The organism is Streptococcus urinalis 2285-97 (genome assembly GCF_000188055.2).
Lineage (GTDB): Bacteria > Bacillota > Bacilli > Lactobacillales > Streptococcaceae > Streptococcus > Streptococcus urinalis.
The window spans coordinates 1,548,087-1,605,757 of record NZ_AEUZ02000001.1; the positions used below are offsets into that span (position 1 = coordinate 1,548,087).

General features: G+C 33.2%; 65 protein-coding genes, 1 tRNA gene and 2 pseudogenes (2 of these 68 cut by a window edge). 13 read left to right on the forward strand and 55 right to left on the reverse strand.

The window, feature by feature from the left end:
* Both STRUR_RS07865 and STRUR_RS07870 read left to right on the forward strand, forming a co-directional pair.
* A protein-coding gene (locus STRUR_RS07865; protein ID WP_006738609.1) for a GntR family transcriptional regulator crosses the window boundary here: on the forward strand, positions 1 to 714 show its 3' portion. 45 nt of this gene lie to the left of the window's left edge; the window shows 714 of its 759 coding nt (coding positions 46–759); its start codon lies off the left edge, out of view; it ends in the stop codon at positions 712 to 714.
* 209 nt (positions 715 to 923) lie between these two features.
* Entirely contained in the window at positions 924 to 2,009 is a 1,086-nt protein-coding gene (locus STRUR_RS07870) for a M24 family metallopeptidase (RefSeq protein ID WP_006739303.1), read from the forward strand.
* Positions 2,010 to 2,042: 33 nt separating this feature from the next.
* Here the strand turns inward: STRUR_RS07870 and celB are convergent, their stop codons facing one another.
* From celB to STRUR_RS07910, 8 genes and pseudogenes are all read right to left on the reverse strand, one after another.
* A complete protein-coding gene (celB, locus tag STRUR_RS07875; RefSeq protein WP_006739593.1) occupies positions 2,043 to 3,404 on the reverse strand; it encodes a PTS cellobiose transporter subunit IIC in 1,362 nt (453 codons plus the stop codon).
* Positions 3,405 to 3,424: 20 nt separating this feature from the next.
* The gene (locus tag STRUR_RS07880; protein WP_006740006.1) at positions 3,425 to 3,958 is read right to left on the reverse strand and encodes a hypothetical protein; all 534 of its coding nucleotides are present in this window, start codon (positions 3,956 to 3,958) and stop codon (positions 3,425 to 3,427) included.
* Positions 3,959 to 3,973: 15 nt separating this feature from the next.
* Positions 3,974 to 4,288, reverse strand: a complete 315-nt coding sequence (locus STRUR_RS07885) for a PTS cellobiose transporter subunit IIA (protein WP_006738832.1) — start codon at positions 4,286 to 4,288, stop codon at positions 3,974 to 3,976.
* A 9-nt stretch (positions 4,289 to 4,297) separates the two neighbouring features.
* Positions 4,298 to 6,268 (reverse strand): BglG family transcription antiterminator, encoded by a 1,971-nt coding sequence (locus STRUR_RS07890; protein WP_006739598.1) that lies wholly within the window; start codon positions 6,266 to 6,268, stop codon positions 4,298 to 4,300.
* Positions 6,269 to 6,335: 67 nt separating this feature from the next.
* Positions 6,336 to 6,653 carry a PTS cellobiose transporter subunit IIB gene (locus STRUR_RS07895; RefSeq protein WP_006739796.1) on the reverse strand — a complete coding sequence of 106 codons (318 nt, stop codon included), beginning with the start codon at positions 6,651 to 6,653 and terminating at the stop codon, positions 6,336 to 6,338.
* Positions 6,654 to 6,857: 204 nt separating this feature from the next.
* On the reverse strand, positions 6,858 to 7,193 hold the full coding sequence (locus tag STRUR_RS07900) for a hypothetical protein (protein ID WP_040832793.1): 336 nt from the start codon (positions 7,191 to 7,193) through the stop codon (positions 6,858 to 6,860).
* A 101-nt stretch (positions 7,194 to 7,294) separates the two neighbouring features.
* A pseudogene (locus STRUR_RS07905) lies at positions 7,295 to 7,535 on the reverse strand (SemiSWEET transporter).
* 54 nt (positions 7,536 to 7,589) lie between these two features.
* Positions 7,590 to 9,000, reverse strand: a pseudogene (locus STRUR_RS07910) (6-phospho-beta-glucosidase).
* Positions 9,001 to 9,168: 168 nt separating this feature from the next.
* Here STRUR_RS07910 and STRUR_RS07915 point away from each other — a divergent pair.
* The 3 genes from STRUR_RS07915 to STRUR_RS07925 all read left to right on the forward strand — a co-directional run bounded on the left by STRUR_RS07915 (position 9,169) and on the right by STRUR_RS07925 (position 11,269).
* Positions 9,169 to 9,840, forward strand: coding sequence for an NAD(P)H-dependent oxidoreductase (locus STRUR_RS07915; protein WP_006740455.1), 672 nt, complete (start codon positions 9,169 to 9,171; stop codon positions 9,838 to 9,840).
* Between the two features lie 11 nt (positions 9,841 to 9,851).
* Positions 9,852 to 10,241, forward strand: a complete 390-nt coding sequence (gene gloA / locus STRUR_RS07920) for a lactoylglutathione lyase (RefSeq protein WP_006738406.1) — start codon at positions 9,852 to 9,854, stop codon at positions 10,239 to 10,241.
* Between the two features lie 101 nt (positions 10,242 to 10,342).
* Positions 10,343 to 11,269, forward strand: a complete 927-nt coding sequence (locus tag STRUR_RS07925) for a glycosyltransferase family 2 protein (RefSeq protein WP_006739119.1) — start codon at positions 10,343 to 10,345, stop codon at positions 11,267 to 11,269.
* A 28-nt stretch (positions 11,270 to 11,297) separates the two neighbouring features.
* Here STRUR_RS07925 and STRUR_RS07930 read toward each other — a convergent pair whose 3' ends face one another.
* The 28 genes from STRUR_RS07930 to rplK all read right to left on the reverse strand — a co-directional run bounded on the left by STRUR_RS07930 (position 11,298) and on the right by rplK (position 34,618).
* Entirely contained in the window at positions 11,298 to 12,125 is an 828-nt protein-coding gene (locus STRUR_RS07930; RefSeq protein WP_006738749.1) for a hypothetical protein, read from the reverse strand.
* A 30-nt stretch (positions 12,126 to 12,155) separates the two neighbouring features.
* Positions 12,156 to 12,278 carry a hypothetical protein gene (locus STRUR_RS12025; protein ID WP_006739241.1) on the reverse strand — a complete coding sequence of 41 codons (123 nt, stop codon included), beginning with the start codon at positions 12,276 to 12,278 and terminating at the stop codon, positions 12,156 to 12,158.
* A gap of 320 nt (positions 12,279 to 12,598) precedes the next feature.
* Positions 12,599 to 13,066: an SsrA-binding protein SmpB gene (gene smpB / locus STRUR_RS07935; protein WP_006739994.1), complete on the reverse strand. Its 468-nt coding sequence runs from the start codon at positions 13,064 to 13,066 to the stop codon at positions 12,599 to 12,601.
* Between the two features lie 9 nt (positions 13,067 to 13,075).
* The gene (gene rnr / locus STRUR_RS07940; RefSeq protein WP_006739896.1) at positions 13,076 to 15,448 is read right to left on the reverse strand and encodes a ribonuclease R; all 2,373 of its coding nucleotides are present in this window, start codon (positions 15,446 to 15,448) and stop codon (positions 13,076 to 13,078) included.
* 72 nt (positions 15,449 to 15,520) lie between these two features.
* Positions 15,521 to 15,757, reverse strand: a complete 237-nt coding sequence (gene secG, locus STRUR_RS07945; RefSeq protein ID WP_006739287.1) for a preprotein translocase subunit SecG — start codon at positions 15,755 to 15,757, stop codon at positions 15,521 to 15,523.
* A gap of 45 nt (positions 15,758 to 15,802) precedes the next feature.
* Complete coding sequence (gene rpmG / locus STRUR_RS11340) at positions 15,803 to 15,949, reverse strand: 50S ribosomal protein L33 (RefSeq protein ID WP_081479446.1); 147 nt, start codon at positions 15,947 to 15,949, stop codon at positions 15,803 to 15,805.
* A complete protein-coding gene (locus STRUR_RS07950; RefSeq protein WP_502620580.1) occupies positions 15,949 to 17,163 on the reverse strand; it encodes a multidrug efflux MFS transporter in 1,215 nt (404 codons plus the stop codon). Before STRUR_RS07950 ends, rpmG begins: the two co-directional genes overlap by 1 nt.
* A 90-nt stretch (positions 17,164 to 17,253) precedes the next feature.
* Complete coding sequence (locus tag STRUR_RS07955) at positions 17,254 to 18,735, reverse strand: helicase HerA-like domain-containing protein (protein WP_006739751.1); 1,482 nt, start codon at positions 18,733 to 18,735, stop codon at positions 17,254 to 17,256.
* 106 nt (positions 18,736 to 18,841) lie between these two features.
* Positions 18,842 to 19,489: a membrane protein YczE gene (gene yczE / locus STRUR_RS07960; RefSeq protein ID WP_006739182.1), complete on the reverse strand. Its 648-nt coding sequence runs from the start codon at positions 19,487 to 19,489 to the stop codon at positions 18,842 to 18,844.
* On the reverse strand, positions 19,486 to 20,085 hold the full coding sequence (gene coaE, locus STRUR_RS07965) for a dephospho-CoA kinase (protein WP_196792590.1): 600 nt from the start codon (positions 20,083 to 20,085) through the stop codon (positions 19,486 to 19,488). The genes yczE and coaE overlap by 4 nt, the downstream gene beginning before the upstream one ends.
* Positions 20,082 to 20,903, reverse strand: a complete 822-nt coding sequence (gene mutM, locus STRUR_RS07970) for a DNA-formamidopyrimidine glycosylase (protein WP_006740109.1) — start codon at positions 20,901 to 20,903, stop codon at positions 20,082 to 20,084. Before mutM ends, coaE begins: the two co-directional genes overlap by 4 nt.
* A gap of 543 nt (positions 20,904 to 21,446) precedes the next feature.
* A complete protein-coding gene (locus STRUR_RS11905; protein WP_006740764.1) occupies positions 21,447 to 21,857 on the reverse strand; it encodes a hypothetical protein in 411 nt (136 codons plus the stop codon).
* Between the two features lie 10 nt (positions 21,858 to 21,867).
* Positions 21,868 to 22,185: a hypothetical protein gene (locus STRUR_RS07980; protein ID WP_006740763.1), complete on the reverse strand. Its 318-nt coding sequence runs from the start codon at positions 22,183 to 22,185 to the stop codon at positions 21,868 to 21,870.
* 66 nt (positions 22,186 to 22,251) lie between these two features.
* A complete protein-coding gene (locus STRUR_RS11760; RefSeq protein WP_006738462.1) occupies positions 22,252 to 22,410 on the reverse strand; it encodes a hypothetical protein in 159 nt (52 codons plus the stop codon).
* Positions 22,411 to 23,991: 1,581 nt separating this feature from the next.
* A complete protein-coding gene (era, locus tag STRUR_RS07995) occupies positions 23,992 to 24,891 on the reverse strand; it encodes a GTPase Era (protein WP_006739608.1) in 900 nt (299 codons plus the stop codon).
* A 40-nt stretch (positions 24,892 to 24,931) separates the two neighbouring features.
* Positions 24,932 to 25,333, reverse strand: a complete 402-nt coding sequence (locus tag STRUR_RS08000) for a diacylglycerol kinase family protein (RefSeq protein WP_006739285.1) — start codon at positions 25,331 to 25,333, stop codon at positions 24,932 to 24,934.
* Positions 25,314 to 25,811 (reverse strand): rRNA maturation RNase YbeY, encoded by a 498-nt coding sequence (gene ybeY, locus STRUR_RS08005; RefSeq protein ID WP_006740036.1) that lies wholly within the window; start codon positions 25,809 to 25,811, stop codon positions 25,314 to 25,316. Before ybeY ends, STRUR_RS08000 begins: the two co-directional genes overlap by 20 nt.
* A 63-nt stretch (positions 25,812 to 25,874) precedes the next feature.
* Positions 25,875 to 26,474: a GNAT family N-acetyltransferase gene (locus STRUR_RS08010; protein WP_006739625.1), complete on the reverse strand. Its 600-nt coding sequence runs from the start codon at positions 26,472 to 26,474 to the stop codon at positions 25,875 to 25,877.
* The gene (locus STRUR_RS08015) at positions 26,461 to 27,051 is read right to left on the reverse strand and encodes a uracil-DNA glycosylase family protein (RefSeq protein WP_006739894.1); all 591 of its coding nucleotides are present in this window, start codon (positions 27,049 to 27,051) and stop codon (positions 26,461 to 26,463) included. The genes STRUR_RS08010 and STRUR_RS08015 overlap by 14 nt, the downstream gene beginning before the upstream one ends.
* Positions 27,052 to 27,104: 53 nt before the next feature.
* Positions 27,105 to 28,139, reverse strand: coding sequence for a PhoH family protein (locus STRUR_RS08020; protein WP_006740761.1), 1,035 nt, complete (start codon positions 28,137 to 28,139; stop codon positions 27,105 to 27,107).
* Between the two features lie 108 nt (positions 28,140 to 28,247).
* On the reverse strand, positions 28,248 to 30,017 hold the full coding sequence (locus tag STRUR_RS08025; RefSeq protein WP_006740493.1) for an oleate hydratase: 1,770 nt from the start codon (positions 30,015 to 30,017) through the stop codon (positions 28,248 to 28,250).
* A 172-nt stretch (positions 30,018 to 30,189) separates the two neighbouring features.
* Positions 30,190 to 30,405 carry a YozE family protein gene (locus STRUR_RS08030; protein WP_006739912.1) on the reverse strand — a complete coding sequence of 72 codons (216 nt, stop codon included), beginning with the start codon at positions 30,403 to 30,405 and terminating at the stop codon, positions 30,190 to 30,192.
* Positions 30,402 to 30,911, reverse strand: coding sequence for a peptide-methionine (S)-S-oxide reductase MsrA (gene msrA / locus STRUR_RS08035; protein WP_006739328.1), 510 nt, complete (start codon positions 30,909 to 30,911; stop codon positions 30,402 to 30,404). The genes STRUR_RS08030 and msrA overlap by 4 nt, the downstream gene beginning before the upstream one ends.
* A 105-nt stretch (positions 30,912 to 31,016) precedes the next feature.
* Positions 31,017 to 31,871 carry an RNA-binding virulence regulatory protein CvfB gene (gene cvfB / locus STRUR_RS08040; protein WP_006740760.1) on the reverse strand — a complete coding sequence of 285 codons (855 nt, stop codon included), beginning with the start codon at positions 31,869 to 31,871 and terminating at the stop codon, positions 31,017 to 31,019.
* 76 nt (positions 31,872 to 31,947) lie between these two features.
* Entirely contained in the window at positions 31,948 to 32,505 is a 558-nt protein-coding gene (gene frr / locus STRUR_RS08045; protein WP_006739705.1) for a ribosome recycling factor, read from the reverse strand.
* Positions 32,506 to 32,529: 24 nt separating this feature from the next.
* Entirely contained in the window at positions 32,530 to 33,258 is a 729-nt protein-coding gene (gene pyrH, locus STRUR_RS08050) for a UMP kinase (protein WP_006738686.1), read from the reverse strand.
* A 138-nt stretch (positions 33,259 to 33,396) separates the two neighbouring features.
* Positions 33,397 to 34,086 carry a 50S ribosomal protein L1 gene (gene rplA / locus STRUR_RS08055; RefSeq protein WP_006738495.1) on the reverse strand — a complete coding sequence of 230 codons (690 nt, stop codon included), beginning with the start codon at positions 34,084 to 34,086 and terminating at the stop codon, positions 33,397 to 33,399.
* A gap of 106 nt (positions 34,087 to 34,192) precedes the next feature.
* Positions 34,193 to 34,618: a 50S ribosomal protein L11 gene (rplK, locus tag STRUR_RS08060; RefSeq protein ID WP_006740162.1), complete on the reverse strand. Its 426-nt coding sequence runs from the start codon at positions 34,616 to 34,618 to the stop codon at positions 34,193 to 34,195.
* Between the two features lie 191 nt (positions 34,619 to 34,809).
* Here rplK and STRUR_RS08065 point away from each other — a divergent pair, with 191 nt between their 5' ends.
* Positions 34,810 to 35,160, forward strand: a complete 351-nt coding sequence (locus STRUR_RS08065; protein ID WP_006740759.1) for a DUF3397 domain-containing protein — start codon at positions 34,810 to 34,812, stop codon at positions 35,158 to 35,160.
* A gap of 25 nt (positions 35,161 to 35,185) precedes the next feature.
* Here the strand turns inward: STRUR_RS08065 and STRUR_RS08070 are convergent, their stop codons facing one another.
* Positions 35,186 to 37,576 (reverse strand): FtsK/SpoIIIE family DNA translocase, encoded by a 2,391-nt coding sequence (locus STRUR_RS08070; protein ID WP_006740758.1) that lies wholly within the window; start codon positions 37,574 to 37,576, stop codon positions 35,186 to 35,188.
* A gap of 93 nt (positions 37,577 to 37,669) precedes the next feature.
* Here STRUR_RS08070 and STRUR_RS08075 point away from each other — a divergent pair, with 93 nt between their 5' ends.
* Positions 37,670 to 38,488, forward strand: coding sequence for a peptidylprolyl isomerase (locus STRUR_RS08075; protein ID WP_006738672.1), 819 nt, complete (start codon positions 37,670 to 37,672; stop codon positions 38,486 to 38,488).
* Positions 38,489 to 38,497: 9 nt separating this feature from the next.
* Here the strand turns inward: STRUR_RS08075 and STRUR_RS08080 are convergent, their stop codons facing one another.
* Genes STRUR_RS08080 through STRUR_RS08090 form a run of 3 tightly spaced genes read right to left on the reverse strand, consistent with a single transcriptional unit; the run spans position 38,498 to position 41,053 of the window.
* Positions 38,498 to 39,343 carry a metal ABC transporter permease gene (locus tag STRUR_RS08080; protein WP_006740376.1) on the reverse strand — a complete coding sequence of 282 codons (846 nt, stop codon included), beginning with the start codon at positions 39,341 to 39,343 and terminating at the stop codon, positions 38,498 to 38,500.
* A 4-nt stretch (positions 39,344 to 39,347) separates the two neighbouring features.
* Complete coding sequence (locus STRUR_RS08085; RefSeq protein ID WP_006739768.1) at positions 39,348 to 40,064, reverse strand: metal ABC transporter ATP-binding protein; 717 nt, start codon at positions 40,062 to 40,064, stop codon at positions 39,348 to 39,350.
* 56 nt (positions 40,065 to 40,120) lie between these two features.
* Positions 40,121 to 41,053: a metal ABC transporter substrate-binding protein gene (locus STRUR_RS08090; protein ID WP_006740164.1), complete on the reverse strand. Its 933-nt coding sequence runs from the start codon at positions 41,051 to 41,053 to the stop codon at positions 40,121 to 40,123.
* Between the two features lie 147 nt (positions 41,054 to 41,200).
* On the opposite strand from STRUR_RS08090, the gene STRUR_RS08095 reads away from it, so the two are divergent.
* Positions 41,201 to 41,851, forward strand: coding sequence for a metal-dependent transcriptional regulator (locus STRUR_RS08095; RefSeq protein ID WP_006738766.1), 651 nt, complete (start codon positions 41,201 to 41,203; stop codon positions 41,849 to 41,851).
* 17 nt (positions 41,852 to 41,868) lie between these two features.
* On the opposite strand, the gene STRUR_RS08100 is transcribed toward STRUR_RS08095, so the two are convergent.
* The 7 genes from STRUR_RS08100 to STRUR_RS08130 form a co-directional block, all read right to left on the reverse strand.
* A complete protein-coding gene (locus STRUR_RS08100; protein WP_006739426.1) occupies positions 41,869 to 42,555 on the reverse strand; it encodes a 5'-methylthioadenosine/adenosylhomocysteine nucleosidase in 687 nt (228 codons plus the stop codon).
* Between the two features lie 9 nt (positions 42,556 to 42,564).
* On the reverse strand, positions 42,565 to 42,840 hold the full coding sequence (gene macP / locus STRUR_RS08105; RefSeq protein ID WP_006739925.1) for a cell wall synthase accessory phosphoprotein MacP: 276 nt from the start codon (positions 42,838 to 42,840) through the stop codon (positions 42,565 to 42,567).
* 2 nt (positions 42,841 to 42,842) lie between these two features.
* Complete coding sequence (locus STRUR_RS08110; RefSeq protein ID WP_006739596.1) at positions 42,843 to 43,394, reverse strand: NUDIX hydrolase; 552 nt, start codon at positions 43,392 to 43,394, stop codon at positions 42,843 to 42,845.
* A 17-nt stretch (positions 43,395 to 43,411) separates the two neighbouring features.
* The gene (gene glmU / locus STRUR_RS08115) at positions 43,412 to 44,791 is read right to left on the reverse strand and encodes a bifunctional UDP-N-acetylglucosamine diphosphorylase/glucosamine-1-phosphate N-acetyltransferase GlmU (RefSeq protein WP_006740057.1); all 1,380 of its coding nucleotides are present in this window, start codon (positions 44,789 to 44,791) and stop codon (positions 43,412 to 43,414) included.
* A gap of 171 nt (positions 44,792 to 44,962) precedes the next feature.
* Positions 44,963 to 45,937 carry a Gfo/Idh/MocA family protein gene (locus tag STRUR_RS08120; RefSeq protein ID WP_006738631.1) on the reverse strand — a complete coding sequence of 325 codons (975 nt, stop codon included), beginning with the start codon at positions 45,935 to 45,937 and terminating at the stop codon, positions 44,963 to 44,965.
* A 25-nt stretch (positions 45,938 to 45,962) separates the two neighbouring features.
* Positions 45,963 to 46,664 carry a 3-oxoacyl-ACP reductase gene (locus STRUR_RS08125; protein WP_006739310.1) on the reverse strand — a complete coding sequence of 234 codons (702 nt, stop codon included), beginning with the start codon at positions 46,662 to 46,664 and terminating at the stop codon, positions 45,963 to 45,965.
* Entirely contained in the window at positions 46,661 to 46,894 is a 234-nt protein-coding gene (locus STRUR_RS08130) for a DUF2829 domain-containing protein (RefSeq protein WP_006739140.1), read from the reverse strand. Before STRUR_RS08130 ends, STRUR_RS08125 begins: the two co-directional genes overlap by 4 nt.
* Before the next feature lie 294 nt (positions 46,895 to 47,188).
* Between STRUR_RS08130 and STRUR_RS11910 the strand changes: the two genes are divergently transcribed.
* Positions 47,189 to 47,413 carry a DNA/RNA non-specific endonuclease gene (locus STRUR_RS11910; protein ID WP_006739460.1) on the forward strand — a complete coding sequence of 75 codons (225 nt, stop codon included), beginning with the start codon at positions 47,189 to 47,191 and terminating at the stop codon, positions 47,411 to 47,413.
* A 56-nt stretch (positions 47,414 to 47,469) separates the two neighbouring features.
* The gene (locus STRUR_RS11915) at positions 47,470 to 47,868 is read left to right on the forward strand and encodes a DNA/RNA non-specific endonuclease (RefSeq protein ID WP_231288906.1); all 399 of its coding nucleotides are present in this window, start codon (positions 47,470 to 47,472) and stop codon (positions 47,866 to 47,868) included.
* A gap of 241 nt (positions 47,869 to 48,109) precedes the next feature.
* Here the strand turns inward: STRUR_RS11915 and STRUR_RS08145 are convergent, their stop codons facing one another.
* The 4 genes from STRUR_RS08145 to STRUR_RS08160 all read right to left on the reverse strand — a co-directional run bounded on the left by STRUR_RS08145 (position 48,110) and on the right by STRUR_RS08160 (position 52,721).
* The gene (locus STRUR_RS08145; RefSeq protein WP_006739643.1) at positions 48,110 to 49,024 is read right to left on the reverse strand and encodes a magnesium transporter CorA family protein; all 915 of its coding nucleotides are present in this window, start codon (positions 49,022 to 49,024) and stop codon (positions 48,110 to 48,112) included.
* Between the two features lie 67 nt (positions 49,025 to 49,091).
* Complete coding sequence (locus STRUR_RS08150; RefSeq protein ID WP_006740213.1) at positions 49,092 to 50,327, reverse strand: aminoacyltransferase; 1,236 nt, start codon at positions 50,325 to 50,327, stop codon at positions 49,092 to 49,094.
* A gap of 96 nt (positions 50,328 to 50,423) precedes the next feature.
* Positions 50,424 to 52,436: a methionine--tRNA ligase gene (gene metG / locus STRUR_RS08155; RefSeq protein WP_006738460.1), complete on the reverse strand. Its 2,013-nt coding sequence runs from the start codon at positions 52,434 to 52,436 to the stop codon at positions 50,424 to 50,426.
* Positions 52,437 to 52,631: 195 nt separating this feature from the next.
* Positions 52,632 to 52,721, reverse strand: a tRNA-Ser gene (locus STRUR_RS08160).
* 155 nt (positions 52,722 to 52,876) lie between these two features.
* Between STRUR_RS08160 and tehB the strand changes: the two genes are divergently transcribed.
* The 3 genes from tehB to STRUR_RS08175 all read left to right on the forward strand — a co-directional run bounded on the left by tehB (position 52,877) and on the right by STRUR_RS08175 (position 55,364).
* Entirely contained in the window at positions 52,877 to 53,746 is an 870-nt protein-coding gene (tehB, locus tag STRUR_RS08165; protein WP_196792589.1) for an SAM-dependent methyltransferase TehB, read from the forward strand.
* 103 nt (positions 53,747 to 53,849) lie between these two features.
* On the forward strand, positions 53,850 to 54,683 hold the full coding sequence (locus STRUR_RS08170; protein WP_006739890.1) for an exodeoxyribonuclease III: 834 nt from the start codon (positions 53,850 to 53,852) through the stop codon (positions 54,681 to 54,683).
* An 18-nt stretch (positions 54,684 to 54,701) separates the two neighbouring features.
* Positions 54,702 to 55,364 (forward strand): DNA alkylation repair protein, encoded by a 663-nt coding sequence (locus tag STRUR_RS08175; protein WP_006740278.1) that lies wholly within the window; start codon positions 54,702 to 54,704, stop codon positions 55,362 to 55,364.
* Positions 55,365 to 55,390: 26 nt separating this feature from the next.
* Here the strand turns inward: STRUR_RS08175 and STRUR_RS08180 are convergent, their stop codons facing one another.
* The 4 genes in view from STRUR_RS08180 to STRUR_RS08195 are tightly spaced (at most 51 nt apart) and all read right to left on the reverse strand, a layout consistent with a single transcriptional unit that may run on beyond the window.
* Complete coding sequence (locus STRUR_RS08180; RefSeq protein WP_006738874.1) at positions 55,391 to 55,747, reverse strand: arsenate reductase family protein; 357 nt, start codon at positions 55,745 to 55,747, stop codon at positions 55,391 to 55,393.
* The gene (locus STRUR_RS08185; protein WP_006739614.1) at positions 55,731 to 56,234 is read right to left on the reverse strand and encodes a methylated-DNA--[protein]-cysteine S-methyltransferase; all 504 of its coding nucleotides are present in this window, start codon (positions 56,232 to 56,234) and stop codon (positions 55,731 to 55,733) included. Before STRUR_RS08185 ends, STRUR_RS08180 begins: the two co-directional genes overlap by 17 nt.
* Positions 56,235 to 56,285: 51 nt before the next feature.
* The gene (locus STRUR_RS08190; protein ID WP_006739801.1) at positions 56,286 to 57,461 is read right to left on the reverse strand and encodes a 3-phosphoglycerate dehydrogenase family protein; all 1,176 of its coding nucleotides are present in this window, start codon (positions 57,459 to 57,461) and stop codon (positions 56,286 to 56,288) included.
* A 46-nt stretch (positions 57,462 to 57,507) separates the two neighbouring features.
* Positions 57,508 to 57,671: the 3' portion of a GNAT family N-acetyltransferase gene (locus tag STRUR_RS08195; protein ID WP_006739342.1), read on the reverse strand. The gene runs 376 nt beyond the window's last position; 164 of the gene's 540 nt are visible here — the last part of the coding sequence; its start codon lies off the right edge, out of view — the gene reads right to left on this strand; it ends in the stop codon at positions 57,508 to 57,510.

Below are 57,671 nucleotides of genomic sequence, written 5' to 3' on the forward strand. Positions count from 1 at the left end.
GTACAAGTCTATAACCAGATTTTTCATCTCATTCAAGATGGCACTTTTCCTCCTGGTATGCAGTTACCTTCTGAGCCAGAACTAGCAGAGCAATTAAATGTTAGTCGTATGACGCTTCGAAAATCCCTAGCACTGCTTCAAGAAGACCATCTTGTCAAAAATATCAGAGGAAAAGGAAATTTTGTTAGAGAACTTAATAATTACGCCAACCATGCTGGAATGGAAACCTTACAACATCCCATAAAAGCGTGTTGTAATGTTGACATCGAAAAAGTTGAAATTGAATTTCGGATTGAAGTTCCAAGTGAAGCTATTAGTGCCGCTATCCAACAAGAAACACCTGTCGTGATTATTGCAGATAGATGGTATCACTTAAGTGACAATACTAAAGCTTATACCTTATCATTTATTCCTGTCGATGTTATCTCTCAATTTAATATTAATCTCAATCACTTAGATGAGTTAAATAGCTTCTTAGAAGAAAAACTATATCAACCTGGGAATGCAAGTCATTCACAAACAGAATTTTGCTTTACAAAAGCGGGAAATTTCACCGCAACAAAGTATATATTATCTGAACATGGTGATTTTATGTTGATTCAAGAAAGTATTTTTAAAGGTGAAAAAATGTTGGTGCAAAATAAGCATTATATTCCTATTGAATGTTTTGAAATGCATTTAAACTCACAATATTTTGATACTAAAACATACTGATTAAGAGATTCATTAATCTTTTCTAAAAAACATACTGTATGATAGATTACAAGAATTAGCTTTAGATTGCAAGCTTATTTTCAATTATAAATAAAAAACATCTCTTTTTTGGAAATTTTTTTATTTATAATTGAATTTTCTTTTTTTATTAATACTTGATTTTTCAGTTAATTTTTGAAAGAATAACATATAGAAAAGAGGTTATTCCTATGACAAAATTAGATCACATTAGACACTATTTAAAAGAAGAAAATGCAGATTTAGCGGTTTTTTCAGATCCAGTTACCATTAACTACTTGACAGGATTTTATTGTGATCCTCACGAAAGACAACTCTTTTTATTTGTTTTTCAAGAATCAGATCCTTATTTATTTGTACCTGCCTTAGAAGTGACACGTGCTGGCCAAGCTGTTCCTTTTAATGTCTTTGGTTATATGGATTCTGAAAACCCATGGGAAAAAATAAAAACAGGTTTACCACAAATTAAAACTTCGAAAATTTTTGCAGAATTTGATCACCTTAATGTTACTAAATTCAATGGTTTAAAATCCATTTTTGGTGACAACTTCGATAATTTGACGCCTTACATTCAGAGAATGCGTTTAATCAAATCTGCTGATGAAATTGAGAAAATGAAAATTGCTGGTGATTATGCAGATAAAGCTGTTCAAATTGGCTTTGAAAATATTTCATCACAAAATACTGAAACAGATATCATCGCACAAATTGAATTTGGAATGAAAAAAATTGGCATCAATCAAATGTCATTTGACACCATGGTTTTAACAGGTGATAATGCTGCTAACCCACATGGTATTCCTGGAACCAATAAAATTGAGGATAATGCTTTGCTCTTATTTGATTTAGGTGTTGTTTCAAATGGCTATACAAGTGATATGACACGGACAGTTGCTATTGGAAAACCTGATCAATTTAAGATTGATATTTATAATCTTTGTTTAAAAGCTCATCAATCGGCTATCGATTTTATTAAACCAGGAGTGACGGCTTCTCAAATAGATGCTGCTGCACGAAGTGTTATTGAGGAGGCTGGTTATGGAGAGTACTTCAATCATCGCCTAGGACATGGACTTGGTATGGATGTTCATGAATTTCCATCTATTATGGAAGGAAATGATATGATTATTGAAGAAGGTATGTGCTTCTCAGTTGAACCAGGAATATACATTCCTGGAAAAGTTGGTGTTCGTATAGAAGATTGTGGTTACGTCACTAAAGATGGATTTGAAGTGTTTACACATACTCCAAAAGAATTACTTTATTTTGAAGCATAAAAAAATCACTTTTTAAAAGTGATTTTTCTTTTTTTATTCAGCTGCTGCTAAGTTAGCTGCTTCTTCAGCTACCAATTTTTTATCGTAAACACGAATGAATGGATAGTATACTAAGAAGGCTACTAGGGCACATAAGAGTGCAACTACAATTGCTTTAACATCAGCGGTACCGAGGAATGCACCGATACCAACTGGTGTTGGCCATGGAACTTGCGCTACAACTGGTTTTATCAATGATAATTTCATTGAGAAGTAATAAACAGACATTGAAGCAATTGGAGCTAGCATAAATGGAACAGCAAGTGCTGGATTATAAATAATAGGAAGACCAAAGATTAGTGGTTCGTTAATATTGAAGAAGCCTGGAACTACTGAAGCTTTACCGATAGCACTCAATTGTTCAGAACGAGCACGAGTAGCTAACCAGATACACATACCAAGTGTGGCACCAGAACCACCAGCGATAACAAACATATTTGAAAATTCACCAGCAACGATTAAATGTCCACCGTTAGCATTTGTAGCCATATTTGCAAGAGCGATTGGGTTTACGAATGCAAAGATAATATTGGCACCATGGATACCGACAATCCACAAAGCTTGAGTTAAGAGATAAATAACAACAAGACCAAGCCATGTATCTGTTAAATGCGCAACGAAACCAAATGGAATAGCAATAACTTCAAAAATATCAGTTCCTAATGCAACAAGAATACCATTTAAAATAATAACAAAGAAGGCGATAACAAAACTTGGAATGAGGGCTGTAAATCCACGTGATACACCTTCTGGTACAGATTCAGGCATGCTAATAACCCAGTGACGTTTAACACACATACGATATAAAAGAACTGAAACAATACCCATGATGATCGCTGTAAAGATACCAGTTGTACCAAAACGTGTAACACCATTTGCCATTGCCCAACCATCAGCAACAACTGCACCTTTTTTAAGAGCTACTACTGCTGACATGGCACCATTTTTAAAGACAATTTGTGGAACTGTCATGATAAAAGCAAATAATCCAAGAAGTGCACCATTAATTGGTGTTAAATCAAGATCTTCTTCTTCAGCATAGATTTTTGTTAATTCATAAGAAATAGCAAGAACGAAGTAAAGTGATAAAGAACCCATTGTTGCGTAGTTTGCAACCATGTAAAGTGGGGTAAATTTATCAAATGATGCTGCGAAGACTTTGGCTACGATTGGCCAAAATGAGAATGCTTGTGGTAGGATACTAAAAACCAAAAACATTGAACCGACGATGGTAAATGGAACTGCTGCCATACCAGCGGCTGTGATTGCACGAACCACTTTATATGATGCAATTTTTCCCATTGGACCCATTAGATACTTATCTAATAAGCCAAAGAAACCTTTTTGTTCTTCCATGAGAACTCCTCCTAAAAAATTTAAATATATTTTTCAATATTTTGAAAACGTTTGTAATAATTATCCTTATTCAATTCAATCAATCTAATACGATTGAGACTAAACCATGCAACAACCATTCCCAAGACTTGTAGCAGTATGAGAAATATCAGAGCTGTCCTATGATTTGAAAAGGTTGGTAAAATCGTATTTGCTGACTGTGTTACCAATGAAATCAGGATAACAAATGCATTCACAAGCAGTTGTGCTTTAAAAGCCAAATCTGTCATTTTTAGATTGATCACTTTAGCACCATATAGTCTAAATTGCTCTATTGTTGCAATCACTAATAAAATGAGCATCAGAGCTGGAATAATAAGGTAGAGACTAGCTTGGAATAATTGTGTGATTAACCAATAAGTATTGGCAAAAAAGAATAAGGTTAACGAGTATCTTAGCAACATGAATCGATTAAAGCGATTGTTTTTCAGTTTAACTTCAGTTCTAATTTGATCTGGTGTTTTTTTTGATTTTTGCTTTTCACTCATAACCTTTTGAAGTTGCTTTTGACTCATTTTATTTACCCACCTCTAATTAACTTTCTTATATAAAGCCAACATTTCTAGAGCTACTTCACGAAGTGTCATGGTAGTCATTAAGTGATCTTGTGCATGGACCATAATGATTTCAATCTTAATTTCAGTCCCACTAGCATATTCTTGCAATAATTTTGTTTGTGCATTATGAGCTAGAAGTAATTCTTCGTTAGCATCGTCTAGTAATTTCTCAGCAGCTTCATAATCGCCTTCTCTCATTTTATCGAAAGCTTCATGAACTGTTGTTCTAGAATTTCCACTATTTAAAATAATTTCAAAGGCTGCCATTTGCAACTCATCACTTGTCATAATTATCTCCTATATCTCTTGTAAAAAGATTGATTTAAAATCATCAAAATCTTTACAAGCTATTAATTTTTCTTTTTGTTCTTTTTGTTCTGTTAATGCCACAATCACTCTTGTAATATCAGATAAGCCTTCATTGCTAAATTGTGATGGCGAGACTAGAAATACTAATCTTATACTTTCAAAATCTTCTTCCCAATAGATGCCATCTCTGATAATCGCAACGGCAATTTTAGCTTTTGTATCAATAGCTTTTAAGGGATGAGGCACTGCTATATCTTGGTCAAAAACAACTGAACTAAATGATTCTCTAAGAGAAATTAGCTCTTTCATAGATTCACTGTAATCTGTGTCATTTTTGTCGTCATCCATCATTTGAATGAGATGATCCAGCACATCTTCTTTTGTTGATTGATTTAATATAAGAAAACGTTTTTGATCAAAATAATGTTCAAATGTTGATAGCAATGAAAGTGTATTACTAGACTGTTTTGGACGGTGTTGCTTAAACTCTATTTGATTTAATTTTTGTTTGATTGTTTGAACTTCTTTGTCATTTAGGAAAACACTTACTGTAAATACAGGGATAGTGAAGACCAAATTAGATAAATCAATGGTTGAAATAATTAAGTCTACATTTTCTAACTTATCTGCAGTGATGTCATAATAACCCACTAAATCAACAACATTAATTTGACGGCCAAGTTCATTTTCAATTCTCATCCTAAGCATCTGGGCACTGCCATAACCAGTGGCACAGATAACCAAGGCATTTAATTTATGATTTTGATGAAAACGTTCTATAGCTGCTAATAAGTGAAGTGATACATAAGCAATTTCATCTTCTGATAAATGATAATCTTGAAACGTTATCATATGACTCATTAATCCATGAGCGATAAGATAAGCTTCTTTATATTGTGTTTGAATATCCTGTAAGAGTGGATTATCTAATCTAACATCATTTTTAAGCCGTTCTAATAGAACTTCTAAATGTGTTAATAAGCCTTCTAAAAAAGTAAAATCTTGACTAAATTGATAACCATAAAGTTGATCAATTTCTAAACAAGCTTTAACCAGGTCTTGTAGTAACGACAATCTATTCTGACTATCTTGTTTAGATTTTTGAGCACTTTCGGAAATGAGATGAACCGCAATATAATTAATTTCTTCATTCGGAAAATCAGTTTTTGTGATTCCTTTTGTGCGAGTTAGAATCTGTCTAGCAATACTAATCTCTTTTTGAAATCGTGATTGATCAATTTTTAGTTCAGAAATTCTAAAACCCTTATTAACCCTTGAAATTGCTAATGCGATATGCACAATCAAATTTTGAATGACAAAGTCAGATAATTTCAAAGATTGATTACGGCACTCATCCAATACGATGATGGTGATTTCTTCAAAGCTAATCGGTAATTTAAAGAAATCATCACCAACATATTGATGGATATTCTTTAGAAAGTGTCCACTAAAGTAATAATCCATGATGAAGTGCCGTTTATCATGTTCTGCACCTTTGACGTAAACGCCTTTGTTAGCCCTACTCTCAATACTGAGATTATATTTGACAAAATCCTGACGGATTTTTTTAAAATCTGCTGATAAAGTCGAACGACTAACATATAAAGTATCAACCAAATCTTCAAAGAAAATATCATCTTGCTCAAAAATGAGTTTATTGATGATGTAATTCCTTCGATCATTAATATCAATATTTTCAGTCCCAAAATGGTCAGAGTCAGCCTTTATTAAACTTAAATAATCATTTTGATCATTAACAGTTAATTGATAACCATGACCCTGTTTTGATAAGATACTAATGCCACTACTTCCTTCAATACTTGACAATAATGATTTGATGTAAGTTCGGACAGTTCTATCAGAACAAGCCAGATGTTTTGCCAACTCTTTACTCGTTACAAAATCTCCTTTATGTTGGTAAAGATATTGTAAGATGAGTATTTCTTTTTGACCTAACATGACGTCTCCTTTGAAAATGATTCTAATATTCTATTTATTTAATATTATAACTCATTCTCAAATCTAATTAAATGGAATCTTTAACGAGTTTAGCCATTTTTTCAATACCCATTGGAATTGGAATATAAGCTTGTGGTGGAATTTGAACTACAGGTCGATCAACTTTTTTTGCTGCTTCTTCAAATTGTTTAAAATGCATCTTAGTTTGAGGGCTGATGAGATACAAATCATATTCAGCTGAAGCAATGCGCTTGCCACCTTCAGGGACGCCAACAGCATTCATTTCAATATCTTCACCTTGTTCTTTTAACAATGTTTCTGTTTTTTTAGCAATTAGTGAAGAAGACATACCACCTGCACAAATAATTAAAGCTTTTTTAGCCATTTCCTTTTTCCTCCTTGGGATTTAATATTTTGTTTTTGTAATTTTATTATATATGAATACGCTTACAATGACCATGGTTACTTTTTCCGTAACGATACGGAAATTCCTTTTTTAAACTGAAATCTTTTTCTGTAATGAAGCATTTTGGAATATTATCTCAATAAAAAAAGATAATGGAAAATCCACTATCTTTTTTTAATGTCATTATGCAATAACTTGTCCATGTGAAACAGCCACATTTGATTGTTTCAAGTCATATTCTGATATAATCAAATCTTGTAATTTATGATCACTTAGACGTGATGACACCATAAAACCATTTTCAGTTGGGTATTTAAGTTTGATAACTTTCATGACATTTTGATTTTCTTTAATGTCTGGCACCTCAGTATCTGAAAACTGAATCAAATAATTATTATAGTCTTGATTTTCGATATTATAAGAAGGTGTTACTCTTTTTTTAGTAAAATACATAAACACTTTCCAAAAAATAACCATAATAGCAACAATAAGCAAAAAGCCTAAAACATAATCCATCATCTAATCCCCCTTGGTTTGATTACTTTCATAGTTTATTGATAACGCTTACAGTATTTTCCTATTAAGGTTAGGTGTCAATAGTTAAATGACACTTTTTCTTATTATTTGTAAATTAATTTATAAACCAAAATAATGCCTGCAAGTGTAGCTGATATGGCATTTGCTCCTACTAAAGCAACGTCTTTGATCATTACACCATGTGCTAACCACAATAACATACCAAGTCACTGACATTACATACATTCCTAAAGAGATCGTTTCAGTATCTTTTGTTTTGATCACTTTTATCGCTTGAGGTATAAAACCAAAAGTTGTTAAACATGCTGCAACAATTCCAATCATTCTTATTTCCCTAAAAAACCTTTATTGCCTTTTAGCAATAAAGGTCATTTCTTTCTATTGTAAATTTTCGCCATTTGATGCAATCACTTCTTTATACCAGTTGAAAGATTCTTTTGGTGACCGTTCATAGCTGCCATTTCCTTCATCATCCTTATCAACATAGATAAAGCCATAACGTTTTCGCATTTCACCAGTACCAGCCGATACAAGGTCAATACAACCCCAAGGCGTATAACCCATAAGTTCTACACCATCTTCATCAACTGCTTTGATAAATTCTTTGATATGAGCACCAAGGTATTCAATACGATAATCATCATGTACCATACCATCATCTTCTACTTGATCAATGGCACCAAATCCATTTTCAACAATAAACAATGGTAAATGATACATATCTGTAAACCAGTTTAATGAATAACGGAGTCCTTCTGGATCAATTTGCCAATCCCATTCTGAAGCTTTAACATAATTATTTTTAACCAGATCTTCTGTTTCTAGATAATCATAATGAGGGTTGTTTTCACGATGAGAATCAATTGCAAAGGACATATAATATGAGAAACCGATATAATCAACAGTGCCTTCTAAGAGGTCTTTTTTATCTTCTTCTGTAAAATCGATTAAAATGTTTTTACGTTTCCAATAATTCAATATATGGTTTGGATAATAACCATGAACATCAGTGAAATAATAACGTTTTTGCATTGCTTTTTGAGCCATTAAGATATCAGCAGGTTTACAAGTAGCTGGGTAAATTGGACACATTGCAATCATACAACCAATTTGGAAGTCTGGATTAATTTCATGGCCGATTTTGACAGCACGAGCACTAGCAACTAATTCATAATGAGCTGCTTGATACATGATGGCTTCACGATCATCACCTTTTTTGTAAACAATACCTGAGTTTGTAAAAGGTGCAAAATCTTCTTGATAGTTTGCTTGATTATTGATTTCATTGAAAGTCATCCAATATGTTACTTTGTCTTTATAACGTTTAAAAACAGTTTCTGCGAAACGAACAAAGAAATCAATAACTTTACGATTTTTAAAACCATCATATTCTGTTACCAAATGATAAGGTAACCACTGGTTCAATACCATATTTTAAACATTCATCAAATAAATCATCATAAAATTGTAGTCCTTCTTCATTTGGTTCAGCATCGTCTCCATTTGGAAAAATACGTGTCCAAGCAATTGAAGTTCTAAAACATTTGAATCCCATATCAGCAAATAACTTGATATCTTCTTTGTAATGATGATAAAAGTCAATAGCCTCATGATTTGGATAATATTTTCCTTCAATAACGCCATCGGTGATTTCTCTTGCAACACCATGACGTCCTGCTGTCATAACGTCTGCTACACTAACTCCTTTTCCGCCTTCTTGCCAAGCACCTTCTAATTGGTGAGCTGCAACCGCACCACCCCACAAAAAATGATCTGGTAATTTTGACATGATTGTTACTCCTCTTTATTCATTATATTTATAATAGCGAGCGTTTCCAAAAAAGAAAATGTGATTTTTTTCCTTTAACATTTAGGAAAAGACTTGTTTCATATTGCAAAATTGTTTGTGTTATTAGTTTATGATATGATGGAAGTGTCAGTAAAAAGGAGGGATAAGATGACAGACCCTACACTTAAAAAACAAGTTAAAGATGCAATAAACTTTCGAACGGCTGTTCGTGTTTATAATGACGATAAAATTCCTCAAGATTTATTAGATATTATTTTAGATTCAGCATGGCAAAGTCCATCATCCATTGGACTTGAGGGTTGGCGTTTTCTCGTCTTAGAAAATGAAAATCTCAAAAAACAACTAAAAGAGGTCGCTTGGGGAGCTCAATATCAATTAGAAACTGCAAGCCACTTCATCCTATTGCTTGCTGAAAAAAACGCTTGGTATGATAGTCAGTCTGTAAAAGACAGTCTAATCAGAAGAGGAATAACTGATGACAATGGTTTTGAACAACGTCTTAAAACCTATAAATCATTTCAGTTAAGTGATCTAGCTATCCATGAAGGAGATGACAGAGCTCTTTTTGATTGGACTGCAAAACAGACCTACATTGCATTGGGAGATATGATGATAACTGCTGCTTTTTTAGGCATTGATTCCTGTCCAATTGAGGGCTTTGATTATCATGCTGTTAATACTATACTAGCTGAGAATAACATCATTGATCCTAAAAAAGAAGGTGTAGCTAGTATGCTATCACTGGGCTATCGTCTCAGAGACCCTAAACATCCAAAATCACGCAAACCGCGTGAATCCGTGATTACTTACATCAAATAAGGAGATATCAAATGAAATCATTACATACTTGTATCCGTGTCAAAGACTTAGAAGAATCAATTGCATTTTACACAAAAGCTTTTCCCTTCAAAATCAGTCGTAAACGTGATTTTCCAGAATCAAAATTTACACTTGTTTATCTCGCATTAGAAGGTGAAGATTATGAGTTAGAATTAACGTATAACTATGATCATGAAGCTTATGATTTAGGTGACGGTTATGGCCACATTGCAATTGGTACTGAAGACTTAGAAGCAACACATGAAGCTCACAAAAAAGCTGGTTACACAGTAACTGATATTAAAGGCTTAACTGATAAATCTGCACGATTCTATTTTGTACAAGATCCAGATGGTTATAAAATTGAAGTGATTGATTTGAAATCTTTCATGCAAAATTAGATAAAAAAGAGGGTGACCTCTTTTTTTCATTAGAGCTAGTTTTTGCTAAAGCATAGAAACTATGATACAATTTGTGAAAATACACGCAGAAAGAGACTTGTATGACTTTACTTTCAATTATCATACCTTGTTACAATGAAGAAGAATCGATCGAACCCTATTTAAAAGAGATGAAGATGGTTGAAAGTGCCATGTCTTCTCAACTCGAATTTAATTACTTATTTATTAATGACGGTTCAAAAGATAATACACTATCACAGCTCAGATTATTTTCACAACTCTACCCTAATGTCCATTACATTTCTTTTTCCCGAAATTTTGGTAAAGAAGCAGCTCTTTTAGCTGGCTTGGAAAATGCAACTGGTGATTTTGTCGTCGTTATGGATGTTGATTTACAAGATCCCCCAGAACTGCTACCAATGCTTTATCAAGAAATACAAGATGGTCACGATGTTGTGGCTACTAGACGTAGCAATCGTAAAGGTGAACCACCCATTAGAAGTTTTTTTTCAACTCTATTTTATAAAGTTATCAATCTTATCTCAGAGACTGAAATTGTTAATGGTGCAAGAGATTATCGTATGATGACCAGACAAGTTGTCGATAGTATTTTAGAATTAGGTGAGGTCAATCGTTTTTCAAAAGGGATTTTTTCATGGGTTGGCTTTGATGTTGTCTATGTGAGCTTTGATAATAAAGAACGAGTCGCTGGAAAGACGTCCTGGAATTTTTGGGGATTATTAAACTATTCCATTGATGGTTTTATTAACTTTTCTGAAATCCCCTTATCAATAGCAACTTGGATAGGCACCTTTAGTTTTGTTATTTCTTTATTTGCTATACTTTTTATAGTGATACGTAAACTATTATTTGGTGATCCCGTATCGGGTTGGGCAAGTACCGTTTCTATCATTCTCTTTATGGGAGGTATTCAGCTTTTTTGTATGGGAATTATTGGAAAGTACATGTCCAAAATTTTCTTGGAGACAAAAAAAAGACCTGTATATATTGTTAAAGAAAGACAATAAAAAAAAAGACAACTTAAAGTTGTCTTTTTTACATTCCTCCTGAGAAGGCTTCTAATAAGTCATCATATGAATAATTTGAACTTGACTCAGTTGTGTCCACTTTCCATTTACCAGAATCACTATCACGTTGTAATTTCAAAGTGTAACCATCAGTTGGCATATATTTTGGCGTATTGACTTGTGCATCATCATAATGGGAATGCATGTTGTCAAACACATACTTTTCAGCTTCTTTATAGTAAGTTTGGTAATCTGAATTAGAATCATTTTTGTGTTGATTAATATAATCTTTTTCCAAAGATGTCAAATCCATGTCTTTTAAGTCAATAACAGATGGTTTGACTTGGACAACTGCAGAATCTGGGAAATAACTCTTGATGGTAACATCCATTTTTGCTCTTTTAGCATTAACTTCAACATATTGATCAATAAATGTTGTTGTTTCAGCATCACTAGGTTTAAAATATTGGAATGAATTTTTTAATGCTTGTGAAAAGACATCATAATAAGCTTTCTTATCAGAATCGGCATCATTTGATAATTTTTTCGATGATTTTGATTTTGTTGCTAACAATTCAACGGTTGCTTTTTTTCCTTCAAAACTTGCTGCTGAAGTGTATGTTCTAGATAAGGAACCTGAGCCGTTTAAGAAAGTTTGATTAATAAATTGGTTGGTTAACGATTTGATTTCTTCGGTATTATCCTTGTATTTTGAAATTTTTACTGGGATAGTAATCTCATCTTTTGTCTTTTTGCCATCTGAAATATACAGTTGCCCAACAGACAGATCATATTTTTTCTCACTTTTATCAACCTGATAGACTAAATAGCCTGTTTTTGATTTTCCTTTTGACAATTTTCCGTAATTTAATGTCTTAAATTGGTTCTAAGAGTCATAAACACTTTCTGAATCAATACTATTATCATCACTATCACTTAGTGTAAAATCATCACGACCGATAGACAAGCTACCATCTGTTTTATTTGTGATTTTAACTTTTAAAGCCAAATAGCCATTATCATCACTTTCAAGTTTTGAGTCTGAAGGGACAATGTATTGACCATCAACGATAGAAACAGCTAAGTCCTTTGATTTTCCTGATTCCTAGCTCGACTTGTTTCCGCAAGCAGCCAAAAGCATGACTGATGACAGTGACACTAGTCCTACTAAAACTTTCTTATTTCTCATATTTTTCCCCCTAAAACTGAATACACTTAGCTTCTTGCTAATTGAATACACTTACATTATAGCAGATTTTAGATTAAATTTCAGTTCAATTTAATTGAAAAGTTAGTGTCAAAAAAAAAGAGTATCTTAGATACTCTTTTTTAGCGTTGATTAATGCTTTTCATAACCCGTTTAATATCACGATCTTGTTCACGACGTTTGATGCTTTCGCGTTTGTCAAAATCATGTTTTCCTTTTGCAAGTCCAACTAAGACTTTAGCAAAGCCGTTTTTCAAATAAACTTTTAAAGGAATCAGAGTCATACCTGTCCCTTTAAGATCATTTGTTATTTTAGTAATTTCACGTTTCTTTAGTAGTAACTTCCTGGTGCGTGTAGGATCTTGATTCCAAATATTTCCTTGTTCAAATGGGGAAATATGGACATTGATAAGCCACGCTTCACCGTTTTTAATTTGTGCATAGCCATCTTTTAATTGAATTCTTGCAGCTCTAACACTTTTAATCTCGGTTCCTGTCAAGACAATACCAGCCTCGAAGGTATCTACTATACTATAATCATGCCTAGATTTTTTATTTTGTGCTAAAACATTTCCTTCTTCTTTGGCCATGTCAACTCCTTATTTTGTTTTCTTTTTCTTATTCCTTGATATCCCTTTATAAAATGGTTTTTTTGCTTTCTTTCTGACTTTAAATTCAGATTTTGAGATTTTATCATTTGAGTGTCGCTCAGAAGATCTAGGACGTTTTTTTCGTTCAGATGATCGATCTGTTTTACTAGAACGATTACGGTTATCTTTTTGTGAAGACCTTTTACGTGATGACTTCTTAGATTTGTTTGGTTTTTTCTCAACAATGTCATATTCACTTGGAAGATACTCAAAGTCAATATCACCCGTTTCTTTATCAGCTTTGACCAATTTTACCTTAATCGGTTGACCAACTCTAAAGACTTTACCAGTTTTTTCACCCTGTAATGTTAGAGTTCTTTCGTTAAAAAGAAGGTATTCTGGTAAAGTTGTTACATGAATAAGTCCTTCAATGGTATTTGGGAGTTCAACAAACATGCCAAATTTTACCACACTAGAAATCATAGCATCAAATTCTTGACCAACATATTCTTGCATGTATTCAGCTTTTTTCATTACTTCCACTACACGTTCAGCATCTATAGCACGTCTTTCAAGACTTGATGAAGATTGGGCTAATTCTGGAATAACCGCTGAAAAATGAGCTATTTTGTCGTCATTAACTTGAGAATAATCACGTATCATTCTGTGAACTAATAAATCAGGATAACGTCTAATTGGGCTGGTAAAATGTGTATAATATTCTGCGGCTAAACCATAGTGTCCATGATTATGCTCTGAATACCTTGCTTGTTGCATTGATCTTAAGAGCATCATGTTAAGAACTTCTGCACCTGGTTTCCCTTCAACTTTTGCCATGAACTCTTGCAATGCTTCTTGAGAAATTTTTGATGCAGTACCATGAATTTGAATTCCAAAGATACTAGCATAGTCCATAAATTTTTGTAGTTTTTCAGCTTTTGGTTCTTCATGGATACGATAGATAAATGGTAACTTAGCCTTGGCAAAATGTTCTGCCACACACTCATTTGCAGCTAACATGAATGATTCAATCATCCGCTCAGCTGTTCCACGTTGACGTAAAACAATATCAACTGGCATTCCTTTATCATTGACAATTATCCTTGCCTCAGAAGTATCAAAGTTTAAAGCACAACGTCTGACACGCATTTTTTCTAAAATATGATGGAGTTCAGTCATATCTTTGACTGACTCAGAAATTTTACTGTATTGATTGATGACTTCTTCATTACCAGCAATCATCTCATTAACATCATTATAGGTCATCCGATAAGTCGTCTTGATAACTGATTGCGCAATTTGATGATGAAGAACCTTACCATCCTTATTAATTTCCATAATAGCTGACTGAGTCAATCTATCAACATTCGGATTTAAAGAACAGATACCATTTGATAGACGTTCAGGTAACATTGGAACTACTCTATCAGTTACATACACAGAAGTTCCTCGTTTAACGGCTTCTTTGTCAAGTGCAGACCCCTCTTTAACATAATAGGAAACATCTGCGATATGAACACCAAGCTCAAAATTGCCATTAGGAAGTCTTTTTATGTGGACAGCATCATCAAGATCTTTTGCGTCAGCACCATCAATGGTAAAAGTAATTTCTTGTCTTAAGTCAATTCGACCTTGAAAATCTCTAGAACTTGGTGCATCTGGAATAGCATTAGCTTCTTTAAGTACATCATCTGGAAATGTCGAAACAATATCCATTGACTCTAGAACTTCTAAGACATCGATACCCACATCTCCTTGATGACCTACGATGTCTCTCACTTGACCAACAAAATAGTCATGCCCACGACTAGGATAATGTGTAATAGTTACTTTTATAATTTCACTACCATCTAAAACAATGGGTTCTTTCTTCAAATAAATGGGTTGCTGAACCTTTTGATTTTTTGATTTGATATAACCAATATAATTTGGTTTTTCATCATCTAAAATAACCTTACCAACAACGGTTTTTAATGCTCTTTCAATGATATTAACCACTTTTGCTTCTGCAGCATTACCTGTTAATCTATTTGAAGGTTTCTTAATAATGGCTTCAACGATATCACCGTCTATTGCATAACCGACATCATTTCGACCTATAAATAAATCATCCTCAGTATCGTTAATATGTAAAAACCCAAAACCAGCTTTATTGGCGCGAAATGTTCCTCTTACAGTAACGACTTCTTTTTTAGGATTTTCTTTTCTCAAAGAAAGACTACCATCTTGTTCAAAACGTAATAGTCCTTGACTTTCCATTTTTGAAATTTCTTTAATCAGATTTGTGAAATGCTTAGCGCCAGACATTTCAAGTGCTTCTGCTAAATCATTGATATCTGATTTGCCTTTTTCTTTTAAATAGGCGATAATTTTTTTCTTCATATTTACCTTTTTTCTATAATAGTTTACTACTAAAGAAAAAGTGAGCTAGACTAACACTGTCAAGCTCACTCTTTATTTACTTGATAAGATGGCAAGCACTAAGGCAATCGCTAGCCAAAAAAAGACTAAAATTGCAGTAAAACGTTGCATAAAAGCTTCAAAACCTCGAGCCTTTGTGCGTTCGAAGAGCGCTTCTGAGCCACTGCTATCAAAAACATTGCTACTTGGATTTTTTTGTGGTTGCATAAAGATAGCAATCACTAATATAACAGATAATATAAGCAATGCTGTTAGTAGTAAGTTGTACATGTTATTTCCTCCAGTATGGTCTTGTACATTCTAACATAAATCATATTACGATTCAATATGTAAGGTAACTTTTCTTTCTTTAGGACAGTACTTTAAAACCTCTATTTTTTCTGGATGATTGGTTTTATTCTTACTGGTTAAATAGTTTTTACTACCACATTCACTGCATTTCAAATTGATTTTAACTCTCACTAAATTTCCTTGACCTTAAGGTACTTTCTAAAATTAATAAAACTCCATAAGAAGTTACTTAAAACGATGAGACTCGTTATATAGAAGACATAACGATAACCCATCTGTACAGCAATCGTAGAGCCAACAAAGGGACCAATCACTTGTCCAAAATTGGTGAACATTTGATTATATGAAAAAATTCGTGAAATCCCTTCCCTTGGAGTAATCTTAGTCAATAGTGAATTGATACTTGGCATCAAAGCTCCTGTACCAAAACCATATAAGAATCGTAGGATACCTAATTGTATAGTTGTTTTGGCTAATGCACATAAGAAATACATGGAAAAACTATAAAATAAGGCAATTAATAATAGCCTGTGATTTCCGATTCTATCCCCAATTTTACCAAGAGTTGGACTGCTCAAAATACTTGAAAAACCCATTGCGGATACTATTAAACCTGACACAAATAATAAATTTTCTTTTTGACCCAAATGTCTAATATACAAGCTTAGAATTGGAGCAATAGACTGTGCAGAAATTTGAATAATCATACTAGTTACAAAGAGTCCAATTAAGATTTGAATACTTTTGACATTTCTAAAAACAGCTTCAGTTGACATAGCTTGCTTTTTAGAAATAGGTTGGAAGTCTTCTTTCACAAAGAAAATGGTTAATAAACTACAAAATAATAAAATACAGCCAACCATCAAGAAAACTTCACGTATTCCAAACACTTCAGCTAATACGCCACCAATTAGTGGACCAATTAAGGTTCCAGCTGTCATACCTGTTGCCAAAGTTCCTAGTGCGTAACCTGAATGCTTTTGTGGTGCTTGACTGGCTATCAAAGCTGTCGAATTTGGAATATAACCAGCAAACATACCGTTAACAACTCTTAAAATTAAAAGCCAAAAAACATTTGGAACAAAAGCTAAACCGCCCATTGTAAAAGTCATCACTAGACTTGCTCTAACCATCATTGGTTTACGTCCATAACGGTCGGCTAATTTTCCCCAAATTGGAGCTACTAAGGCTGAAGCTAAAGCTGATAACGCAACCGCCATTCCAGCATAGAACTCGACTTTATCTTTTGGAGCACCCAGATCTTCAACATATAATGCCATAAAAGGCATAACAAGTGAAAAGCTTGCCCCAGTAAAAAAGTTCCCGAGCCAAGCTATCTTTAAATTTTTTTTCCAGTCAACTACATTGACAGCTTTATCACTGATAACAATTCATCTTCTTTCCAGTACAGTATATTTCATGCTATTATAGCACATTTTTACAGAAATATAAAGTTAGTCTTATGATGAAAGCAACTAACGTTTTTTGAGACTACCTAATAAGCCTCTGACTAATTCTCGGCCAAGTGTTCTAACTGTTGTACTGATAAAAGCATCCGTTGCTTTCTCAACTTGAGTCTTTCTTGGACGAGTATGACTCGTTTTCTTACTTGATTTGCTAGAATTGCTCACTTTTTTTGCAGCAGCTTTATCAGCTTCTTCTTTTTGCTTTGCTTTATCATCTGCAACCACTTTTTGAGCTAATAGTTCATAAGCGGATTCACGATCAACAGTTGTGTCATACTTACCTGCAAAAGGTGACGATTTGATAAGGTCACTCAATTCCTGATCATTCATGACATTAAAACTACTTTTTGGAGGCATGATATAAGCTCTTTCAACCATATTAGGTTGACCTTCAGTACTAAGTGTCGAAATCAAGGCCTCTCCAACACCCAATTCAGTAATCGTTGTCGCTACATCAATTTCAGGATTTTGTCTAAATGTTTCTGCAGCTACTTTAACAGCTTTTAACTCTTTTGGAGTATAAGCTCGTAGTGCATGCTGAATACGATTACCTAGTTGTGCTAAAACTGTTTCAGGTAAATCCAATGGATTCTGAGTGATAAAGAAGACACCTACCCCTTTTGAACGTATCAACCTCACAATTTGTTCAACTTTATCAAGGAAAACTTTTGGTGCATCTTTAAACAAAAGATGCGCTTCATCAAAGAAAAAGACCATTTTAGGTTTTTCTAAATCTCCAACTTCTGGTAGTGTTTCATAAATTTCTGAAAGCATCCAAAGTAAAAAGGTTGTATAAAGTGTTGGTGATTGAAAGAGTTTTGTAGCAGATAAAATATTAACAGCACCTTGACCCTTCTCATCAATTTGCATAAAATCCATGATATTAAGAGCAGGCTCACCAAAAAATTGATTCCCACCTTCTTGTTCCAGTGTGAGGAGACCACGTTGGATTGCACCAACAGATTGTTTTGCAATATTTCCATAAATACCAGAGTAATCTTGAGCATGATCTGATACTTCTTTAAGCAGTGCTTGTAAATCCTTTAAATCAATTAATAACCAACCTTTATCATCTGCAATTTTAAAGACAATAGTTAAAACACCTGTTTGTGTATCATTTAAATCTAACAACCTTGCTAACATCAAAGGTCCCATTTCAGAAATGGTCGTTCTTACAGGATGACCAGTTTCCCCAAAAACATCCCATAATCTTACAGGAAAAGCTTGAGGTTGGTAATCCGTAATGCCTAATTTTGAGAGCCTTTCAGATAATTTTGGCGTAACTTCACCATCTTTTGCTAAATTAACTAAATCTCCTTTAATATCAGCAAGAAAAATAGGAACACCTGATAAGCTTAATTGTTCAGCTAATACTTTTAGAGTAACTGTCTTGCCTGTTCCAGTAGCACCAGCAATCAAGCCATGACGATTCAACATATTTAGCTGTATATCAATTGGTTGTTTACCTTTTGCAATTGTAACTGTTGCCATGATGACCTCATTTCTATTCCTCATTATTATCATTATGAGAATTGTCTTTACTTATCATCCCAATTATAACACAAAAAGAGGAAAATCTTTGATTAACCTCTTTTAATTATTTGTCATTTAAAGACCTAAATAAACTTGATAAACAACCTAAACTAAATTGCATTACCCATCCAACACCAAAGGCAAAACACAAAGTCCCTATTCCTAATGGGCCACCAAGTAACCAACCTAATAAAGAGACGCTACCTTCAAGTAAGGTTCTAACAATTGCCACGCGCCAGCCCAGTAATTGGCAAAGTCCAACTAATAGGCCATCTCTAGGCCCTGCACCTTTGTGTGATGTTAAATAAATAGCTGAAGCTATACCTATAATCACAACACCTACTATCAAAAGAAGCACTCTCATCAAGAATGATGTTGGCTTTGCAATATGGTCTGTAAGTTGACCAATGACAAAAGCGATGATGATAATATTTAATATTGTTCCTAATCCAGGTTTGATTTTAAGAGGAATCCACAAAAGCATTACCAAAGAGCTAATGATAAAAGTCATCCAACCTAATTCAATTCCTGTAGATTCTGAAATTCCTTGAGAAAGGATAGTCCAAGAAGCTGATCCTAAATTCGCTAAGACTAAACAAGATTCACCGACACCAAAAAGGACCAATCCAACAACCAACATGAAAAGGGATAGAGGTTCTAATGACCACAGTCCTTTACCAGTCCATGGTGTTTGAGGAATTAACTTTTTCATGCATGACCCCTAATTTTCTTTAAAGCACTAGATAACTGATTTTTTAAGTCTTTTTGACTGCCATTATTATCAATTATCAGGTCAGCATAGGCTTTTTTTTCTTCCATTGCTAACTGACTATTAATCCGAGCTTCTGCCTCTTCTTTTGTGTAATGGTTTCTGTCTATTAATCGCTTCAACTGTGTACCACTGTTAACATAGACTAGCCAAACTTGATCAAACCAATCTAAGTAATTTAGCTCAATTAAAAGTGGGATATCCATAAAGACAATAGCATTTGTTTTAGCTAACTGATCTTTTTGAACTTTCAAACTTTGTCGAATGATCTGATTTTGAATGAGAGCTGATCGTTCTTTCTTTTTAGGATCTGAAAAAATAAGTTTAGAAAGTTTTGGTCTATCCAGTTCACCATTTTCTTGCAATATGGTTTGTCCAAATTCTGTGACTAAAGCCTTATACAATCGTCCACCTTTAGCTTGTAACTCATGAACAACTTGATCAGCATCAATGACTTGATAGCCTTCTTGTCTTAAATAATGAACAACAGTTGATTTACCTGATGCTATTCCACCAGTTATTCCAATTATCATACTCATCGTTTTTGACATTGAGGACAAAAATGTGTTCCTCTTCCTTTCAATTGAATTTTGACAATAGCTTCTTGACATCTTGGACAAGGTTGTCCTTGTTTACCATATACCTTTAAGTATGATTGCATCGTACCATCCTCACCAAGTGCATTCCGATAAGTTCTAATGGTTGAGCCACCCTTTTCAATCCCTAATGACAAAATTCTTATCGTCTCATCATGAATTCTTTTAATCTCTGATTTCTTTAATTCTTGACAAGGCTTAGCAGGGTGTACTTTTGCCGCCCATAGCACTTCATCAACGTAGATATTTCCTAGTCCCGCAACCAACTGCTGATCTAATAGGCGAGGCTTTATTTCTTTTTTGGATAAAGGTATTTTGGCCTCAAACTGCCTTAATGTAAATGTTTCAGGTCTAGGCTCAGGTCCTAGTTTCTTTTTCTCAAAATAAGTGGATTCTTGGTCCTTTGCAATAATCTCCATTGTCCCAAATTTTCGAACATCTTGATAAACGAGAGTAGCTCCATTTTCTAAATAAAAATAGACATGGAAATGTTTATTTTCAGGAACTTCTTCAGGGAAATACAAATATTTCCCTTCCATCCTAAGATGTGAAATCAAAAGACAATCCTCTAGAACAATGATCAGATACTTGCCTCTTCTTCTGATTTCTTTAAAGTGTTGGCCCTCAACAAGAATCTTAAAGAGTTCTTTTTCTGGTTTGACCATTTTAGGTACTTTAATACTGATTGCTTTAATTTGCCTTCCGATAACTAAGGCTTCTAAACCACGACGCACAATTTCAACTTCTGGTAATTCTGGCATACTTTACTTCCTATTACATCTCTTAAATAATGACTATTTTAATAGGAATTGTAAGTTTTTGCAAATATAACTATAAAAAAAGAACTGCAGACAGTTCCTTTTTCATTTTTCTAATGAGAGCTTTAATTAGCTAGTCTAATCCGAAAAAGCTAAGATCAGTATACATGATTATTTTGAAAGCTTCAAATCACTTTTATTATTATTCTTTCTTAGTAATAAATACATTTTTAGTGGTCAAAATTTATTACTACAAATCACTTAAAAATTTACTAAATTAATAGGTATCTCTTTTTAAGTTATCACCACCAGCTTTGGTCTATTTAACAATGCTATTCAATTTTACAAATATCTGTTTATTCTTATATTCATAAGATATACAAGTAGATACTTTAATATAGTTCAATTTATCTGTTAACCCTCATTTATCAATAATTTAATTTATTAAATCCAGAATCAGCAATTATAATTTAATATAGCAAATTAACATAACTCCCAAGGTTAAATTCTATGCTTTTATATCATATCTGTAGTCCATCTGGAATATTACTTACTTTCTTTTTTAAATTTATTGAATATAGAATGTTTGGGAGAAATACTACAACTTAGTGATGTAATCATTCCTACAGTATAGCAGACAACTATGATATGTAGATAAAAATATATCAATAATTCTGATATCCTTGTTAAATGTCCAATAATAAGAAGAATAGTAACTAGGATAGGAATAAGGACAGTATTCTTAATAAATAGCCAAAATTGTTTAATAATCTGATGTAATGAAAGTATTTCTTTAGATGTTCTACTCACAAAAATAAAAACTAGTAACTCAAGCATCAAACTCCAACAAATAAGTAGTATATTTTTATTAAAGGACAGATGATATAAGCTACCTATAATAATTAAAACTAACCCTGAAATAGTTATAATACTCAAAAATCTAAATATATTTCGCATTTTTTACCTCTTATTTAAATATATTTATTTTTTTTAAAAAAGTACAAAAAAATTTAACAAACTTATTCTCATTTTTAATATCTTTTTTCCGCATTAAATATCTATAATATAAATAAAGAAAAGTCAAAATGATAAGATAAAGATATATCACAATTAGTGATAAGCCCCCTAGTATACTAGCAAAAAAAGGATACGAGCTTGTAAGAGCATAGGCAACACCCAATAGAATAAGGATTAGAGGAATGATACTCTCAACTGATCTTTTTATTTTGTCTAGATACATAATTTTTTTATCAGATATTTTAAAAATAGTTTCTAAAATTTTCATACTTGTTCCTTTCCTATTATATACCATATCATATTGTAGTAATTAGTAGTTACCAATTTATTGGGGCTAGATAATGCTAGCTGCAGCACCACCAGCTGCACATAAGGCATAACCTTGCCAAGTCATAAATACCCCACCTGCCTGAGCACAATATACTACTCCTTGAGCTGCACCTACAGCACCGCTCAAAATAAGATCTGCACCTTTTTTACCCCCTCCATACACATCAGCAAGTTATTCAACATTTACCTGTACAGTATTGTGCACCTAAAACAGCTCCCCCAATAGTACCTACAAAAGAAAAAATTCCAATTAAAATTCCAATTAAAAGAACAGCTAAAGTACACACTGCTATTACTTTTTCTGCTTCTCCTGCACCTAATTTATTTCCACATTCCAAGAAAATTATTTTATCAATTTTTGAAACTATCTTTACAAAAATTCCTTAATTGTACGATTTTCATCATGAAATGAATATTATTTTTAGAATAAAGTTACCCTGCTTCAAGAGTTTCTTTAAAATTAATAATCAAAAATACCGTCCAATATACTAGTATGTTCTAGTATTTTCGCTAAATAAGACATAATTTACTTTTCTTTTTAAAAAGGAATATATTTTACTATCTTGCTAGTTTCAAAAGTTGTGAAAAGTTACTAAATTCACTAAATATTTTCAACAACTGAACATCTAACCGACCTAATATAAACTTATGTTCTACTTTTACTCTGGAATCACCCTAAACAAATCTTTAAAAGTACATAAGACACTGCGACTTCTTATTGCATATTCCTTAATTTGATTAACTCTCAAATAAAAATTTGGAAAATCACATTTACATTATGCTACTTGTTAATAATTGACTATAGTACGTTTCGTGCACTCACTTCAACTTTATTCAATACCTAACTACTTGTAAGAAACTACCCCCAGCTAATTCACACTAAAAAAAAACGAGAACACTAAAAAAATGTTCTCACTTCCGCCATATCTTTCGAAAAAGTAAATCTCAACTTAATGTCTGATTATAGAGCGCTAATTACTTAAAAATAATACATCGTTAGTACCTGTTACAATTCTGACTTGATTTCCCAGTTATTTCACAATATAATTTATCACTCCAAAATTGCATAATCATACGGACTCATTTTTCAGTCAAAATACCTCTTGCAATGTTGAAAATAGTCTTATCATGACCTTTCTTTGATCGAATGTAGAAAATTTAATCCTGACTCCTTTATCTCTTATACTAAATTTTCAATATCATTGATAAATAATGGTAGCAATGCCCTTTCTTTAACTCTTGAAACCCCTAAATCATTTCTCATTTCATTCATTAGTTGTTCTGAAACCTTTAATAATTCTTTCCCATTCGAATCAGAAGTTGAAACTACTCGAAATTCGATCCACTTTCTAACAACCTTTTTGGAACCCCAAAGTGTTATTTCTTTACTAAATTTTATAAAATCTGCTAATTGATCCTCTGAAGATTATTACGAATTCTCTTCATCTGACTGATTAATTTAAAAAATCATTTTAATAAAGTGAAAATAAGCCGACTCACGCTTTTGAGTTAAATATTGCAACCAGACTTGTTTAATATCAAAGATCACTTTAAAGCTAGTTGTTAATATAGTTACAAATCCTGTAATAATAGCCACTATAATAATTGAGTTATATGTATTCAAAATAGATAGTAATTTTAAAAACCATTCAAAACTAAGATATACCAGTACTGTAATAATACTTAATCTCAAAAGACCAAGAAAAATACTGGTCTTACTTTCATCCATAGTTGTCAAAAATTTCTAATATTCTTTTTCATTGTAACCAAAGTCTGCTAAATCAAGCTTTTTGTCACGCCAATTTTTTTTGACTTTGACCCAAGTTTCCAGGTAAACTTTATCTCCTAACATAAGTTCAATATCACGTCGTGCCATTTTACCAATCTTTTTGAGCATGGCACCTTGTTTTCCAATGATAATTCCTTTTTGACTATCACGTTCAACCATTATGGTTACTCTGATATGAACCTTATCTGTTTCAGGATCGCGTTTCATACTATCAACTACAACAGCAACTGAATGCGGTACTTCTTGTTCCGTTAGTTTTAATATCTTTTCACGTACCATCTCTGAAACTAGGAATCTTTCAGGATGATCTGTTATTTGATCTTCTGGAAAATATTGAAACCCTTCTTCTAGATTATCTTTTAAAACTTGTAATAAGGTTTCGACGTTATTTCCTTGAAGTGCAGATATTAGTATGACTTCCTTAAAGTCCATTTGATTTCTAAAATCATCAATTTGTTCTAAAAGCTGATCTGGATGAACTTTATCAATCTTATTGATAACTAAAATAACAGGAACCTTTGCTGCTTTTAGTCGCTCCATAATCATATCATCACCCTTGCCACGTTTTTCATCGGCAGGAACCATAAACAATACTGTTTCAACTTCTCTTAATGTTGAGTAGGCAGACTCAACCATAAAATCACCTAAAGCTGTTTTTGGTTTGTGAATCCCAGGGGTATCGATAAAGACAATTTGCTCATTGTCAGTTGTGTAGATACCCATTATTTTATTTCGAGTAGTTTGCGCTTTATCACTCATAATGGCAATTTTTTGCCCCATGACATGATTTAAAAAAGTTGATTTACCAACATTTGGGCGACCTAAGATTGCCACAAATCCTGATTTAAAAGTCATTATTTTATCTCCTAAAATTTTCTATTATCATTTACAAGCACTAAAAAATCAATTCCCAAATTTTGGGAATAAAAATAATCATTCCAGTAATAACTGCGTAAATGGAAATTACTAAAACTGCTCCAGCAGCCATATCTTTGGCATTTTTTGCCATCATGGAAAAATGATAGTGACTTGCCAAATCCACTACATTTTCAATTGCTGAGTTAATGATTTCACAGGTAATAACCAAAAAAATTGCTAAAAAGAGAAAGAGCCATTCCATAGCAGATATACTAAAGACAAGACCCATTAAAATAGCCAAAGCAGCTGATACAGCATGCTTTTTCATATTTCTTTCTTCTTTGAATGCTGTAAATATACCAGTCGTAGCAAATTCTAAACTGGATAATAAATCTCTATTTTTCCATTTTTTTTGTGAATTATTGTCTTGTAAGGCCATAAGCAGTTAATATCTCTTCTTGTAAAGTAAACATTTCTTTTTCTTCTTCAGGGGTATAGTGATCATAACCATTGATATGTAAAAAACCATGAACCGCCAAAAATCCCATTTCACGTTCAAATGAATGCCCGTATTCTTGTGCTTGTTCCTTAGCTTTATCAATAGAGATAAACAATTCACCAATATAAGCATCAAATTCAGACATCATTTCAGCTAGTTCAGGATTATCTGCTAATTCATCTTCATCGATTAATATAGGTGCTTCAGGTTTGTATTCTAAACTAATAACATCTGTCGGACGATCCGTATCGCGATATTCTAGATTTAAGGCATGACTTCTTTCATTTGTCACAAAGGTAACAGCCATTTCTTTATCTTCTTTGCCTGTTTTTTCAGCTGCGAAATTAAGCAACTCTAATGTTTGCTCCATAATCTCTTTCGAAACTTGTCCAGTCTCGTCAAACATCTCTACGTACATTCAAATCTTCCTTCGTCTAAGTTTGTTTTCATTATACCATAAGATACTTAAAAAAGCAGATTCTCATCTGCTTGTTTCTGCCTTCTTCGTGAGCTCTAAAGCATTAAAATAATCTTCTTTTGTGATTACATAAGTCGCTGATGTAATCAATCGACTAAGATCTTTATCGTCAATTTTATCATATGGCATATTGTGTGAAAATAACATACCTGCTTTTTCCATGACTCTCCCAGATGCAGGATTTGCAGTATCATGCTGAGCAATTAATAAATTCATTTTTAGCTCTTCAAAATACAGTTTAATAAATGCTTTTGTTGCCTCTGTTGCATAACCTTGATTCCAAAATCGCTTATTCAAACAATAACCTATTTCAGCACGACCAAGGTCAACATTTAGATTTTGCAAGTCTAATGTTCCAATAAAGGTATCAGACTCTTTTTCCACAATACCATATAAACCTAAAGGTTTTGCAAGATAGATTTTAGCAATCATAGCTTTGGTGTCGTCAATGGTCTCATTGCGTTTAAAAGCAAATCTAACATTTTCTTCATCTGATGCATACTGAAACATTGCTTGAGCGTCATCTAAAGTTACTGGTCTTAAAAGTAATCTTGAGGTTTCAAATTGCCTCAATTGACTTAATTTTTCCTCAATGCTTGTCATCTTTTTTACCTATTAATTGACTTACTTTCTTTTGTAATTCAGGGACTAAATCTTTTTCAAACCAAGTATTCTTCTTAAGCCAAATTTGATTTCTTGGCGATGGATGAACTAGTGGTAAGTATTCTGGTAAATAATCCTCATAATGCTTTACTGTCTCGGTTAAATTCTTCTTAGCATTTTTTCCAAGATAATGCTTTTGAGCATATTGACCAACAAGTATCGTTAGCTCAACTTCTGGCATTTCTTCTTTAAGCTTTGGATGCCATTTTTCGGCAAAGCCTTTACGAGGGGGTAAGTCACCAGATTTTCCCTTTCCTGGATAATAAAAATCCATTGGAATAATCCCAAACATATCAGAATGATAGAAAGTTTCTTCGTCAACACCCAACCAATCTCTAAGTCTTTCACCACTTTTATCATTCCAAAATAACCTAGATTCTTGTGCCTTTATCCCAGGAGCTTGTCCGACAATAATAATCTTGGCACTTTTAGGTGTATAATAAAGGGGCTCAATTCCTTTTTTTGTGTATTCTTTATTTTGTTCATCATTCATGATTTCTTTAAATAGTTTTGTCATATTAACTCCCTTTTAAAAAGATAGTCCTTCTTATGAAGGACTATTATTTTTTTCTATTTATCTTCAATAATCGGATAATTTGTCAACTGTGATTCACCAGAATTTTCTTCTTGTTGAAAACTTCGTGCTACACTTCTATCAGTTTCATAGGCATTAATGATTTCTGCAACAACTGGGTGTCTAACAACATCTTTTGCTGAAAAATGAATAAAATCAATCTGACTAATTTTCTGTAATTTTTGACTGGCGTCAATTAAACCTGATTTAACTTGTCTTGGAAGGTCAATTTGACTTGTATCGCCATTGACAATCATTTTTGAATTAAAACCAAGTCGTGTTAAAAACATTTTCATTTGCATGATTGTTGTATTTTGTGCTTCATCAAGAATAACAAAAGCATCATCTAACGTTCGACCACGCATATAAGCTAATGGCGCGATTTCAATGATTTCTCGTTCCATTAATCTAGTTGTTTGGTCTTTCCCTAATATTTGATACAAGGCATCATAGACAGGCCTTAAATAGGGGTCTACTTTTTCTTTTAAATCTCCAGGTAAAAATCCTAAACTTTCGCCAGCTTCAACTGCTGGCCTTGTTAAAATAATACGCTTGACCTGTCCTTTTTTCAATGCTGTAACTGCAAGTGTCACAGCTAAGAACGTTTTCCCAGTCCCAGCAGGTCCAATCCCAAAAACCACATCGTGTTTTTTTACACTGTCTACGTAAACTTTCTGACCTAGTGTTTTGACTCTGATTGGCTTTCCATAGTGATCTTTTATTATTTCTTCTTCATACAGTGCAACAAATTTATCAATTTGTCCACTTTTAACCATATTTAAAGCAGTAACAACATCTGATGTATTCATTAGCATTCCACGATTAACAAGAACTAATAATGCTTGGATGGTTAACTGTGCATATTCTAAGGATTGTTGATCATCAGATAGAATTTGAACACGCTCTGTACGTGCATGTATAATCACATCTAAATTTTCTTCAATTAGTTTTAAATGACGTTCATTTGTTCCAAATAAGGCCAAAACATCATCTGGATGATTTAAGACGATTTCAGTTGAATACTCTTGCAAATAGAGTCCCTCTTTCATCAATTATTTTCTTCATTATAACAAAAATAAGAAACATTTAAAAATATTAATCCATTTGAAAAAGAAGAGATATGATCTCTTCTTTTATAGTCATGATATAAGATGAGCTTCTTTTAAAAGTTCCTCAATATAGGTTCCTCTAATTTTCTTCATTCCAATTTTTTCAATTAATCCTGGAATTGGTAAGTCTTCCACAGATTTTTTGTCATTGAGATAATACATTGCTTTTAATAACTCACGAATATCATAAGCTGAATTAAAGACTTCTGGAACACCACGATCTACGTTTAACAAAGTATAAACAGATTCCATGGCTGTACGGATTGAATATTCAGTTGTAAAAACGGTATCTCGTGTTGGTGATTCAGCAAAATTACCGATAAAAGCTAAGTTAACAGAGCCGTCTGGAATGATTTTTGGTCTATCACCTTTTAATCTAGGCATGAAGTAACTTGTGATATAAGGCATGTATACTGGATTTGTGTTGACGTATTTTTGGTCAGACAAATCATGAATTTTCATTTCTGGAACACCTAAATGATAAAGCCATTCTTCAGTGATTTCACGACCTGTACATTCTTCAATTGGTTTTTTAATATAGTTTCCGTCTTTATTTGAATATAGTCCATATATCCAAACAATGGTTTCATTTTCTTTTTGTTCTTTAAAATGTGGTTGACGGTGAATTGCAAAGCTCATCATCCAATTTGAGTCTGTAATCGTTACGATACCACCAGTATTTACCTTACCATCATGCAAATCACGATGTGTTAAACGCTCAATATAAGGTTCTATTGCTGGGTCTTTGATTGTCGCTGTTGCAGAAACAAACCAAGATTCTTTTGGTAAGTCTTTATAAAAGACTTTTGGATGACCAAATTCATCAGATTGAGCAGCAAGATTTTCCCATAGATTCCAAGAACCCCCTAGATCTGTATTTGGTTTTGCCACTGTGTCATGACTACCATAGTTAGTGCTTTCTGTGATAGAACCATTGGTTACAAATACTAAATCATCTGGTGTTAATGAAATGGTTTTTCGTTCACCACCAACTGTGAGAAGTAATTCTTTGGCAACTTTTTTACCGTCTTTAAAATCAACCTTGATGTTATTAACTTTGGTATCAAATTGTACATCAACATTATGTGATTCCAAGTAAGCGATGATAGGTTTAACCATAGAATCATATTGGTTGTACTTATTGAATTTAAGTGAGGTAAAGTCTGGAAGTCCTGAAATATGATGAATGAAACGCATTGCATAGCGACGCATTTCAACTGCAGAATGCCATTTTTCAAATGCAAACATAGTTGCCCAATATGCCCAAAAATTACTCTTAAAGAATTCAGCTGAGAAGACATCTTCAATTGTTTTATCACCTAATGATTCTTCGGTTTGCATGACAAGTTTCACAAGCTCGTTTGAATGTTTTCCAAGTGTAAACAAACCATCATCATCCAAGCGATTTCCACGATTATGGATTAAACGACAATTTGAAGAATTAGGATCTTCTTTATCCAACCAATAATACTCATCTAAATAAGATGCCCCTGGCACTTCTAATGACGGAATTGAACGATACATGTCCCACATACATTCAAAATGGTTTTCCATTTCACGGCCACCACGCGTGACAAAACCAATATCCGGTTTTTGAATACCGTCTAAAGAGCCACCAGATAATGGTAATTCTTCTAAAATATGAATTTTTTCACCTGCCATTTGACCATCTCGAATCATAAAGACTGCTGCGGCTAATCCAGCCAAGCCAGATCCAACAATATAAGCAGATTTTTCCTCTACTCCAGCAGGTTTTTTAGGTCTTGCAAAAGCCTCGTAATTTCCATTACTATAATACATAAACTGACCTCCTAAGGTTAATTAAAGCACTTTCACTTTACTAACTTCATTCTACTCTTTATAAGATTATTGAACTAATGAAAACCTTCAATTTCCAATACAAATAGACATTTTTAGACATTTCGTCCAAATAAAAAAGCAACCAATACCAAATGGTTGCTTTTTAGATTAATTAATGTCCAAGATATTCTTCCCAAATGGTATCAAATTGCCCAAGGTTGAATGAAAAACTAGCTTCATCTTCTAGATAACGACTAATTGTTTCAAAATCATCTGTATGCTTTGGAAATGTTGTTTCATCAAAAACTAAATCAGCCAAAATGGCTACCGGTTGATTTGATTTTGGATTTCTCTGAGTCATTAACCATGTGTAAAATGATTTTCTCAATGCCAATTCTCCTCTAAAAAATCATGTCTAATTTTACTACTCAAAGCATATCGTTCTGGGTTTGTACGGTAAAAGCCTTGATGGTATTCTTCTGCTTCATAAAAAGGTTGAGCTGGTTCAATTTTTGTAACGATTGGTTCTTCAAATCGACCTGAATTCTGTAACTTTTCTTTTGAAGCTTCTGCAATTTGACGCTGATTATCATTAAAATAATAAATGACGGGCCTGTAATTATCACCACGATCTTCAAATTGCCCAAAAGCATCAGTTGGATCAGTTTGTTGCCAATAAAGTGATACTAAATCATCATAGCTTATTTTTTCAGGATCAAAAATTATTTCTACGGCTTCAGTATGTCCCGTTGTTTTTGAACAAACCTGTTCATAGGTGGGATTTGGAACATGTCCACCAGTATAACCACTCCTTACTGATAAAATACCATCTTGTTCTTCAAAGGGTTGTACCATACACCAAAAACAACCACCTGAAAATATAGCTCTTTCCATACAAACTCCTTACCTGAAATGAATTACGATTATTGTAACAAAAAATAGTTTTCTTGTCAGTTCTGACTTGCACTTGATTTCAAAAAAGAAGACTCTAAAGCCTTCTTAGATCAGTTCAGTTCCTGTTTGATCTTGTTTAATCCTTTTAGCCTTCATTAGACCACCTAAAGCTTTTTTAAATTGACCTTTAGAAATACCAAATGTTGCTTTGATATCCTCTGGGCTAGACTTATCGTTTAGAGTCATAAATCCACCATTTGTCTCGAGATAAGTGAGTATCATTTGTGAATCATTTTCAAGCATTTCAAATGATCGAGGTTTTAGTGAAAGATTTAATGTCCGATCAATATCTCTAAAACCAATGACTCTAGCATCTAAAACCTGTCCTAAACGTGGTTCAGAAAATCTCTCACTTGGATGGATAAATCCCAACATATTATTTTCAGGGAGGTATACAAAAGTTCCAGATAACTTGAGACGATAGACAATAGCTGGCCAATTTTGATTTTGCATATTGTTATAAGCTGGTCTAGCCATTTTTAAGAAAACTTCTGGTTCTGCTGGGTGTCCCCAAATTCTATCTTTTTTATCAACACTAAGTCTAATGTATAGTTGATCTCCTTTTTTAGGCCATAGTTCCTTAATCTCAGGTAAGATATCTAAAGAGACCACAATTTCTTTATCTGGAATACCTGTATCAACAAAAACGCCCAAGTCTTTCCGTACTTCTGTAACTGTTCCCCAGCCATATGAATCTTGACGACTTTTTATATCTTTTGTGGTTAACCGATGTTTTTGCTTCATATCAAGATAAGCAAAACCTTTAACCATATCTCCAATCTGATGTTCACCTTCATTTTTATCTAATGAAAAGGTAATCCCATCTTTTTGCACAAAATAGTGGCTTTCATTTTGGTCAATAATAAGTCCTGTAATGATAGTTGCTAATAAACTTGTCATATTTTCTTCCATTTCTAGTTCTTATAAGGTTTTAAGAAAAAAAGAGAAGCAGTAAAAACTGCTTCCAACTACTTTCTTAAACAGAAAGTAACTCTTCTTCTTTGTCTGCAGTCATTTTATCAATATGCTTAACTGCTTCATCAGTTGCTTTTTGAATATCTTTTTCTAGAGATTTCAGTTCATCTTCAGTAATTTCTTTATCTTTTTCTTGTTTTTTAGCCTCATCCATAGCATCACGACGGATATTACGAATAGCAATTTTAGCATTTTCACCGATTTTTTTAACTTCTTTAGCTAAATCTTTACGTGTTTCTTCTGTCAAGGCTGGAATGACCAAACGAATCACTGAGCCATCATTTGCTGGATTAATACCTAAATCAGATTCATTAATAGCACGCTCAATATCTTTAATAGAAGATTTATCAAATGGTGAAATCAAAAGAACTCTTGCTTCTGGAACAGTAATTGAAGCAAGTTGATTCAATGGTGTTGGAGCACCATAATAGTCAACTTGAATTCTGTCTAATAGACTTGCATTGGCACGACCAGCGCGAATACTTGCATATTCACGTGATAGTGATTGATGCGATTGCTCAAAGCGTTCATTAGCTTTTTCAATAATTGCATTTGCCATAATATAAATTTCTCCTCTTTTCCCTTATTCAGATGTTTTATTTGAAACAGTTGTTCCAATATGTTCTCCAAAAACAACACGTTTGATGTTTCCAGGTTCGTTCATATTAAAGACAACAAGGTCAATATCATTATCCATAGATAATGTTGATGCTGTTGCATCCATAATTTTTAATCCACGTTTGATAACTTCACCATGTGTTAATTCATCAAATTTAACTGCATTGGCATCTTTTCTTGGATCAGCATTATAGACACCATCAACGCCATTTTTTGCCATAAGGATAGCGTCAGCTTCAATTTCAGCTGCACGTAGTGCTGCCGTTGTATCCGTTGAAAAATAAGGCGATCCAATTCCAGCACCAAAAACCACGATACGATTTTTTTCAAGATGACGAAGTGCACGTCCTCTAATATAAGGTTCAGCAACATTTTGCATTGGAATAGCAGTCTGTACTCTTGTATCTACTCCATATTGTTGTAAACTATCAGCCATGACAAGTGCATTCATTACCGTACCAAGCATTCCTGTATAGTCTGCTTGAACTCTATCCATACCAGCTTCTGCAGCAGGCTCGCCACGCCATAGATTTCCCCCACCAATAACAAGTGCCACTTGAACTCCTGATGATTGTACTTCAGCGATTTCTTTAGCTATGGCTTGGACTGTAGGTAAGTCAATGCCGACACCTTTTTCACCAGCTAGGGCTTCACCAGATAACTTTATTAAAATGCGTTGATATTTAGGTTCCACGTTATTATCTCCTTATTTTGTCTTTACTATTCTACCATAAAAGACATATTTTTAATAGATAGATACTGCCATAAAAAAGAATTTCTGAACTTCTTTAAAAAATAAAAAGCTATCCATTGGATAGCTTTTTAAATATTTTTAGAATGAACTTGGATCAACTTTGATACCAACACCTTGAGTTGTTGTAAGTGTTACATTTGTCATGTAAGTTCCTTTTGCAGTTGATGGTTTTGCTTTAACCATAACATCGTTGAATGCTTTAAAGTTTTCAACTAATTTTTCAGTTTCAAATGAAACTTTACCAATGATTGCTTGAACATTACCAGCTTTGTCTGCACGGTAAGTAATTTTACCACCTTTTGATTCTTCAACTGCTTTTGCAACATCCATAGTTACTGTACCAGTTTTAGGGTTTGGCATCAAGTTACGTGGTCCAAGGACACGTCCAAGACGTCCAACGATAGCCATCATATCTGGTGTTGCAATAACAACATCAAAATCAAGCCATCCACCGTTGATTTTAGCAACTAAATCATCTTCACCAACGAAGTCTGCTCCAGCAGCTTTAGCTTCTTCAGCTTTAGCACCACGTGCAAAAACAAGTACACGTTGTGTTTTACCAGTACCGTTTGGCAATACCATTGCTCCACGGATTTGTTGGTCAGCCTTACGAACATCAATGTTTAATTTATATGCAACTTCAACAGAAGCATCAAATTTTGCGAAGTTTGTTTCTTGTGCGAGTGCTACAGCTTCTTCTACGCTGTATGCTTTTGTACTGTCAACTTTTTCAAGAGCAGCACGCATTTGTTTGCTTTTTTTAGCCATTATAAAATTCTCCTTGTAATGTGGTCATATCGATTTGATTTAAAATCTCCCACGTCACTCATCAAATTATGATGAAGTCTTGCGGGTAATAGGTTTCAAAAACTGATTAATCAGCTACTGTGAATCCCATAGAACGAGCAGTACCTTCGATCATACGCATTGCAGACTCAATGTTTGCAGCGTTTAAATCTGGCATTTTAGTTTCAGCAATTTCTTGTACTTGAGCACGAGTAACTGATGCAACTTTAGTTTTGTTAGGTGTACCTGAACCTTTTTGAACACCTGCAGCTTTTTTCAAAAGAACAGCAGCTGGTGGTGTTTTAGTAATAAAATCAAATGATTTATCTTCATAAACTGAGATAACAACTGGGATGATCATACCAGCTTGATCAGCTGTACGAGCGTTAAATTCTTTAGTGAATCCCATGATGTTAATACCTGCTTGACCTAGAGCTGGTCCAACTGGTGGAGCTGGAGTTGCTTTACCAGCAGGGATTTGAAGTTTTACAAGTTTTTCGACTTTTTTAGCCATTTTTAAAAATCCTCCTGTTGTGGTTTTGGCGGTAATTAAGATTTTTACCTCCCACAGATATGCTAGTGCATACCTTACCATTATACTTGATTTTTAAAATTTTGCAAGTAATATTCTTTGTTTTAATTATTTTTTCTATATAATCTTATTGTATTATTTACAAGAGTTTCGTTTGAGTATAAAATAGACTTATGCTTATATACAAATTGATGGCTTTGGCCTTTTTAATACTGACACCTATTTTTTCATATGTTATCGTATCAATGTTCAAATTAAATCGATATGGATTGAAATTTCCTGATACTACATTGCCTTTATACGCACTAGAAATCATTATTGTTTCAGCTAAATTTTTCACACATAGTCTACTGCCTTATTATGTCATTATTAAGTCAATCTTAGCTATCACAATTGCTAGCCTTATTCTACGAAAAGGACAGCATTTCTCTTATCATCGCTTCTTAAAGTTATTTTGGCGTTCAGGTTTTCTAATTACCGCAGTCTTTTATTTAGGCCTTGTCATTTTAGTTTTTATCATCTAAAAAAGCTGAGAAATCTCAGCTTTTTTTAATTAGTTTGAAGTACTTTTCGAGGTTTTGTTCCCTCAGCAGGTCCAATTATTCCTGCTTCTTCTAATTCTTCCATCAATCTTGTAGCTCTATTAAAACCAACTGATAAACGTCGTTGAATCATTGAGGCACTAGCTTTCTGTGTTTCTAAAACTAAAGCTTTCGCCTCTTCAAATAAAGGATCCCCTTCAGAATTTCCACTTGAACTTTGTCCATTATCATTTTCTGATACTTCTCCTGGATCAAAACTGTCATCATATTCAGCATCTGCTTGATCTTTTATAAAGTTAACAATACGTTCGACATCATCATCAGAAATAAAGGAACCTTGTAGACGGACAGGATGGTTTTCATCAATTGGCTTAAATAGCATATCTCCTCTACCAAGAAGTTTTTCAGCACCATTCTCATCCAATATCGTTCGACTGTCTGTACCTGATGAAACAGCAAATGCAATACGTGATGGCACATTAGCCTTAATCAAACCAGAAATAACATCAACCGAAGGTCTTTGGGTTGCAAGAATCATATGAATCCCTGCTGCACGCGCTTTTTGACCTAAACGAATAATAGCATCTTCAACTTCTTTGCTAGCAACCATCATTAAGTCTGCTAACTCATCAACAATAACCACAATTAGTGGTAAAGGTATTTGTTTTTGTTCAGACTTCTTATTGAATTCTTCGACTTTTGCATTGTAACCAGCAATATTACGAACCCCAAAGTGACTAAATAATTCATAACGATTTTCCATTTCATAAACCACTTTTTGAAGTGCTTTACTTGCTTTCCTAGGATTTGTAACTACTGGAATTAATAAGTGAGGAATATCATTATAGACTGAAAGTTCAACCATTTTAGGATCAACCATTAAGAATTTTACTTGATCAGGCTTAGCTTTCATCAAAATACTAGATATAATACCATTAACTGCAACCGATTTACCAGATCCAGTCGAACCAGCTACGAGAAGATGGGGCATTTTGGTTAAATCAAAACTTCTTGCTGTTCCATTAACAGCTTTACCTAGAGGAACTTCTAACAACTTGTCTGAGGACGTGTTGGATTGTTCCCACAATTCACGGAAAGAAACAGTTGCAATTTCAGAATTAGGAACTTCTATCCCAATTAAAGATTTTCCAGGAATAGGTGCTTCAATTCTAACATCTTTAGCAGCTAAGGCTAAGGCTAAATCATCAGCAAGATTTGAAATACGATTAACACGTACACCAACAGCTGGTTTTATTTCATATTTTGTTACTGAGGGACCTATTTCTGCTCGTTCAACTTTAACATCAATCCCGAAACTTTTAAATGTATCTTCCAGAACCTTAATATTTTTACGAACCAAGCTTTTTTCTTTATTTTGATTCTTAGGTTTATCAAGTGTAAACAAATCAAGCGTCGGTAATTTGTAAAGGAGATGTGATTTTGGTGTGAAATCAACTTCTACTGGTTCGTCATTTAAATCGTCATTGTCCAAGGGCTGAACTTGTTCTTCCAGTTGATTATCAGAATCATATAATGAATTTCCATCATAAGGCTCTTCTTCCATTTCTGGTTGGTATGAAAAAATTTCAGCTTTTCTTGGTCCATTTTCTTGTTCTAACTGATCTAAATCAACTTCCAATACCTCACCGGTTTCAGAATCATAATCAGGTAGGGTCTCAGTTAGATTTTTCTCAGCTAATGCCATTTCCTCAGCTCGAAGAGCTTCTTCCATATGCTTTTCTTCAAGAAGAGCTTTTTTTTCTTCTCGTTTAATAAATCGTTTTTCTTGATGTCTTTGATGCCTTTGATAGAGATTATCACCAATTTTTTTAAAGAAATCAGTAACATCGTATATATCCCAAGGTGTCATTAAAAATGCACCTAAAAGAATAAATAAGACTCCAATCATATAAGCCCCAATGTTAGAAAATAAGAAAGAAACTGGTTTATAAATCAATGCACCCAGCATCCCACCACCAGTGAATTGTGTAACTTTAAACTGTCTTATATCTTGGAAAAGTAGTCTAATAGTTGTCCTAAAAACTTCTTGATTAAGAAAACGGGTTTGTGAGAATAAATAAGCATGCCATTCAATTAATAAACCAATAAATAAGATATTAAAGCCTGTTACAAGACCTTCTTGTTTTCTTATCCATTTAAAAGCATAAAGATATATAAAAAGAACAACCATTAAGAGATAAGCTAAATCTCCCACGATAAAACGAAACATATTATATGCGGTAACACCAAAAATTCCTAATTTCAAGGCTGCAAAAAAAAGAACAACAGTGATGACTAAAGAAGTTAGCATCCTCTTTATTGCTTTTTGTTTTTCTAATTCTGCCTTTGTTGGGCGTTTTTTTGATTTTGTACGTTTTTTTGATTGTGTTTTTGCCATAATCATATTATAGCATTTTTTAAGAAATTCAGTTAGGCTTATTCCAGTCTATTATTTTATGGTAGAATATAGAAAAATACTCAAGGAGAAAATATGAGAAAGAGAAATATACTCTGCTTAATTTTAATAAGTTTTCTAACTTTAAGTGCTTGTTCAAAAGCAAAAAACGATGATCCATTTGGTTTTAAAGACTCTAGCTCATCAAAACAAAGTTCTAGTAATTCATCTTCAGAAAAAGCTGTCAAAAAAGAATATGCCAAAGCCCTAAAAGCTACAAAAGACAAATTCCCACAATTAACGGATAGCGTTACTAATGATGAAGCTCAAGTTGTGTTAAAGACCAGTAAAGGTGATATCACGATGACATTATTTCCGAAATATGCGCCACTTGCGAGTGAAAATTTCTTAAAACATGCCAAGGATGGATATTATAATGGTCTATCTTTTCATCGAATCATAAAAGACTTTATGATTCAAACTGGAGATCCAAATGGTGATGGAACTGGCGGAGAATCAATATGGAATGGCAAAAATTCCAAAATAGACTCTGGTCAAGGTTTTAAAAATGAAATTTCACCTTACTTATACAATATTAGAGGAGCTCTTGCTATGGCAAATACCAGTGCTCCAAGTACAAATGGTAGTCAATTTTATATCAATCAAAATTCACAAGATCAAAGTAAAAATCTATCAACTGATTCATTTCCAAAACCTATTATTGACGCCTACAAAAAAGGAGGAAATCCTTCTTTAGATGGTGGTTATACCGTTTTTGGACAAGTAACAAAAGGGATGGATGTCGTTGATAGTATTGCTTCAGTTGAAGTAGACTCTGCTGACAAACCAAAAGATGATATCAAAATCAATAGTGTTGAAATAGTTAAAGATTACACGTTTAAAGATAAAAACTAAAAAAAGACATCATTTAGATGTCTTTTTTGTTCGTTTCGAAAATTTTTGTTTTGGCGAAATAAAAAAACTGATTAAAAATAAGGAGGCAGCAGTTAATACAATTGAAGAACCAGCTGCTATATTAAAAGTGTAACCAATATACAGACCTAGTACTGAACTAAAAGCTCCTAATGAAGCTGAAATCAACAGCATTGTTTTTAAGTTATTAGCATATAGATAAGCTGTTGCAGCAGGAGTAATTAGCATAGCGACAATCAAAATAGTCCCAACACTTTGCATCGCTGTAACAGATACAAGTGTCAGAAGCATCATTAACAAATAATGATAAAAAGAAACAGGTACTCCCATAGACTTTGCTAAGATTGGATCAAATGAAGTCAACAGTAACTCTTTAAAGAATAAAAAGATGATTGCCAATACAACAATTGAAACACCAATAGTTATCCATTTATCGCTATCTTGAACTGCTAAAATATTACCAAATAAAATATGGAATAAATCAGTTGAACTATTAGCAACTCCTATTAATATTACACCTAATGCTAAGAATGAACTAAAGGTTATCCCAATTGCTGTATCTCCTTTAATCACGCTATTCTCTTTAATAAAAGTAATAATGATTGATGCCAACACACCAAAGAAAATAGCACCAATAAAAAAATTAATACCTAAAATAAAAGATAAAGCAACCCCTGGTAAAACAGCGTGAGAAATAGCATCTCCCATTAAGGACATTGATCTTAAAATAATAAAACAACCAACAACACCTGAAACAATTCCAATAATTAAGGCCGTTATGAGAGCATTTTGAACAAAATGATATTGTGATAATGCTTGGAAAAATTTAAAATACATTTTACTAATCCCTTTCAATCAGTCGGTGTCGACCATAAGCTTTTTCTAATTGATGCTTTGTAAAAATTGTCTCTACAGGTCCATAAGCAATTAATGTTTTATTTAGGAGCATAATTTTATCGAAATAATCTTCAACTTTATTAAGATCATGATGAACAATCAAAATTGTTTTGCCTTCTTTTTTTAATTCTTTTAACAAAGACATGATGATTGATTCACTAACAGAATCTATCCCAACAAAGGGTTCATCAAGAAAAATAAGTGAGGCTTCTTGAATTAAACATCTTGCAACCAACATTCTTTGAAATTGTCCACCAGAAAGTGCCTTAATTGGCCTACTTTCAAAGCCTTCAAGTCCAACTTTTTGCAAAACTTTTTTTACTTTTTCATATTCTTTTTTCTTAGGACCTTTAAATAATCCTAATTTGGCATAAGTTCCAAGAGCTACACATTCTTTAACAGTGATTGGAAAATTCATATCAATTTGACTACGTTGTTCGACATAAGCAACTTCATGTTTTAATGTTTGATTTTGTTTACCATTAATATGAATAACCCCACTATAATCAATTAATTGCATTAGTGCTTTTAAAAATGTTGATTTTCCAGCTCCATTTGGTCCAATTAAACCTATAATAGCAGGCTCATCAATTTTTACAGAAATATCTTCAAGCACATTCTCATCATCATAAGCTACAGATAAATGTTTTGTTTCTATCATTTTTCTCCTCAATATAAACAAAGCACAACACTTTTGAGGTTGTTGTGCCTGTTACTTTATTTTGATAATCCTTCAGCAATTTTGTCTAAATTCCATTTCATCATAGCATAGTAGCTATCCCCTTTTTGACCTTTTTTAGCAATTGAATCTGTGAAGATTTCAGCATAAATTGGAATACCACTATCTTTTGAAACAGCTTTCATCGGTCTTTTATCAACACTAGATTCTACAAATAAAGCTGATGGTTTTGTTGCTTTCAATTTTTCAACAAGTGATGAAATTTGATCTGGAGTTCCTTCTTCTTCAGTATTAATTTCCCATATATAAGCAGATGGCACACCATAAGCTTTTGAGAAGTATTTGAAGCAACCTTCACTTGTTACAATTAACTTTTTGTTAGCTGGAATAGCATTGAATTTTGATTTAGCTTCTTTATCTAGTTTTTCAAGTTTAGCAATATAAGCTTTAGCTTTTTTGTGATAAAATGCCTTATTCTTAGGGTCTTTTCGACTTAATTGTTTTTCAATATTTTTAGCATAAATCATTCCATTTTCAAGGTTCAACCATGCATGGGGGTCTTCTTTTCCTTTTCCAGACTGACCTTCAAGGTAAATTACTTTGATACCATCACTGACTGCAAAATAATCTTTGTTCTTTGTTTTTTTAGCATTTTTGACTAACTTAGTAAACCACGCATGACCACCATCTTCTAAATTAACACCATTATAAAAAATTAAATCAGCAGAACTTGTCTTTTCAACATCTTCTGGTAATGGTTCATATTCATGTGGGTCTTTACCTACTGGTACAATACTATGCAATTGAATTTTATTTCCTGCAATATTTTTTGTAATATCAGCAATGATTGAGTTAGTCGCAACAACTTGCAACTTATCATTTTTCATCTTACTTGCATTACTACTACTACATGCTACTAACAGTATTGTTGCTAGAAACAAACTAAAGACAATACTTATTTTCTTTTTCATTCCCTAAATCTCCTTAATGATAATTATTATAAAAAATTAAGTATAGTTAAATATGATATAAGGATATATTAAAATAATAAGTTTGTCAACTATTTTCGAGAAATTTTTGATATAATATTTTTAGAAAATATTAGAAAGGCTAACTTTATGACGCCTAATAAAGAAGATTATCTCAAATGTATTCACGAACTTGGAGAACATAATCAAAAGATTAGCAACAAAAAAATTGCTGAAAAAATGGGAGTATCTGCTCCAGCAGTATCCGAAATGATAAAAAAAATAATCCAACAAGAGTGGATCGTAAAAGATAGACAAAAAGGATATTATCTAACTGAAAAAGGAAGACAGCTTGTTTCCAATCTTTATCGCAAACATCGTCTTCTTGAAATCTTTTTAATTAACCACCTTCATTACTCTGCTGAGGAAGTTCATCAAGAAGCTGAAGTATTAGAGCATACCGTTTCAGATATTTTTGTTGACAGATTAGAAGAAAGTCTTCATTTTCCAAGATTTTGTCCACATGGTGGTACTATTCCTAGGAAAAATCAAGAATTAGTTGAAATTAATCATACAACTCTCAAATCAATAACAGAAACTGGTGATTATCGTTTAAGTCGTGTGCACGATGAGTATGGTTTACTACATTATATGGAGACTCATAACATGACAGTTGGCATGACCTTCTCTCTTACTCATATTGACTCCTATGCTGAAACTTATACTATTAAATATCCCAAACACGAATTAGCCATTCCTGCTCATATTGCAGAACAATTTTATGTTACAAAAAAACACTAATCAGATTTAGTGTTTTTTTATTCATTCAAAAAATCGAGTAACATTTTTGCTGACTCTCTACCAGCTTCAATAATAAAGTCATCAAAAGTAATATTGGCATCATGTGCAGCAGTGTCGCTCATCGCTCTAATCACAATAAAAGGTAAATTTAAAGCTGTGGCAGCTTGTGCGATGGCTGCCCCCTCCATCTCAACTGCCAATACAGTTGGAAAATAGGATTTTATCAAATCAATCTTATCCTGTCCTGCAATAAAACTATCTCCGGTCGCAATTAAGCCATTATGACTTGTTTTGTGGGATTTATCAAGAACATTTTTAAACTTATTAATAAAGGCTTTATCAGACTGAAAAAACAGAGGTTGCATTGACATTTGTCCATAGTCATAACCAAATGCTGTTAAATCCACATCATGGTATACAAGTTTTTCTGCTAAAACAACGTCTCCAATTGAGATTCCTTCGGCAACAGCGCCAGCTGATCCAGTGTTGATAACTGCTTCAACCTTAAATTGATTTGCTAATAGAGCTACTGACATAGCTGACATAACTTTACCTACACCCGATTGCACTAAGACAACTTCATGATTCCCTAATTGCCCAGTATAATACGTTCTGCCTAAAACGGAAACTTCCTTTTGATTTTTTAAATGTTCAACCAAGAAAACCAACTCTTGTTCCATGGCTGCAATAATTCCAATTTTCATTTTTTCTTCCTATAGGTTAAATACTGCATAAACTAACAGTGCAATAAGAACAATTAAGGCAATTAAAATAAGATTTAATTTCGATTGAAATGCACTACGCTTTGCATTTTCGATACGACGACTCTTATAAATAATTTCTCGATCATTATCGTCATCAATCATGTCATCATCTATTAATTGACTAGTGGGTATAATTTTGGTTTCTTGATCATCTTCAAAATAATCATATTGATCCTGATGTTTTGAAGCTTCAATCATTTCATCCGTTAACAATGGTTTTCCCATCCTTATTCACCCCCTTTGTTTAAAGCATAGTATTGTAGCGCAATGATTGTTTTAGCATCTTGAATAGAACCTGTTCTAACTAGTTCCATACACTCAGAGTAACTGAATTCAAGCAATTCTAAGACTTCATCCTCATCTTGTGGCCTAGGGTTAGGTACTTTTTTCAATTGTTTTGCTTGAAAGAGTTTTATTTTCTCATTACAAAAACCTAAAGCTGTATAAAATTCATGAATGAGCTCTAACTGTCCTGTGTAGCCAGTCTCTTCTTCAAGTTCTCTTAAAGCAGCAGACTCTTCTGAACCATTTTCACCAATTTCTAACTTTCCAGCTGGAATTTCATAAGAAATTTTTTCAATTGCTTTTCGATATTGTTTAACCAATATGATTTTATTTTCAGGGGTTACAGCTAGTACTGCAACAGCGCCGTTATGAAAAACAAGTTCTCTTCTGGCTTGACCCAGACCATTTGGCAGTTCAACTTGATCGACTGCTACTTTAATAATATGACCATCAAAAATGGGTTCTCGGTGTAATGTCTTTTCTTCAAAATCCAAAATACTACCTCTACTTCTTAATGTTGTGATGGATGATGTGGCAATCTCGTTGCGTAATCTTCTTTATTGATTTGATGACTCCGTCCAATAGCAATGCTATCTTTTGGTACATCTTTAGAAATAGTTGATCCTGCAGCAGTTAATGCAGAATTCCCAATTGTTAGTGGAGCAATTAAAGTTGAATTACTTCCAACAAAAACATTATCTCCAATAATCGTTTTGTATTTATTTTTCCCATCATAATTTACAGTAATTGTTCCAGCTCCAAAGTTAACAGCTTTTCCAACTTCTGCATTTCCGATATAAGTTAAGTGCCCAGCTTTTGTTCCTTCACCTAAAGTAGAACCTTTAACTTCGACAAAGTTTCCTACATGGACAGTGTCTTTTAGTTGAGTTCCTGGTCTTAGATGAGCAAATGGTCCTACTGTCACTTCTTTTCCAATAATGGAATCTTCAATCATAGAATTGGTTATAACAGAGTTTTCTCCAATTGTTGAGTCACAAATGTAGGTTCCATTTGTCAAATGCACTCCAGAAGCAATCTCTGTTTTTCCTTTCAAAGTGACATTGGCTTCAATAGTCACATCAGGATCAATCGAAACATCAATATCGAGATAAGCCGTATTGGGATCTTGGAAACTCACGCCATTTATCATATGTGATTTATTAATACGATTTCTCATCACAGATTCAGCTTTTGCTAAAGCTAGACGGTCATTGACACCTAAACTCTCATCAAAATCTTTTAAGACATAAGCACCAACCTTTTCACCTTGCTCTCTAAAAATTGAAATAACATCTGTTAAATAATATTCACCTTGAGCATTATTGGTTGTCGTATTTTTTAAAGCCTCAAATAAACGCTTATTATCAAAAACATAGGTTCCAGTATTAATTTCTTTGACTTGTTGTTCAAAATCAGTAGCATCTTTTTGTTCTACAATCTTAGTGACTTCCCCATTTTGATTTCTAATAATTCTACCATAGCCAAATGGATCTTCCGCTGTCGCTGTTAAAATAGTAGCTACATTTTTATGATTAACATGAAAATCAATTAAGTGTTGCAAGCTTTCCCCTGTAATCAGTGGTGTGTCTCCAGCAATGACAAGAGTTTGACCTTCTAAATTTCCCAATTCTTTTTCAGCCATCATAACCGCATGTCCAGTCCCAAGCTGTTCTGTCTGAAGTACAAATTCTGACTGATCTTTTAAAACAGCCTTGACTAATTCTGCTTTATGTCCAATGACAGTTACATTTTTTTTCGGCTCGATGGCTGAGACACTCCTAAACACATGTTCTAGCATCGTGATTCCAGAAACCTTGTGCATGACTTTAGGAAGGTCGGATTTCATTCGTGTTCCTTTTCCAGCTGCTAAAATTACTGCATAATTTGTCATATTTAAGTCACCTAAACAAAAACATTCTAGTCAACGATTAAAATAGAATGCTCTATTGAGTTCCTTTCCGTTACAAACAATCTTTTCTATAATAAATTCGCCACTTATTATACCATATTTTAGACGAAATTGCTGATATGATGGGAGAACTAAAAGAAGTTAGATCAGAATCTAACTTCTTTTTGACATGGATTTTACAGCTTGATCTAAGACATCCATTACAATTTTACTATGTTCTAAAGCTTTAGAAGCCTTATCAAAATCATGGTGAGAGATTATCTCTTCAAAAACTAGGAATTCTTCATACATTCGATGTTGAGGTTGATTTTCTTGAACAATCGTTTCATTGCCACTATTTAAAATCTCTCGTAGCTCTGGTATCTCATTTGTCGGACCCAAAATAGCTAATGACCCTTTATTCCCTTGAATAGTTGATTTCACTTCAGCACTACAATCTTTGGCACCAATACAAACAGCCTTAAATTGGTCATAGTCTAGTACTAAAATTCCTGATGTATCTACTTGTTTTTCAATATTAGCTAAATAGTGAACTGTCTTAGGTTTCCCAAAAAGACCCACCATGAGATGAATATTATAAATATTCAGATCTCTTAGGGCTCCGCCTCCTTTTGTCGCATCAAATGCTGGTGCAATTTCACCTTTTTTGAAGGCATCATAACGTGATGAATATTGGGAATAATTACATTCAACAATCTTTATCTCACCAAGTTTACCAAGATTTTCTTTGATATATTTAAAATTTCCCAAGTACTGATTAGTAATGGCCTCTAAAAGTATTAATTGGTTTTCAGTAGCAATCGATATTAACTGATCTAACTCATAAGCTTCAAGTGTAAAAGGTTTTTCACAAATAACATGTTTTCCAGCAAGAAGTGCCCTTTTTGCTGTTTCAAAATGAAGATGATTTGGTACTGCAACATAGACTGTATCCACCTCTGGACTGTCTAGTACTTTGTCAAGTGAATCCGTAGCAAAATCAATTTGAAATGATTGCGCTAGCTCATTTGCTTGTTCAATACTTCTTTTTGTTGAAACAATTGCTGCTAATTCAATGCCTTCTATTTTTTTTAAAACGGGTAAAACTTCGTGTACGATTTTACCCGTCCCGATAATTGCTAATTTCATAGATAAATTCCTTTATTTTAAAACGTTATTTTAGGCTCCAACCACCGTCTACTTTAATAATTTCACCTTGTAAGGCACTTGCTTTACCCGAAGCCAAAAATAATGTTAATTCTGCTATTTCATCTGGCATAATCCATCGTTTTATAGGCGTCTGATCAGCCACCCATTCGGCTAATCCACCAGGTTCAAAATCAGATGCTGTCATCCCCGTTCTAACAGCACCTGGCGCTATTCCAAAAACTTGTATCCCATCGGCAGCATAATCAAGTGCAATCTGTTTTGTCAATCCAGCAAGAGCATGCTTTGAAGTTGTATAGGCTGCACCACCTCCACCTGCTAAAAAGCTGGCAATAGAACACATATTGATAATGATACCTTCTTGTTTTGAAATCATTTTTGGTAGATAGTACTGTATCGTTTTGAAAACAGTATAAACATTAGTAGACATCATATTTTCAAAATCTGTAAATGGCATTTCCAGAAGAGGTTTGTACTCATCTAATATTCCAGCAGTATTGCATAAAACTGAAACTTCAGGTAACCATTCAAATAAGATAGATAAGTTATGATTTAAATCTAACTGAAGAAAGTGAATCGCATCAGGTAAATCTAATACTGGATTTTTATCTACACCATAAACATCAAAACCATTTTGAGCAAGTTGTATTGCCTGTGATTTTCCAATACCAGAAGCAACTCCAGTAACTAAAGCCTTTTTTAAAGTCATATAACTTCTACCCAATCTGTGGCAAGTATATCACAAGGAGTTGGGGACCACATTGAATACCCCTCCCCCTCACCAGAGACATTTATTAAGAAATAAGGCGTTACGTCTAATGATTCACCATTCACGTTAATACTATCAAATAATTGGACGAAGTTCTCAGCGCCATTCCAACCTGTTCTGACAAATTTACGTTTATCTTTTAAAGCAGGTAAAATTTCTTCAAAAGTCATACCATTTCTCTCCTCGTCATTTTTTAAATCTATTATACCATTTTTCTAAGATTAAAGATTTCTTCCAAATGTGCTTAATTATTCTTTCTTATTTTGTTTTAATCTTTTTACTATCTTTTATTTATTTTAAGCGTTATCATTATAATATAATTAAAAAGAGGAATGATTATGTCGGTATCGTAATTTCATGTCAATTCATTTTTAGGATTTTTAAGATTAAGGGGAATTATTATGTCAAAACATTTGGGAAAAACATTTCTATAACACTTATTTACCGCCAGCTTAACATTAACCATGATTGGTGCAATTTCGACAATCTCTCAAGATAAGGTTAATGCTGATGAAAATGCAGTTATCCAATATGGTCAATATAAAGATTACTATACAGTCATCGGGCCATCTCAAATCAACAAATCAGAATTTCCACAACTTTACACAACGACTGAAAAAGTTTATAAACATAACGGTACGAGCAAAAATAGAGTGACCGTATCAGAGATATTCATTATTCTGATTTAGATGGTTACAAACGATCACAAAGAGCTTACGGTATCGTTACCAACGATATGATTCAAATGTCAAAAGGGACAAGAGAACCTTGGGAAAAGAATCCATTTCCAAGTGGTTGGTATAGTTACTACACACGTGACGGTAATAAGCGCATTTCCGAAAAAGAATATGAAGAACACAAGAGTCATGTGAAAAAAGTTTCCAACAATGTTGAAGTTACACTCAAAAATAAAAAAGGTCAAGACTACACCACTCATTTATTTGTTAAAAGTCATTTGTTCGCTGATAGTTTAGGTGGTAGATCATTTAGAAATAATGTTATTACCGGAACACAGATGCAAAATGTTGGAACACATAAAGGTGGTATGCAATATATTGAGAAAAAAGTATTATCATATGTTAAAAAAATCCGAAGATTCATGTTTTTTATAGCGTTACACCAGAATACACAGATACTGAACTAATCCCACGTTCTGTTCTGGTTTCTGCATTATCATCAGATGGTAAAATTGATGAGTCTGTAAGAGTTTCAAATAGTGCTGAAGGTTTTGATATTGATTACCAACACGGGGGACTTATTAGTAACACCAATACTAATGAAGTCACAAATGAAGACGAAAATCAACCAGTTGAACATCCTCAAGAAGATGAGGAATTAGATGATGCAGCGTAATCATAAAAAGACTTGCTAATTATAGCAAGTCTTTATTTTCGACGATAATCCATCAAAAAACTCAATATCGCAGCCATAACAAACCAGAGAACTACTGCAATTCCTATGACAATTAACCATCCTAATGGAGTTTTTGTTAAAATACTAGGTAATGGAACATTTATCCCAAAAAAACCTGTTACCATATCAGGTACTGTTAATAAAATGGATAAGAGTGTTAAAATTTTCATGGTATCGTTTAGCTCATTATTTAGAATATTATTATAAGCATCATCTAATTGACCTAATACTTGAGACGACAACTGTGTCATTTCAAGTAACTGTCTAGCTTCAATTACCGCATCTTCAAGCTGCTCTTTTTCATCTTCAGTCAATTTAGACATCAAAGGCTGACTTTTTAATTGATTTAATAAAAGTGTGTTTTGCTTACTAGCTGAAACCAAATAAACAAGTCCAGTTTGTAAATCAGATAATTCAAGCAATTCTTTTTTACTGGTCCGTTGCCGTAATAAATGATTTAAACGATTTCGTTCTTGATTAAGAGATTCAACTGTTGGAAAATAATTTTTAGAAATCGTAAAGAGTGCGATAAATAAAAATTGAAATAAACTTAAATCCTCTTGCTTACGAAATAAATGATCTAATTGTTCAATAATGTAAGCATTTTTTTCGTTAAAAATACTTACTATTTGATTTTGATTGACAAAAAAAGTCATAGGACTTGTCTGATAATGAAAATCTTGCTTGGTAATATCTAAAACATTATAAATGACAACTAACTGTCCAGTTATCCGATCATACTCTAAATGAGATAATTCATTTTTATCAGAAGCATATGACAAAATTTCACTATCAATCCCAAGTTTATCTCTCAGATAAGTCATATCTTCTCCTTGAGAAGCATTAGCAACTATCCATTTAAATTTTGTATTTTTCTTCTCTAACACCTATAAACTCCTCGCCAAACATTGTTTTTAGTATAACAAAAAAAGAGCAAAAATGCTCTTAATTCAACTAGAATCTTCTTAATAGTCTTTTAACGGTTTGAATGGCTTTATATTTTAATGGTGATGGGTAATATCTAAATTTACCTGGTTTTTCAACAACATAACCATTAAAATTCTGTTTAAATCTCAATACCCCATCTGAACCATCAAAAACACCTTGAATCCCTAAGAAATTATAAAAAGGGATACCTTTTTCCAATGCTTTTGTCATGACACGTTCTTGCAACACGACTGGTGCATAAAATCTATTGAATTCCGTATAAGAACCGCTAAAAAGATACACTGCTTCATGAGGTGTGTAGATAAACAAGCTTCCAGCCATGACAACATCTTCTTCACCATGTTTATCTATCATATCATTTGCTTCAGAAATTCTGGTCTCAAAGGTTGATAATTGCTTTTCTAATTGCGCTTTTTGTTTATTTACTTTAGCTGAATTAACACCTTGTGCAATTTTTTCATTTAGCTGGTTTAATTCAGTCACAATTTCATGTTTACTTTGATTCAAATGACTTAAATAATCTTTTAAATGAATACTTGCTACAACAAATTCACAGTTATCCTCAAAACTATCGTAAAAATCTTCATAGTAATCAAGTGATTTATCAGAATAATCTCTTCGTTCTGATGTTGAAGATGTGATTTCTTTAAACAGTGATAATTCTTCACGCTTTAATTGACGAATTTGAATTCCAAATGATGAAGCTTTATTAGCTAAAGGACGTCCTTTTTTACTATAAGATTTACGTAACGTTTCTGATGTTAATCCAGATAAATCTTTTACATAATGCCAATTAGGCTCCCCACCTGGATAACCAGTTTGTAGTCCATCGTGGTGATAACCTAATTTTTTCATCATTTCAATAAAGTCATCATCTTGATCATCATTGGGATTACCATTAGTATCAAAGGTTTGATAATTATTATCTGGTTTGATAATCAATTCGAGTGCCTTATTGGATTTAGCATAGGATTTTAAACTTTCAAAAAATGGTTTAAGAAAGGCTTTGTCTTTGAATGCTGGACCTGTGTTCATCTCCATATGCAAACCACCTGTCATGGCCTTACTGTATAAAAAACCAGCAACTTTTACTTCATTATCAACTTGATAGCCTAAGTATGTAATCTCAAAACCTCTTTTTTCCAAAAGACTTGCCATCTGAGTCGTTTGAGTGAAGGATACTTCTTTAAATGTAGATAAGGAGGATGCATAATCCTCTTTACTTAATTGTATTAATGTCATTTTATTTCCTTATTGATTAAATTCAGCATTAATATTATAACAAATTAATAGTTTGTAAGATAGAAAAAAGGAGTCAAATAAAACTCCTTTCTTAAATTAACCAATTATTGAACCATTTGGTATGGATTGATCAACTGTTAAAACGTTTAATTTACCATCAAATTCAGCTGACAAAATCATCCCTTGACTAATGTATTTTTTCATCATTTTACGTGGTTTTAAATTTGCAACAATTTGTAATTTTTGACCAACTAACTCTTGTTCATTAGGATAAAATTTAGCAATTCCAGATAAGATTTGGCGATCATCAGAATCTCCAGCATCTAATTTAAAGCATAATAATTTATCAGAACCTTCTACTTTTGAAACAGCTTTTACTTCAGCAACTCTAATTTCTGCTGCATCAAATGTTTCAAATTTAATTTCTTCTTTTGAAGAAGTTAGTGTGACATTTTCTGGAAGCCACTCTTCTTTGGAATCACTCACTTGGTTTTTTGAACCACTTTCCATTTGTGATTTGATATATTGTATTTCTTCATCCATATCTAATCTTGGGAATATTGGTTTTCCTTTGGTGACTACGGTTATGTCATTAGGTAGTCCAGCTAATGATAGATTTTCAAGATCAAATTGACCTTTTAATCCTAATTGTTCCATGATGGCATTTGATGTTGACATCATGAAAGGTTGTATTAAATGAGCAACAACACGTAAACTTGCTACTAAATGTGACATGACAGATTCTAATTCTTCTAGACGAGAGTCATCTTTTGCCAAGACCCAAGGTGTCGTTTCATCAATATATTTATTTGTTCGTGAAATGATTGTCCACACTGCCTCAAGAGCTCGTGGGTAATCAACGGCATCCATTTGTTTATAGTATTCATTGATATTTGCTTCAACAGTTTGCGCTAATTCTTGATCAAAGTCTGTTACATTTTCTTTATATGCTGGTACTTTTCCATCAAAATATTTATTAACCATTGCTACAGTTCGGTTTAAAAGATTTCCCAAATCATTAGCAAGTTCATAATTGATGCGACCAACGTAATCTTCTGGTGTAAAAGTTCCATCAGAACCTACCGGCAATGAACGCATGAGATAATATCTAAGTGGATCTAGTCCAAAACGTTCTACAAGCATTTCTGGGTAAACAACATTCCCTTTTGATTTAGACATCTTGCCATCTTTCATCACAAACCAACCATGTGCAATAAGTCTTTCAGGTAATTTCATATCTAACATCATTAGCATGATTGGCCAGTATATTGAATGGAAGCGAAGAATATCTTTTCCTACTATATGGAATACTGTTCCATTCCAAAACTTATCAAAATTGGCATCATTTTCTTGTCCGTAGCCAAGTGCAGTCGCGTAATTAAGTAGTGCATCAATCCATACATAGACAACATGTTTTGGATTTGATGGTACTTTAACACCCCAAGTAAAAGATGTTCTTGACACTGCTAAATCTTCTAGACCAGGTTCAATGAAATTTTTTACAATTTCATTCATACGACCATCAGGTTGAATGAATTCTGGATGTTCATTAAAGAAAGCGACCAAACGGTCTGCGTACTTCCCTAAGCGTAAGAAATAAGACTCTTCTGAAACCCACTCAACTTCATGTCCAGATGGTGCAATACCACCTGTAACATTACCAGATTCATCACGAAAAACTTCATCTAATTGACTTTCAGTGAAAAATTCTTCGTCAGATACAGAGTACCAACCTGAGTATTCCCCAAGGTAAATATCATCTTGCGCTAATAGTTTTTCAAATACTTGTGCCACGACTTCTTCATGGTAGTTATCTGTAGTTCTAATAAATTTATCGTATGAAATGTCTAATAATGACCATAGCTCTTTTACTTCTTTAGCCATTTCATCAACATAGGCTTGTGGCGAAATCCCAGCTTCTTCAGCTTTTGTTTGAATTTTTTGACCATGTTCGTCAAGTCCTGTTAAGTAAAAGACATCATGATTCATCATACGTTTATATCTTGCCAACACATCACAGGCAATCGTTGTGTAAGCTGAACCAATATGTAACTTTCCAGATGGATAGTAAATAGGAGTTGTAATATAGAATGGTTTTTTAGTAGACATAAAATTCCTTTCGGGGCTAATGAAACCCATATTTTTTATCGTCGTTCACTATGAAGGATAGTTAACTTGATATTAGTAACAATTGACATTATACCACATTCTCTTTTATAAATGACAGGCTAATTCAATTTAACAATTCACTTACCATTTTAGATTAACAAAAAAAGAGTCGCTAAAGCGACCCTTTCTTTTTTAAGGAGGATGTGGGATTCGAACCCACGCACGCTTTTACACGCCTGACGGTTTTCAAGACCGTTCCCTTCAGCCGGACTTGGGTAATCCTCCAAAACTAAAAGTAGTTTATCACAAGATGAATAATATAGCAACCATCATAGACTATTTTATAAAATATATTACTTAACTAGGTAATTTTCTTGAAATATGATACTATTTTTATATAAGTCACATAAAACTAAAAGTTATGGCGAGGAAAATAAATGATAGTTTCATCCAAGCAACTCATTCCTTATAAAATGCTTCCAATTTGGACTAAAGAAAGTTTACCAAGTGCTGTTCAACAAAAGCATAATACTAAAGAGGGCACTTGGGCAAAGTTAACCATAATATCAGGAAAACTAAGTTTTTTAACCTTAAATTCTGAAGGTGATATCCTACACACTGATGTCTTCACACCAGAAACAGAAACACCTTTTATTGGTCATGATATTTGGCACAGAATTGTTCCTGAAAGTGATGATTTAGAATGTTTTTTAACCTTCTATTGCTTAAGAGAAGACTATTTTGAAAAGAAATATCAGATTGGCCGAACACACTCAGAAGTACTTGAGATGACACCTCTTCTGACGACATCGAGCCAGATATTAGACCTCGGTTCTGGCCCTGGACGAAATTCTCTATATCTTTCTTTACTTGGACATGATGTCGTTTCTGTTGACCTCAATCATGATAGTCTTGAAAAATTAGAACATATTGCTCTAAATGAAGATTTACCCTATGCTGTCAGAACTTATGATATCAATCAAGCCAATTTACATGGTCAATATGATGCTATTATTTCAACTGTTGTGATGATGTTCCTAAATGCAGATAAGATTCCAGCTATTATTTCAAATATGAAAAATCAAACCAAAAAAAATGGGCTGAATTTAATTGTTTGTGCTATGGATACTGAAAAATACCCATGTCACATGCCATTTTCATTTACCTTTAAAGAAGGTGAGCTTAAAGACTATTATCAAGACTGGGACATTATTAAATACAACGAAAATTTAGGTCATCTTCATAGACTTGATGAAAACGGGGAGCCTATTGCTTTACAATTTGCAACCTTACTAGCTCGAAAAAAATAAAAGGAGATCGTTGATCTTCTTTTATAACAACTTTAAATACGACAAATTAGCATGTCAAACTATTTTTTGTTACAATGAGAAAAAAACGAAGAAAGTGATTCATATGAAATTAATCTCTTGGAATATTGATTCCCTAAATGCGGCGCTAACAGCCGAATCTCCACGTGCACTACTTTCACGTGCAGTCATAGAAACCATTGCAAAAGAAAATGCTGATGTCATTGCTATTCAAGAAACAAAATTATCTGCTAACGGACCTACCAAAAAACATTTAGAAGTTCTTCTTTCATACTTCCCTGATTATAGTAATGTATGGCGTTCTTCTGTAGAACCTGCCAGAAAAGGTTATGCCGGTACAATGTTCTTATACAAAAAAGAGCTTGAACCAAAAATAACCTTCCCAGAAATTAAAGCACCAACAACAATGGATGCTGAAGGTCGTATTATTACACTTGAATTTGACAATGTTTTCATCACACAAGTCTACACTCCAAATGCTGGAGATGGGCTTAAAAGATTGGCAGATAGACAAATTTGGGACGAAAAATACAAAGAGTATCTTATTTCTCTAGACAAACAAAAACCTGTTTTAGCAACTGGTGACTACAATGTCGCCCATAAAGAAATTGATCTCGCAAACCCTGCTAGTAACCGCCGTTCAGCAGGATTTACCGATGAAGAAAGACAAGGCTTCACTAGTCTTCTTGAAGGAGGATTCACTGATAGCTTTAGATATGTTCATGGAGATGTCCCTAATGTCTATTCATGGTGGGCTCAACGTAGCAAAACAAGTAAGATTAATAACACAGGATGGCGTATTGATTACTGGTTGACTTCTAATCGTGTCAGCGAGTTAATTACAAAATCAGAAATGATACATTCTGGAGATCGTCAGGATCACACTCCTATTTTACTTGAAATAAATCTTGAGTTTTAATCTGATTAGAACAAATATATGAACGAACATCTATTTACATTATTAGAAAAGCGTTTTGAAAATGTTTCAGATGCTGATAAAGCTAAACAAATGTCTGCTTACATGAGGAATCTTTTCTCTTTTTATGGTATCAAAACACCTGAACGTAGACTAATTTACAAAGATATTATAAAAGAAGCCAAAAAGTCTAAAATCATTGATTGGCAACTTTTAGATAAAGCTTGGCAGAGTCCAAAACGTGAAATGCATTATTTTGTATGTGATTACCTTAAAGGTTGTCAAAAACTATTGATCTATGAAGATATTCCACACCTATTGTCTTTTGCCAAAACAAATCAATGGTGGGATACTATTGACCATTTCGACCGTATTCTAGGTCGAATCAATGATCCAAGAATTAAAGAATTTATGATTGATTTGTCTCATTCTGATGATTTTTGGTTACGACGGATAGCAATTGACCATCAATTAGGTGCAAAAGACAAAACAGATACTGAACTTCTAGCACTAATTATCTGTCAAAATTTTGGAAGTCAAGAATTTTTTATTAATAAAGCAATAGGATGGAGCTTGAGAGATTATTCAAAGACAAATCCTGAATGGGTCAGGAATTTTATCAAGGAGCACAAATCTCAATTAGCACCACTTAGTATAAGAGAAGCCAGTAAATATCTAAACTAAAAAAAGAAGGGTTATACCTTCTTTTTTTAAGATTCAAATAAAGTCTGATAAGATTTCCTAGCACCAATTTGCACTAATGTTCCATCTTTAATCAAAAGTGGTCGTTTGATTAACATACCGTCTTTTGATAACATGTCAGCAGCTTGATCAATAGTCAAACTATCTATTTTATCTTTTAGTCCAAGTGATTTATAACGATTACCACTCGTGTTAAAAAAATTTTTGAGCGTAAAATCGCCTTGATTCATCCAGGTTTTCAAAAGTTCATCTTTTGGTGGATTTGTTTTTATATCAATTGTTTCAAAGTTTGAAACATACTGTTTCAGTTCTTTTTTTGCTCTTTGGCAAGTACTGCATTTCGGATACTCATAAAAAGTAATCATCTTTTTTCTCCTCTTTTTCATGATTTAGAAGCCATTTTTTACAATCCACACCAGCTACATAACCTGTAAGTTCCCCATTTTTCCCAAGAACTCTATGACAAGGAATGACAATAGCAATGGGATTTCTTCCAATTGCTCCTCCAACTGCCTGAGCAGATTGACAATTCATTTTTTTTGCTAACTCCCCATAGGTGGTCGTATGACCAAAAGAAATATCTTTTAGAGCATACCAAACCTTTTCTTGAAAAGGGGTCCCCTTAGGCTTTATAGAAATGTTTTTTAGGGTTCTGTCATCACCAAGAAAATAATCATCTAAAGCTAATTTAACCACTTTATGAATCGCTGTTTCATCTTCAACAAGATCACTATTTTCAAAGCCTTTTTCATAATATTTTTGATCATGAAAGTATAACCCACAAAGTGAGCTATCATCACATATGATTGATATTTGCCCAAGTGGGGATTTATAATAAGATTTATAATACATAAATTCATTATAATAAAAATGTTATGAATTGCAATCCATAACATTTTTTCGTTATTTTTTGATTAACCGAACACGTACAATATTATCACTGTCTTCAAATTGCTTTACCAAAGCTTCAATTTTAGAAAAATCATCTTCATCCAAATCTAATAATGTATAGGCAAAATTACCTTTTGAACGATTGATGATATTATCAATATTAATACCCAAATCTGAAACAGCTGTTGATATTTTCGCTACAATATTAGGAACATTTTTATTGATTAATGTGATTCGGTAAGGCGCAGTTTGTATTTGATGAACGTTTGGAAAATTAACAGCATTGGTAATTTCACCAGTTTCTAAAAAGCGTTTGATTGTTTGAGTTGCCATAATAGCACAATTCAATTCCGCTTCTTGGGTTGAACCTCCAACATGTGGAAATACAGTAACGTGGTCTTTATTGAGCAAATCTTCTGTCCCAAAATCAGTGATGTAACGTTTGACAACATCAGTCTCTATAGCATCAAATAATGCCGTGTTGTCAACTAATTCAGCACGCGCAAAATTAATGATGGTTGTTCCTTTAGTCATATCTTTAAAAGCATCCTTATTAAAGATTTCTTTTATATCGTCTGTTAAAGTAACGTGAATTGTAATGTAATCACATGACTCAAAGATTGTCTTTATATCCGCAACACGTTTGACATGACTTGAAATATTCCAAGCTGTTTCAATTGAGACATATGGATCATAGCCATACACTTTCATACCTAGTCGATAAGCATCATTAGCAATACGTGCGCCGATAGCTCCAAGTCCAATAACACCAAGTGTTTTTCCACTTATTTTATTACCTGCAAACTGTTTTTTTCCAGCTTCAATTTGTTTTGGAATGTCTTGACCAGACAATTGATTTGTCCATTGATTTGCAGAAATGTAATCTCTTGCCGAGAGTAAAATAGCAGCTAAAACAGCTTCTTTAACGGCATTTGCATTCGCCCCGGGTGTATTAAAAACGACAATCCCTTGCTCAGTTGCAGACGCAATTGGAATATTATTGGTTCCTGCACCTGCTCTAGCAATTGCTTTTAATGCAGGTGGGAAAGTAACATCATGTAAATTTTGACTGCGTATAATATAAGCATCGGGATTTTCAGCTAAAGAGCCATCAATTTGAAAATGATTTCCTAATTCTTTTAAGCCAACTTGATTAATATTGTTATAAGTTTTTACGCTAAATACCATTTTTCATAACTGTTATATCATATAACAGTACCTTTCATATCCTTTTTTAGTAAGTATTTTCAGGGACTTCTTGATAAGTAGCATTTTCAAATGATTGCTTTTGTTTTTGATAAGCAAGACGGACACCAGATAAAGGTACTTTACCACAATACACAAAACCAAGTTTTGATAATAATGTTTGCATCCCTTTGTTAAGTTCATGTGTATCAC

Coding starts and splice junctions, on each gene's coding strand:
- rplK (WP_006740162.1), bottom strand. CDS start 34,618: ATGGCTAAAAAAGTCGAAAAACTTGTAAAACTTCAAATCCCTGCTGGT.
- mutM (WP_006740109.1), bottom strand. CDS start 20,903: ATGCCAGAATTACCAGAAGTTGAAATTGTGCGTCGTGGTTTAGAAGCC.
- STRUR_RS08065 (WP_006740759.1), top strand. CDS start 34,810: ATGCTTATATACAAATTGATGGCTTTGGCCTTTTTAATACTGACACCT.
- STRUR_RS08190 (WP_006739801.1), bottom strand. CDS start 57,461: ATGGTATTTAGCGTAAAAACTTATAACAATATTAATCAAGTTGGCTTA.
- rnr (WP_006739896.1), bottom strand. CDS start 15,448: ATGAAGAAAAAAATTATCGCCTATTTAAAAGAAAAAGGCAAATCAGAT.
- STRUR_RS07895 (WP_006739796.1), bottom strand. CDS start 6,653: ATGGCTAAAAAAGCTTTAATTATTTGTGCAGGTGGTATGTCTTCTTCA.
- STRUR_RS08015 (WP_006739894.1), bottom strand. CDS start 27,051: ATGACAAAACTATTTAAAGAAATCATGAATGATGAACAAAATAAAGAA.
- STRUR_RS07900 (WP_040832793.1), bottom strand. CDS start 7,193: ATGATGGATTATGTTTTAGGCTTTTTGCTTATTGTTGCTATTATGGTT.
- STRUR_RS07890 (WP_006739598.1), bottom strand. CDS start 6,268: ATGTTAGGTCAAAAAGAAATACTCATCTTACAATATCTTTACCAACAT.
- STRUR_RS08125 (WP_006739310.1), bottom strand. CDS start 46,664: ATGACTTTAAAAAAGGCTTTAGTTACTGGAGTTGCTTCTGGTATTGGA.
- metG (WP_006738460.1), bottom strand. CDS start 52,436: ATGTCTACTAAAAAACCATTCTATATTACAACTCCTATTTACTATCCA.
- STRUR_RS08070 (WP_006740758.1), bottom strand. CDS start 37,576: ATGGCAAAAACACAATCAAAAAAACGTACAAAATCAAAAAAACGCCCA.
- STRUR_RS08150 (WP_006740213.1), bottom strand. CDS start 50,327: ATGACATTAATACAATTAAGTAAAGAGGATTATGCATCCTCCTTATCT.
- STRUR_RS08010 (WP_006739625.1), bottom strand. CDS start 26,474: ATGACAAGCATTGAGGAAAAATTAAGTCAATTGAGGCAATTTGAAACC.
- secG (WP_006739287.1), bottom strand. CDS start 15,757: ATGTACAACTTACTACTAACAGCATTGCTTATATTATCTGTTATATTA.
- STRUR_RS08090 (WP_006740164.1), bottom strand. CDS start 41,053: ATGAAAAAGAAAATAAGTATTGTCTTTAGTTTGTTTCTAGCAACAATA.
- STRUR_RS11905 (WP_006740764.1), bottom strand. CDS start 21,857: ATGCGAAATATATTTAGATTTTTGAGTATTATAACTATTTCAGGGTTA.
- rplA (WP_006738495.1), bottom strand. CDS start 34,086: ATGGCTAAAAAAAGCAAACAAATGCGTGCTGCTCTTGAAAAAGTTGAC.
- STRUR_RS07925 (WP_006739119.1), top strand. CDS start 10,343: ATGACTTTACTTTCAATTATCATACCTTGTTACAATGAAGAAGAATCG.
- STRUR_RS08095 (WP_006738766.1), top strand. CDS start 41,201: ATGACGCCTAATAAAGAAGATTATCTCAAATGTATTCACGAACTTGGA.
- frr (WP_006739705.1), bottom strand. CDS start 32,505: ATGGCAAATGCAATTATTGAAAAAGCTAATGAACGCTTTGAGCAATCG.
- macP (WP_006739925.1), bottom strand. CDS start 42,840: ATGGGAAAACCATTGTTAACGGATGAAATGATTGAAGCTTCAAAACAT.
- STRUR_RS11910 (WP_006739460.1), top strand. CDS start 47,189: ATGATTGGTGCAATTTCGACAATCTCTCAAGATAAGGTTAATGCTGAT.
- STRUR_RS07885 (WP_006738832.1), bottom strand. CDS start 4,288: ATGACAAGTGATGAGTTGCAAATGGCAGCCTTTGAAATTATTTTAAAT.
- coaE (WP_196792590.1), bottom strand. CDS start 20,085: ATGAGTATGATAATTGGAATAACTGGTGGAATAGCATCAGGTAAATCA.
- STRUR_RS08075 (WP_006738672.1), top strand. CDS start 37,670: ATGAGAAAGAGAAATATACTCTGCTTAATTTTAATAAGTTTTCTAACT.
- STRUR_RS07880 (WP_006740006.1), bottom strand. CDS start 3,958: ATGAGTCAAAAGCAACTTCAAAAGGTTATGAGTGAAAAGCAAAAATCA.
- yczE (WP_006739182.1), bottom strand. CDS start 19,489: ATGAAAAAGTTAATTCCTCAAACACCATGGACTGGTAAAGGACTGTGG.
- STRUR_RS08180 (WP_006738874.1), bottom strand. CDS start 55,747: ATGATTACTTTTTATGAGTATCCGAAATGCAGTACTTGCCAAAGAGCA.
- glmU (WP_006740057.1), bottom strand. CDS start 44,791: ATGACAAATTATGCAGTAATTTTAGCAGCTGGAAAAGGAACACGAATG.
- STRUR_RS08085 (WP_006739768.1), bottom strand. CDS start 40,064: ATGATAGAAACAAAACATTTATCTGTAGCTTATGATGATGAGAATGTG.
- STRUR_RS07915 (WP_006740455.1), top strand. CDS start 9,169: ATGACAGACCCTACACTTAAAAAACAAGTTAAAGATGCAATAAACTTT.
- STRUR_RS07980 (WP_006740763.1), bottom strand. CDS start 22,185: ATGAAAATTTTAGAAACTATTTTTAAAATATCTGATAAAAAAATTATG.
- gloA (WP_006738406.1), top strand. CDS start 9,852: ATGAAATCATTACATACTTGTATCCGTGTCAAAGACTTAGAAGAATCA.
- STRUR_RS08120 (WP_006738631.1), bottom strand. CDS start 45,937: ATGAAATTAGCAATTATCGGGACGGGTAAAATCGTACACGAAGTTTTA.
- celB (WP_006739593.1), bottom strand. CDS start 3,404: ATGGAAGAACAAAAAGGTTTCTTTGGCTTATTAGATAAGTATCTAATG.
- STRUR_RS08130 (WP_006739140.1), bottom strand. CDS start 46,894: ATGACTTTTGAAGAAATTTTACCTGCTTTAAAAGATAAACGTAAATTT.
- STRUR_RS08175 (WP_006740278.1), top strand. CDS start 54,702: ATGAACGAACATCTATTTACATTATTAGAAAAGCGTTTTGAAAATGTT.
- STRUR_RS08170 (WP_006739890.1), top strand. CDS start 53,850: ATGAAATTAATCTCTTGGAATATTGATTCCCTAAATGCGGCGCTAACA.
- STRUR_RS07955 (WP_006739751.1), bottom strand. CDS start 18,735: ATGGCAACAGTTACAATTGCAAAAGGTAAACAACCAATTGATATACAG.
- STRUR_RS08185 (WP_006739614.1), bottom strand. CDS start 56,234: ATGTATTATAAATCTTATTATAAATCCCCACTTGGGCAAATATCAATC.
- cvfB (WP_006740760.1), bottom strand. CDS start 31,871: ATGACAAGTTTATTAGCAACTATCATTACAGGACTTATTATTGACCAA.
- STRUR_RS08100 (WP_006739426.1), bottom strand. CDS start 42,555: ATGAAAATTGGAATTATTGCAGCCATGGAACAAGAGTTGGTTTTCTTG.
- era (WP_006739608.1), bottom strand. CDS start 24,891: ATGACTTTTAAATCAGGATTTGTGGCAATCTTAGGTCGCCCAAATGTT.
- STRUR_RS07870 (WP_006739303.1), top strand. CDS start 924: ATGACAAAATTAGATCACATTAGACACTATTTAAAAGAAGAAAATGCA.
- ybeY (WP_006740036.1), bottom strand. CDS start 25,811: ATGTACGTAGAGATGTTTGACGAGACTGGACAAGTTTCGAAAGAGATT.
- STRUR_RS08000 (WP_006739285.1), bottom strand. CDS start 25,333: ATGGCCTTACAAGACAATAATTCACAAAAAAAATGGAAAAATAGAGAT.
- msrA (WP_006739328.1), bottom strand. CDS start 30,911: ATGGAAAGAGCTATATTTTCAGGTGGTTGTTTTTGGTGTATGGTACAA.
- smpB (WP_006739994.1), bottom strand. CDS start 13,066: ATGGCCAAAGAAGAAGGAAATGTTTTAGCACAAAATAAAAAATCTAGG.
- STRUR_RS11915 (WP_231288906.1), top strand. CDS start 47,470: ATGTCAAAAGGGACAAGAGAACCTTGGGAAAAGAATCCATTTCCAAGT.
- STRUR_RS08080 (WP_006740376.1), bottom strand. CDS start 39,343: ATGTATTTTAAATTTTTCCAAGCATTATCACAATATCATTTTGTTCAA.
- STRUR_RS08025 (WP_006740493.1), bottom strand. CDS start 30,017: ATGTATTATAGTAATGGAAATTACGAGGCTTTTGCAAGACCTAAAAAA.